This is a genomic window from Streptomyces sp. NPDC058619, from assembly GCF_042717785.1.
Taxonomy (GTDB): Bacteria; Actinomycetota; Actinomycetes; order Streptomycetales; family Streptomycetaceae; genus Streptomyces.
This window is the reverse complement of record NZ_JBHXQN010000004.1, coordinates 57443-109862: the sequence shown is the minus strand read 5'-3', so window position 1 is coordinate 109862 and position 52420 is coordinate 57443. Positions and strand designations below refer to the sequence as shown.

The window sequence follows — 52420 nt, the reverse complement described above, 5'->3', positions numbered from 1 at the left end:
TTGCATACGCTGCCGGGCCCCCCCGTACCGGGGGGGGGTCGGGGTGGCCCCTAATGTGCCACCCCCCCCCGGGGGGGGGGGGGGGGGGGGCGGGGGGCCCGGGCCGGGGCGGGCGGCCGGGACCCCACGGTCGGCGGTGCGGCTACGAGGACGGGGAGGACTCCGAGGACTGGGAGGACTCCGAGGACTGCGAGACCTTGTTGAACGCGGCGCCCTGCGGGTTGCGGGACTTCAGGACCAGGTAGGAGACGCCGAGGAGCAGGCCCCACAGCGGGGCGCAGTACAGCGAGACCCGGGAGTCCTTGTCGACGCCCATCATCACGATGACCATGCCGATGAACAGCAGGGCGAACCAGCTGGTCCACGGGGCGCCGGGGGCGCGGAAGCTCGACTTGGGCAGCTCGCCGCGGTCGGACTTGGCGCGGTACTTGATCTGGCAGACCAGGATCATGATCCAGGCCCACATGCCGGAGATGGTGGCGAAGGAGACGACGTAGTCGAAGGCCTTGCCCGGCGCGACGTAGTTGATCCAGACGCCCACCAGCATCAGCGAAGCGGAGAAGGTGGTGCCGATGAGCGGGGTGCCGCTCTTGGTGAGCCTGGTGAAGACCTTCGGGCCCTGGCCGTTCTGCGCGAGGTCGCGCAGCATGCGGCCGGTGGAGTACATGCCCGAGTTGCAGGACGACAGGGCCGCGGTCAGGACGACGAAGTTGACGATCGCGGCGCCGACGCCGAGGCCCATGCGCTCGAAGGCGGCGACGAAGGGTGAGACACCGGGCTGGAAGTGCGTCCACGGGACGACCGACAGGATCATGATCAGCGCGCCGACGTAGAAGACGGCGATCCGCCACGGCACGGTGTTGATGGCCTTGGGGAGGGTCTTCTCCGGGTCCTTGGACTCGCCGGCGGTGACGCCGACCAGCTCGACCGCGAGGAAGGCGAACATCACGATCTGCAGGGTCATCAGCGTGCCGCCGATGCCCTTGGGGAAGAACCCGCCGTCGTTCCAGAGGTTGGAGACGGACGCGGTCGCGGCGGCGTCGGAGAAGCCGATGGTGAGGATGCCGGCGCAGATCAGGATCATGCCGACGATGGCGGTGACCTTGATCATGGAGAACCAGAACTCGAGCTCGCCGAAGAGCTTCACGGAGATCAGGTTGGCGCCGTAGAGGATGACCGTGAAGATCAGCGCGTAGGCCCATTGCGGGAAGCTGTCGTGGGTCCAGTACGACATGTACTTCGCGGCCGCGGTGACCTCGGTGATGCCGGTGACCACCCAGAACAGCCAGTACGTCCAGCCGGTGGCGTACCCCCAGAACGGGCCCAGGAACTCGCGGGCGTAGTCCGAGAAGGAACCGGAGACGGGGCGGTACATGAGCAGCTCGCCCAGGGCCCGCATGATGAAGAAGATGACCAGGCCCGCGATCGCGTAGGCCAGGATCAGGCTCGGGCCGGCCTTGGAGATGGCCTTGCCCGCTCCCAGGAACAGGCCGGTGCCGATGGCACCGCCGATCGCGATCATCTGGATCTGGCGGGCCCCGAGCGCGCGGTGGTAACCCTCGCCGTCGCCCTCGCCCCGCGTGCCCTCGCCGGGCGTCTTGCCGTGCTGCTCGACCTGCACAGAGGTCATGTCTGGTGCGCCTTTCTCCACGCCGACCCGCGCCCTCTACAGGCTGCGGATCGGGTCCTCGATCCCCCCGGATACGGATGGAGTTGCACGCCGGCGGTCCGCCGGTTCAAGCAGGCCGGGGGACATGGGTGGCGTCCCGTCGGCGGTCGTGAAGATTTATCACGGGCTTACGGGTGATCGAGGCAGGTGGATGTGACACGGGCCACGGTAAATTCAGGACATGGACCCCGAAACGCGTCAGATCACCGCATCACGGTGATCTGATCGTTATCCGGATTTGAGCGTCCGCTGAGCGAACGCCGCCCCTTCTTGAGGATCTTCTGAGGGTCTCCGGAGGCCGCGGGGAGCCCGACGCCTCAGAGGGTTTCGATGAGAGTCTCCTGGAGCCCGCCGAGCCAGAGGTACGCCATCACCATCGGCTTGCGCGGATCGTCGTCCGGCAGCCGGAACAGCACGGCGCTCTCGTCGTCCTCGGTGATGTCCAGGCGGGCCGCGATCGTCAGGCGCAGGTCGTTGAGCGCGCCGAGCCAGCGCAGCGGCAGCTCCCCCTCCAGCTCCAGGACCGCCGCCCCGTCGCCGGCCGGGGTGAGCCCGTCCAGGCTGCGGACGACGGCGAGCGCGTCCTCGCGCTTGCGGGCGCGCAGGTCGTTCTCGGTGAAGCGGCGGAACTCCGCCGCCCGGGCCGTCAGCTCGGCCGCGTCCACGCCCGCCTCGGCGGCTCCGCCGGGAGCCCCGTACGCGTCGGGGAACAGCCGGGCCAGCGCCGGGTCGGACGGGGGCTCCGAGGGGCCCTCGGCGAAGAGCGCGGCGAGCGGGTCGGCGTCCTCGGCGGGCTCCGGGGCGCCGGGGCCGATCAGCTCCAGCAGCTGGACGGCGAGCGAGCGCAGGATGGAGATCTCGATCTCGTCCAGCGCGATGGCGGCCCCGCCGCCCTCGCGGGTCTCGAACGTTCCCCCCATCAGCCGCGGTCCTGCGTCAGGGTCGCCCACAGGCCGTAGCCGTGCATGGCCTGCACGTCGCGCTCCATTTCCTCGCGGGTGCCGCTGGAGACGACCGCCCGCCCCTTGTGGTGGACGTCCAGCATCAGCTTGTGCGCCTTGTCCTTGGAGTAGGCGAAGTACGCCTGGAACACGTAGGCCACGTAGCTCATGAGGTTGACCGGGTCGTTGTGCACCAGGGTCACCCAGGGGACGTCGGGTTCCGGGACCGCGAAGGTCTCTTCGGCCGATTCGGTGCGTTCGATCTCTACAGGAGCAACACTCACTCGTCCCATGCTGCCACTGCCGGGGGCCCGTCGCACAAACGGGCCATACATCTCGTCACTTTGACGAAATGTGCGCTAGCATCCCAGCCATGAACCCTGCGGACCTGGGCCTGCCGGTGGACGTGCCGTCGACAGCGCTCTTCACGGACCATTACGAGCTCACGATGCTGCAGGCCGCCCTGGCGAACGGCACCGCCGACCGCCGCTCGGTCTTCGAGGTATTCACCCGGCGGCTGCCCGAGGGGCGCCGCTACGGGGTCGTCGCGGGCACCGGCCGGGTGCTGGACGCGGTGGAGAACTTCCGCTTCGACGGCGCCGTGCTGGAGTTCCTGCGCGAGCGGGCCGTCGTCGACATGCGGACGCTCGACTGGCTGGCCTCCTACCGCTTCTCCGGCGACATCTGGGGCTACCCCGAGGGCGAGGTGTACTTCCCCGGCTCCCCCGTCCTGCGCGTCGAGGGCAGCTTCGCCGAGTGCGTGCTGCTGGAGACCGTGATCCTGTCGATCCTGAACCACGACTCGGCGATCGCCGCCGCCGCCTCCCGGATGTCCTCGGCGGCGGGCGCGCGCCCGCTGATCGAGATGGGCGCGCGGCGCACGCACGAACTGGCGGCGGTGGCCGCGGCGCGGGCCGCGTACGTGGGCGGCTTCACCTCCACCTCGGACCTGGCGGCCGGCTTCCGGTACGGCATCCCCACCGTCGGCACCAGCGCCCACGCCTTCACCCTGGTCCACGACAGCGAGCGCGACGCGTTCACCGCGCAGGTCGCCTCGCTGGGCCGGGGCACGACGCTGCTGGTGGACACCTACGACGTCGCCGAGGCCGTCCGCACGGCCGTCGACATCGCCGGGACCGACCTCGGCGCGGTGCGCATCGACTCCGGCGACCTGTTGCTGGTGGCCCACCGGGTCCGCCAGCAGCTGGACGAGCTGGGGGCGACCGCGACGAAGATCGTGGTCACCTCGGACCTGGACGAGTACGCCATCGCCTCGCTGGCGGCGGCGCCGGTGGACGCGTACGGGGTCGGCACGCAGCTGGTGACGGGCAGCGGGCACCCCACGTGCTCGATGGTCTACAAGCTGGTGGCGCGGGCGACCTCGGCGGACCCGAAGGCGGCCCTGGCCCCGGTGGCGAAGAAGTCCTCGGGCGGCAAGACTTCGCTGGGCGGCCGCAAGTGGGCGGCCCGCCGGGTCGACGCCGAGGGCATCGCCGAGGCGGAGGTCGTGGGCCTCGGCCCGGTCCCGGCGGCGCTGGCCGGCCACCAGCTGTTGACGCAGCTGGTCAAGGCGGGCGAGGTGGTCGCGCGGGAGCCGCTGGAGAGCGCCCGCGACCGGCACCGCACGGTCCTGGCCGGCCTGCCGCTGTCCGCGACGCAGCTCTCGCGGGGCGAGGCCGTGCTCCCCACCGAGTACGTCTGACCCGGCCGAGTACGTCTGACCCCGCCGCGTACGTCTGACCCCGCGCCCGGGCCGGGGCCCGGCCGGCCGGGTCGGGGCCCCGGTTTCGGGAAGGGGCGGGGCGGGGGAGGAGCCTTCGCAGGCCCCGTCCCCGCACACCACCACGAACCGAAGGGCACGCGCCATGCACCGCGCACTGATCGTCGTCGACGTCCAGAACGACTTCTGCGAAGGCGGCAGCCTCGCGGTCACCGGCGGGGCCGACGTCGCCGCCGCCGTCACCGAGCTGATAGGCCAGGCCACGCCCGGGTACCGGCACGTCGTCGCCACCCGCGACCACCACATCGACCCCGGCGCCCACTTCGCGCACCCCCCGGCGCAGCCCGATTTCGAGACGTCCTGGCCCGTCCACTGCGTCGCCGGGACCGAGGGCGTCGGCTTCCACGCGAACTTCGCGCCCGCCGTGGCGTCCGGGGCCGTCGCCGCCGTCTTCGACAAGGGCGCCTACGAGGCCGCCTACAGCGGGTTCGAGGGGGCCGACGAGAACGGGCTGACGCTCGACCGGTGGCTGCGGGACCGGAACGTGACCGAGGTCGACGTGGTCGGGATCGCCACCGACCACTGCGTGAAGGCCACCGCCCTCGACGCGGCCCGCGCCGGCTTCACCACCCGCGTCCTGCTCGACCTGACGGCCGCCGTCGCCCCGCACACCACCGCCCGCGCCCTGGACGAGCTCCGCGCGGCCGGGGTGGAGCTGGTAGGCGGCTGACCCCGGCCGGGAGCCGGGGCCGCCCGCCACCCCCTAGCGCCCCAGAAGGGCCCGGATCGGGTGCCAGAGCTCCTCCGCCACGTCGGGGGCACAGCGCCACAGCAGGCCGTCCGGGTGGTGCAGGACGGCCGTGACCTCGTCCGGGGTCGGGGGCTGGGCGTTGCCCCGCAGGTACACCGCGCGCATTCCGAGGTTCCGCAGCCTGGTCAGGGCGCGGGCCCGGTTCGCGGCGTGCACCAGCACGCGGACGCTTCCGCTGTCGCCGCCGTCGCCGGATGACGGCCTCGGCAGCGTGAGCGCGACCACCACGCTGCCGCCTGGCAATCTGACGAAACCTCCACCGGGCATGATCTTCAGCTCCCCCGTCAATAAGAAATCTCAGCCCGTGCATCTAAACGCGATCGGCCGCCGCCCGCTAGAGGGCGACGGCCGATCATGCTTTGACCTGCGATTTTGCCGAGAAACTACTTGGAGGGGGCGACTTCGACCGTCATCTGGAGACCGTCGTAGGCCTCCTTGAGGATCTTGATCTTCGTGTTGGTGTCAGTGACCTTCACGGAGCCGGTCGGGTTCTCGTCGTAGTAGTACTTGCCCTTGCGGTCGTCGAAGACCAGGTTCGTGGGCTTCGGCTTGACGAAGAGCTCCTCGCCGTTCTTGTGCAGCGTGAACGCGTCCGTCGAGTAGGCGCTGAACGTCGCGTCGTACGGCTGGATCTTGTTCCGCAGCAGCGTGCCGTCGGCCCACTTCATGGGCTTGGCGTTGGCGTCGATCGGAAGGATCAGACCCTGGCCCGGGTGCTGGCTGGTGTTGTTGTCCTTCTGGGAGGTGTCCCACTGCCAGATCAGCAGACCGTCCTGGTACGGGTAGTGCTCGACCCAGTCCGGACGGGTGTTGCCGAAGCCGAAGTTGTACGGGCCCACCTTGAGGGTGGAGTCGTACGACACGTAGCGGCGGTTCTCGGCCAGGTAGTACTGCGCGTACTCCTTGGTGAAGCCGGCGCCGATGCGGGAGAAGCCCTTGCCGGTCCAGCCGTTGTCGCCGTTCTCGGCGCCGTCGGCGAAGACGGTGGAGCCGTCCGCGGTGATGTTGACGGCGTCGGCGGTGAAGCCCTTGCCGCCCGCGCCGCCGTCCGTCTGGTAGCGGAAGCGGAGGTCGGCCTTCTTGCCCGCGTAGGCGTCGAGCGGGAAGTTCAGCGACTTCCAGGCACCCGAGACACCGGTCAGCGAGGGGCTGCCGCCCGCGTCGGCCGGGAGGGCCACGCCGTCGGCCGTGCCCGCGAGGGCGGTCCAGTTGGCGCCGCCGTCGGTGGACACCTCGGTGTAGAGGTAGTCGTACTCGGCCTCGATGTCCCACCAGCCCTTCAGGGACAGGGCGGCGGACTTCTTGCCCGTCAGGTCGACCGAGCGGGTGAGGGTGTTTTTGAGGTCGTCACCCATGTTGCTCCACCACTGCGAGGAACCCTCGGCGGGAGCGACGACGTCGGTCTGGACCTTCTTCTTGGGCAGCTCGACGACCAGCGCCTGCTTGTCCTTGGTGTTGTACGCGGAGACGCCCAGCTTGTGGGTGGACTTCGTCGCGGCCTTCGCCTTGTCGTAGTTCAGCCAGCCCAGCTGGAGCTTGTCCCAGGCGGTCATGTCGCCCGGGAGGTCGCCTATGGAGTCCTTGCCCTTGCCGAGCCAGGAGCCCGCCGACATCAGGGACCAGAAGCCGACGCCGTTCTCGCCGCCACCGGAGGTGTCGTAGAGGTCCGGCAGGCCCAGGTCGTGGCCGTACTCGTGCGCGAAGACGCCGAGGCCGCCGTTCTCCGGCTGCATCGTGTAGTCGCCGACCCAGATGCCGGTGTCACCGATCTGGGTACCGCCGGCCTTGTTGTTCGCCGGGCCGGTCTTGCCCGCGCTGGTGCCGTACGCGTACCAGCGGTGGGCCCACAGCGCGGTGGTGCCCTGCACGCCGCCGCCGGCCGACTCGTCCTCGCCCGCGTGGACGATCTGGAAGTGGTCGATGTAGCCGTCGGGCTCGTTGAAGTTGCCGTCGCCGTCGAAGTCGTAACGGTCCCAGAGGTCGTACTGGGCCAGCTGCGCCTTGATCTGCGCGTCGGTCTTCCCGGCCTTCTTCTGGGCCTCCGTCCACGCGAGGACGCCGTCCTTGACGGTGTCCCACACGTTGGAGCAGTTGGTCTGGCCGCAGTAGTTGGAACCGTAACGGGCCTCGTTGTACGGGACCTTCACCCAGTCGGAGACCTCGCCCTCGACCGAGTAACGGCCCGAGGAGGTCTTCTCGTAGTAGGTCTTCAGCGAGTCCTTGCCCTTGCCGGTACCGAAGTACAGGTCCTGGAAGTAGCTGCGGCTGAAGTCCGCGCGCCAGGCGGTGCTGTTGTCCAGCTTCCGGTCCGGCTGGGCGATCGTGTTGTGCATGGGACCGGGGGTGCCGCCGTACTTGGGCGCCTCGGGCTTGGGGCCCGGGCCGTCCGGGTCGTGCATGGTCGTGTTGTCGACCTGGTCGCCGAACTCCACGAGGATCGTGAAGATCTTGTCGGTCTTCTCCCGGCCGAGCTCGACGTACTTCTTCTCGTCGAGCTTGACGACCTTGGAGGCGCCGCGCTGCTCGACGTCCTTCTTGCCGGTCAGCACCTGGTCCAGGGCGGCCTTGCGCTGCTGCGCCTGCTGCTCGCTGAACGGGCCCTTGAGGTTGTGCTCGGCCACCTTGGCCGGGGCGGTCGGGTCCTGCCGGTCGGCGGCCGGAGCGGCGGCCGGGCTGGGATCGGCCTGGGCGGCGCTCACGCTGAAGAAGGTGACGCTGGTCGCGCAGGCGGCCATGGTCACGGTGACGGCAGCGGCGCGCAGCGCGCGTCGTCTGACGGAGTTGCTGGTCACTTGATGTCGTTCCCCTCCCGCGGCCGCGACGTAGGTCGGAACTTCTCCATAGGAGCGGGGGGTTCCGCGCGGCGCGCGTCTCAAGTGACGACATTTGACCGGAGAGACGCGAGAAAAGACAGTCCTTGACTTGTTCGTTACAACTGCACTATGCGGGCAATGAGTTCCGCTATTCGGACGTTCCACAGCCATACGGGGCGAAGGGTGCTTCCCGACGGCACATCCGTCCGATTCAAGCCAGTTTTACGCCCAGTTCAGGCCGCGTCGGGGCATGGGAAATGAACCCGTGCGCCCCCCGTGCTCCGGCACCGTGGGTTAGGTCACGCTTACTGGCGGTTCCCCACGGGCATCTCCCGTCGTAGAGTCACTTGACGCGCGACCTTGTTGAGCCGACTCCCCCTCCCCTCACTGAGGACGGATATCGCCATGCCGCGTCCGACTGCCGCACAGCTGGCCTACGGGTCCGCCACCGTCATCGTGTCGACGATCGCCATGCTGCTGCTCTCGCAGACCAGCACGGGGCTCGGGGTGGGTGTCGTCTCCGCGGCCGCCCTCGCCCTGGGCCTGCTCGTCGCACTCACCGTGCCCGTACCGAAACGCCGCGGCCGCCACACGGTCCGTACGGCGCCGGGCGCCCGGGTACCCGAGCACAGGACGGCGGCGTCCGAACACCCCGTGCACCACTGAGGGTTGCCGCATCCGGCCGGCGCGCGACGCGCCGCAGGCGGCCTCCCCGGAGGGAGACCGCCCGCTTCGTGCTGCGCGCCGTGGCGCTGCCGCCGTCGTACCGGTCGTCCTACGCGGACCTGACCACCACGGTCTTGGCGACCTTGTCGTGCAGGCCCTGCTTGTACGGCTTGTCCACGAGGACCGAGATGATCAGCGCGATCGGCCACAGGCAGAAGCAGCAGATCAGCGTGGGCAGCCACAGCACGGCGGCGCGGCTCAGCGCCGGGCCGGACTGGGGGACGCTGCCGTCGTTGAGCATCGCGACGCGCAGGCCCATCGCCTTCTTGCCGATCGTCTGGCCGTTCTTCTTGGTGAAGAACCAGTCGTAGCCGACGTAGGCGAGGATCGAGATCAGCGTCATGATCAGGCCGCCGCCGCTGTACGACTTGGTGATGACCTCGGAGATGTCCTCGCCCTGGTCCGTCTCGACGGTGTAGCGGTTCGTGCCGATCGCCAGCTGGATCAGGAACAGCGGGATCGCCACGATGACCACGTCGATGATGCGGGCGGCGAGCCGCTTGCCGATGTCGGCGAGCGGGGGCATCCCGGCGAGCGGATCGGGCATGCCGTGGCCGCCGCCTCCGCCGTAGGGATCGCCGCCTCCGTACGGCGGGGGCGGGGGCGGATATCCCCCGCCGCCGCCCGGGCCTCCGTCGGGCGGTGAGCCGTACGGCGAACCGCCCGACGGAGGCGTCGGTTCCTGGGGCTTCTTGAGGAACGGGTCGTCCTCGGGCGGCTGGCCCTGCGGCGGCTGGTCGGTACTCATGGCCCGAGTCGAACCCGGCTCCGGGGCCCCCGCAACGGGACGGCGTCCGTTCGGGGGACGGGCCGCCCCGGGTGGCTCAGCGGGACACGTACGTCCCCGCCGCCCGGTCGTGCCAGCCGCGCCGGCGCGGTCGGTCGAACAGGCACCAGAGGCTGCCGGGGACGCCGAGGAGGGCGTACACCAGCCAGCGGCGCAGGGCGGCGCCGACGGTGGGCGGCCGCAGGGTGCCGACCGCCAGGACCCGTACGCCGAGCAGCTTCTTGCCGGGGGTGCGGCCCCAGCGCGCGGTGGGCAGCACCTCGTAGAAGACCCCGAAGAGCAGGACGGCGCCGAGGACGAGGCCCACGTCGGTGGCGATGGTGGTGTCGAACAGCCAGACCGTGGTGGTGCGGCCGCCGGCCCGGGCGGCGTCCACCTTGGCCTGGAGGTGCGCGGTGGCCGCGGGGACCAGGGGCAGGGCGACGGCGGCCGCGACGGCTCCGAACACCAGGGAGTCCAGGACGCGGGCCACGACCCGGCGCCCCAGTCCGGCGGGGCGTGCGGCCCGCTCGGCCATCCGCTCGAACACGGCCCGGGGCGTGGTGCCGCGGGCCGTACGGGCCCCCTCCGTACGGGCCGGCTCCTCGGGCTGCGGCAGCGACGGCCGGTCTTCCCCGGCCCGCGGCTGCCACCCGGACGCGGCCGCCGACGGGGCGACGGGCGCCTGGGCGGCGGATGCCTGGGCGGCGGCGGGCCGCACGGGGGCCGGGCGGGGTGCGGGCTGCGCGGCGGCGGGGCGGGGGGCTGCCGGGTTCGCGCGGCGGGGCGCGGCCTCCTCGCGGACGGGGGCTTCGGGGGCCTCAGGCGCGGCCGCCGCCCGGGCCGGAGCCGGAGCCGGGGCGGCCTCGGCCGGACGTGGGGCCGCCGGGGCGGCCGCTGCGGCGCGGGGGCTCGCCTCGGGCCAGGATGACGTCAGGCCGGAGACCGCTCCGCTCCCGCTGCCGCCCGGGGCGTCGGGCCACGCCGGAGCGGGGGCGGCGGGAGCGGGGGCGGCGGCGGCAGGGGCTGCCGGAGCGGGGGCGGAGGGAACGGGGGCGGGGGCGGAGGGGGCGGGGGCGGAGGCAGCCGGCGAGCGCGCCGCGAGGACGCCCGCCGAGACCTGCGCGGGGAACCGCGCCGCCGGTGCGGCCGCCGCGGCGGCGGCCGGCGTACGGGCCAGGGAGACCCCGGGCCCGGCCGGCTCGTCGGCGGCCTCCGGGCGGTGGCGGCCCAGCGAGACCCCGGCCGGACGGGCGGCGGGCTCGCGGGCGGCGGCGGGCTCGTACCCGGCCGGCTCGCGCACGGCGGCGGCCTGGTGCCCGGCGGGCGCGTGACCGGCGGCCGGCGCGAGACCGGCGGCGGGCTCGTACCGGTCGGCGGACGCGTACCGGTCGGCCGGCTCGTACGCGGCGGCGGGCTCGGCGGCGGCCGGCTCGTGCGCCACGGGCTCGTACGCGGCGGCGGGCTCCGCCGGGCTGCCCCACGACACCCGGTGGTCGCGCGGGCCGCCGAAGCCGGCCTGGTGGAGGCGGTCGGCCTGCCACACCGGTTCGCCGGCGGATTCCGCTTCGCGCTCCGGTTCTCGTTCCGGTTCGCGCTCCGACGCGCGTTCCGGCCCCGGCGTCACGGCCGGCGCCTGCGCCGGTTCCGGCAGGGTCTCGGTCGCGGAGGTCTCGTCCAGGAACACCGGCCCCGTCTCCTCCATGGGAGCGGGCCCGGGCACCGGAACGGCCGGAGCGGGGCGGCTCGTACCCGGCACCCACGCGGCGCCGTTCCAGTACCGGACGAACCCGGGGATGGACGGATCCGGGTAGTAGCCCTCGCGGGCCGCGTGCTCGCCGTCACCAGGGGAGGCCGTCATGTCCCCAACTCCGATCGTGGCTTGAGGCTTGTCCAGGGAAGGACCATAGCCAAGAACCTCCCCCCGACAGGTCCGGTAACGGGAGAATGCACGCGTTCGGACAAACTCTGGCCCATACGACTGTTTTCAGTCAGCCGACAGGATTCGGCCAATCTCGGCTCCGCGGCCCGAAGTCGCGTCATACCCCGGCACCTCGCCGCTCTCTCCGGATGTGGGGCGCGATCCGGCCCCGCACAACGACGCGCGGCGCGCACCCGGCGCACGCGCAGTGCACCGAAGTGAGGCCGCCATGCACCACCCCGTCGTCGAACGCGAGCTGGAACTGAAGCTGGTCCTGTCCCCCGAGCGCAGCGTCGCCGTCCCCGCCCGCCTGCTCTACCTCACGGACGACCCGTACGCCGTCCACATCACCTTCCACACCGGCTCCGCCGCTCCCGTCGAGTGGACCTTCTCGCGCGAGCTGCTGGTCGAGGGGGTCTTCCGGCCGTCCGGACACGGCGACGTCCGGATCTGGCCGACGAAGATCGACAACCGGGCGGTGCTCTGCATGGCGCTCAGCTCCCCCGACGGCGACGCCCTGTTGGAGGCCCCCGCCGGCTCCGTGTCGGCCTGGCTGGAGCGCACCCTGCGGATCGTCCCGCCCGGCACCGAGGCCGACCGGCTCGGCCTGGACGCCGCGCTCGCCCAGCTGCTCGCCCCCACCCCGGCCGACGAGCTGTGGCTGCGCGACCCGTGGCCGTCCGACGAGTCGGCGGACGGCAACCTGTGACGCCGGGCTCCGGAGCGGGCCGCGGGGCGCACGGCGAGGCGCACGGGCGGGCGGGCGCACCGCGAGCGCCGGACGTACGGGTGTGCGTGCGGGCCCGCGTCCGGACCGGCGGGCCCGCACGCGTCAGAAGAGCTTGCCGGGGTTGAGCAGGCCCAGCGGGTCGAAGGCGTGCTTGACCGCGCGCTGCATCTCCAGCCCCACCGGCCCCAGTTCGCGGGCCAGCCACTCCTTCTTCAGCACGCCCACCCCGTGTTCGCCGGTGATGGTGCCGCCCAGGGACAGGCCGAGCGCCATGATCGCGTCGAAGGACTCGCGGGCCCGCCGCGCCTCGTCGGCGTCGGCGGGGTCGAAGCAGACCACCGGGTGGGTGTTGCCGTCCCCGGCGTGCGCGCAGACGCCGATGAGCAGGTCGTACGCGCGGGCGATGGCGGCCGTGCCGTCCAGCATCTCGGCGAGCCGCGAGCGCGGTACGCACACGTCGTCGATCATCGTCGCCGGGCGCAGCGCGTCCAGGGCGGTCAGGGACATCCGGCGGGCCTGGAGGAGGAGTTCGGACTCGGCCTCGTCCTCGGCGGGCACGACGGCGGTGGCACCGGCGGCCGTGCACAGCTCCCCCACGGCGGCGAGTTCCCCGGGGGCGTGCGGGGTGTCGAAGGCCGCGAGCAGCAGCGCCTCGGTGGTCTCGGGCAGGCCCATCTTCCCGAGCGCGTTGACGGCGCGGACGGTCGTCCCGTCCATCAGTTCCAGCAGGGAGGGGGTGAGGCCGGCCTCCATGACGGCGCACACGGCGGCGCAGGCGGCCGCGGCGGAGGGGAACTCGGCGGCCAGCGCGAGCTGGCGCGGCGGCGCGGGGCGCAGCGCGAGGACGGCCTGGACGACGATGCCGAGGCTGCCCTCGGAGCCGACGAAGAGCCGGGTGAGGTCGTATCCGGCGACGCCCTTGGCGGTACGCCGGCCCGTGCGCAGCAGCCGGCCGTCGGCCAGGACCACGTCGAGGCCGAGCACGTACTCGGCGGTGACCCCGTACTTGACGCAGCACAGGCCGCCGGAGGCGGTGCCGATGTTGCCGCCGATGGTGCACTGCTCCCAGCTGGAGGGGTCCGGCGGGTAGTACAGGCCCTGGGCGGCGACGGCCCGCGACAGGACGGCGTTGACGACGCCCGGTTCGACGACGGCGATCCGGTCGACGGCGGAGACCTCCAGGATCCGGTCCATCTTCACGAGGGAGAGCACGATGCAGCCGTCGGAGGCGTTGGCGGCTCCCGACAGGCCGGTACGGGCGCCCTGCGGGACCACGGGGACCCGTAGCGCGGTGGCGGTGCGCATGACGTGCTGCACCTGTTCGACGGTCCGGGGCAGGACGACGGCGGCCGGGGTGCCGGCGGCGCAGAAGCCGGCCATGTCGGAGGCGTAGGAGGCCGTCACCTGGGGGTCGGTGAGCAGCGCCTCGGCCGGGAGCCCTGCCAGCAGGCGCTCGGTGAGCTGTGCGGAGAGGTCTTCATCCATGGGACCAGCGTGGCAGCCGGGGCCATCGGTGTGAACACGCCCGCGCCCCTCTCCGGACACTCCGGTGAACTCTTCATATTGACGCACAGTGACCCCATGGACCGTATCGACGAGGAATCGCAGCCGGCGCCGCCCGTGACGTTCACGGGCCGCAAGACGCTCGTGGCGGCCGCGGTCGCCGTGGTCCTGATCGCCGGGGCCCTGCTGATCCGGCCGGCCCGCACCGGGGACGACGCCCGTCCGCCGGGGCCGAGCGAGCGGGCCGCCTCGGCGGTCGGCATGGGCGCGCCCGCGGCGGCGGTGGACCTGACGGCGCTGGTCGCGGACCGGGAGAAGTGGGTCGCGGCGCATCCGGACGACGACGCGTCGTGGTCGGTGCTGGGCGCGGCCTATCTGGAGCAGGCGCGGCGCACCGCGGACACGGGCTGGTACCCGAAGGCGGAGCGGGCGCTGAAGCGGTCGCTGGAGGTCCGCCCGGTGGAGAAGGGCAACTTCGACGCGATGACGGGCATGGGCACGCTGGCCAACGCCCGCCGGGACTTCGGTACCGGGAAGAAGTGGGGCGAGCTCGTACGGGCGCAGGCACCCCGGCGCTGGACGGCGTACCCGGTGCTGGTGGACGCGTACTCGGGCCTCGGCGACTACAAGGCGGCCCAGGCTGCGGCGGACCGGCTGCTGGAGCTGCGGACGGGCCTGGTGGCGTACACGAAGGCCTCGCAGGTCTACCGGGACCGCGGCTGGCGCGAGGACGCGGTGATGGCGATGGAGCACGCGGCGGGCGCCGCCAAGGCTCCGGCGGAGAAGGCCTATGCCCTGTACCGGCTCGGGGAGCTGTCCTGGGAGCGGGGGGAGACTGCGGAGGCCCTGCGCCAGTACGAGGCCGCGCTGCGGACGGATCCGGCGCAGGCGCAGGCCCTCGGCGGCCGGGCGCGGGCGCTGGCCGGGCTGGGGCGCGGCGGGGAGGCGGTACGGGACTACCGGATGGCGCTGGGGCGGACACCGGTTCCGCAGCTGGCGCTGGAGCTGGGCGAGCTGCTGGACTCGCTGGGCCGGGAGCAGGAGGCGCGGGTCCCGTACGACATGCTGAGGGCGCTGGCGGCCCGGGACGGGTCGAACGGCGTCGACGACGACGTGGTGCTGGGCCTGTACGAGGCGGACCACGGCGATCCCGCGGCGGCGGTGCGGCGGCTGTCGCAGGAGTGGTCGCGGCACAAGAGCGTGCAGGTCGCGGACGCGCTGGGCTGGGCCCTGCACAAGTCGGGCGACGACGTGGCGGCGCTGGAGTACGCGAAGAAGGCCGCGGAGCCGGGGCTGCGGAGCGCGGACTTCGCGTACCACCGGGCGATGATCGAGCGCGGCCTGGGCGACGAGGCGGCGACGCGGCGGCACTTGCAGGAGGCGATGCGGACGAACCCCCGGTTCTCGCCGCTGCGGGTTCCGGCGGCGAAGGAGGCCCTGGCCGCGATCGCGCAGCCGGCGGACGGGGGGCCGGAGAACGTGCTCCCGACGAAGCCGTGGGTGGCTCCGGAGCTGCCGAAGCCGAACCCGCCTGCCGCGAAGCCGAAGCCGGCTGCCGTGCCGCCTGCGGCGAAGCCGGCCCCGCCCGCGGCGCCGTCCCCTAAGCCCGCGTCCGACTGACCCCGGGGCTCCGCCCCGCACCCCCACGGCGCTCCGCGCCGCGCCTCAAACGCCGGCGGGCTGGGAGTGCGCCGTCCGGCCGGCGTGTGGCGGCCTACGGCGGGCAGATCCAGCCTCGCCGGCGTTTGAGGCGCGGGGTCTGGGGCGGAGCCCCGGAGTGGGACCCCCGGTGGCCGGCGAGCGGGGCTGGGGCAGAGCCCCCGGGGGCCGGGGCGGAGACCCCCGGGGAGCCGAAACCCCGGGGCCGGGGCGGAGCCCCGAGGCCGAGACCTCGGGGGCAGAGGCCCCGGGGCCGGAGTGGCGGCTAAAGGTTGCCGCGCTTCTCCTGCTCCCGCTCGATCGCCTCGAACAGCGCCTTGAAGTTGCCCTTCCCGAAGCCCATCGACCCGTGCCGCTCGATCATCTCGAAGAAGACCGTCGGCCGGTCCTGCACCGGCTTGGTGAAGATCTGCAGCAGGTAGCCGTCCTCGTCGCGGTCGACGAGGATCTTCAGCTCGCGCAGGGTCTCCACCGGAACCCGCGTCTCGCCCGCCCACTCGCCGAGCGTGTCGTAGTACGAGTCCGGGGTGTCCAGGAACGTGACGCCGGCGGCCCGCATGGCGCGCACGGAGGCGACGATGTCGTTCGTGGCCAGCGCGATGTGCTGGACGCCCGCGCCCCCGTAGAACTCCAGGTACTCGTCGATCTGCGACTTCTTCTTCGCGATCGCCGGCTCGTTGATCGGGAACTTCACCTTCAGGGTGCCGTCCGCGACGACCTTCGACATCAGCGCCGAGTACTCGGTCGCGATGTCGTCGCCCACGAACTCCTTCATGTTCGTGAAGCCCATGACCTTGTTGTAGAACGCGACCCACTCGTTCATCCGGCCGAGCTCGACGTTGCCGACGCAGTGGTCGATGGCCTGGAAGATCCGCTTGGCCGGCGGCTCGACCATCGGGGCGACGGCGACGAAGCCGGGGAGGTACGGGCCGGAGTAGTCGCGGCGCTCGACCAGGGTGTGGCGGGTCTGGCCGTAGGTGGCGATGGCGGCCAGCACGACGGTGCCGTGCTCGTCCTTGACCTCGTGCGGCTCGTCCAGGCCGCGCGCGCCGTGCTCGACGGCGTACGCGTAGGCCGCGCGGGCGTCCGGGACCTCGATGGCGAGGTCGACGACGCCGTCGCCGTGCTCGGCGACGTGCTCGGCGAGGAAGCGGCCGCGGTCGGTCGACGCCTTGATGACCGAGGTCAGGACGAAGCGGGCGGCGCCGTTGGTGAGGACGTAGCTGGCGGTCTCGCGGACGCCGTTCTCCGGTCCGGAGTAGGCCACGAGCTTCATGCCGAAGGCGGTCGAGTAGTAGTGCGCGGCCTGCTTGGCGTTGCCGACGGCGAAGACGACCGCGTCCATGCCCTTCACCGGGAAGGGGTCGGCCTCACGCGCGGTGTGCGGGGTCATTTCGAGGTTCGCCAGAGACTCAGTCATGAGCGCAGAGTCCCGCCGATCCACAAGCTGCGCAATAGTTTCCATTTCTGCTGTACATACTGGCCAGCTCAGCCGCAGCATTGCTGAAACATCTGCGCACTATGACCACCCGGAGGCTCCTGTGGGCATCGACGATCTCGACGGCCGGCTCATCGTCCTGCTCGCCCGCGAGCCCCGGATCGGGGTGCTGGAGGCCTCCCGCCGGCTCGGGGTGGCGCGCGGGACCGTGCAGGCCCGCCTGGACCGGCTTCAATCGAACGGAGTCATCCGCGGGTTCGGCCCGCAGGTCGATCCGGCCGCCCTCGGATACCCGGTGACCGCCTTCGCCACGCTGGAGATCAAGCAGGGCCAAGGGGCCGACGTACGGGCCCACTTGGACGGGGTGCCGGAGGTGCTGGAGCTGCACACCACGACCGGCCACGGGGACATGCTGTGCCGGCTCGTGGCACGGTCGAACGCCGATCTCCAGCGGGTGATCGACCGGGTTGTCGGCTTTGATGGCATCGTGCGGGCTTCGACGGCGATCGTGATGGAAAATCCCGTACCGCTGCGGATCATCCCGCTCGTCGAACAGGCGGCCGAGGACGACACCCGCTGACCACCCCTGACCAGCGCGGGCCGAAGGCGGCCGGACCCAGGAAGAGGTGCCACGGCGTGCACGCCAGCGCCGTCTTCCAGTGCATGGTGATCGCGACCGCGCTGGGCATCGCCATCGGCCTGGTGAGCTATCCGTGTCTGAGACCGACGGCCCGGGCAGCACCTCCGGCGCGACCATCCGGCTGGAGAACCTCACCAAGCGCTACCCCGGCAACCCGAACCCCTCCGTCGACGACGTCTCGATGGACATCAAGGCGGGCGAGACGGTCGTCTTCGTCGGCCCCTCGGGCTGCGGGAAGTCCACCACCCTGAAGATGATCAACCGGCTGATCGAGCCGACCTCCGGCCGGATCAGGATCGGCGACGAGGACGTCACCGACATGGACCCGGTCAAGCTGCGGCGCAGGATCGGCTACGCGATCCAGTCCTCGGGGCTCTTCCCCCACATGACGGTCGCCGAGAACATCGCCCTCGTCCCGAAGATGACCGGCTGGTCCAAGTCCAAGGTGAAGGACCGGGTGGAGGAGATGCTCGACCTGGTCGGGCTCGACCCCCGCGAGTTCCACGGCCGCTACCCGCGCCGGCTCTCCGGCGGCCAGCAGCAGCGGGTCGGCGTGGCCCGGGCGCTGGCCGCCGACCCGCCCGTACTGCTCATGGACGAGCCCTTCGGCGCCGTCGACCCGATCACCCGCGACCACCTCCAGGACGAGCTGATCCGGCTCCAGCACGAGCTGCACAAGACCATCGTCTTCGTCACCCACGACTTCGACGAGGCGATCAAGCTCGGCGACCGGATCGCGGTGCTGCGCGAGCGCTCGCACATCGCCCAGTTCGACACCCCCGAGGCCATCCTCACCAACCCCGACCGACGACTTCGTCTCCGGGTTCGTCGGCGCGGGCGCGGCCCTCAAGCGGCTCAACCTGACCCGCGTACGGGACGTGGAGATCGCCGACTTCCCCACCGTGTCCGTGGACGACCCGCTCCAGCGGATCTTCAACGCGCTGCGCGGCGGCGCGGGCAACGAGCTGCTGATGCTGGACCGGCGCGGCCGGCCGTACAAATGGCTCCGCCGCGGCGACCTGATGCGCGCCAAGGGGTCCCTGGCCCGGGCCGGCCACCTGGTGCACGACACCGTGACCCGGGACGCGACCCTGCACGACGCCTTGGAGGCCGTCCTCACCGACAACGGCGGCCGGGTGGCCGTCACCGGGCGGCGCGGCGAGTACATCGGCGTCGTCGACATGGAGACCCTGATGAACTCGGTGCACGAGATGCTGGAGGCCGACCGGCTGGCGGCCGCCGAACACCGCCACGACTTGGAGGAGCTGCGCCACCACCGAACGGAACAGGAGCTGGAGGGCGGTGCGGACAGCCCGTGAACACCGCATCCCCGCAACGCCCCTCCGGCGAGCGCCCTCCCGGCGAACACGACGTCAAGGGCCACGCGTTCCGTGACGGGATCGCCGCCGGCGCCGAGGAGCCGGCGGCCGTCCCGCAGGCCCCCGCCCGCCGGCTCACCTGGTCCGAGCTGCTGGTCACGCCCGCCGTCCTGGCGCTGCTGCTGCTGGCCACGTACCTGTGGATCACCAGCATCCCCCTCGACCCCATCGAGGAGAACTCCCTCGGCAACGGCAACGTGAAGCTGCGGCTGTGGCAGCAGATCCAGCGCACCGCCATCTCCACCTTCTGGGTGCTGATCATCGCGATCCCGCTGGGCATCGCGCTCACCCGCGGCGGGATGCGCCGGACCGCGCCGCTGTTCACGGCGGTCGCCAACATCGGGCAGGCCACCCCGGCGATCGGCCTCCTCGCCCTGCTCGTCATCTGGCTGGGCATCGGCCCGTCCACCGCGATCGTCGGCATGGTCGCGTACGCCGTGCTGCCCGTGCTGTCCAACACGATCGCGGGGCTGCGGGCGATCGACCCCCAGCTGGTGGAGGCGGCGCGCGGGATCGGGATGTCCGGGACGGGGCGGCTGGTGAAGGTGGAGCTGCCGCTGGCCGTCCCGCTGATCCTGGCGGGCGTACGGACGGCCCTGGTGCTGAACGTCGGCACCGCCACCCTGGCCACCTTCGGCGGCGGCGGGGGCCTCGGCGACCTGATCACCTCCGGCATCCAGACGCAGCGGATGCCGGTGCTGGTGCTGGGCTCGGTGCTGACCGTGGTGCTGGCCCTGTTCGTGGACTGGCTGGCGTCGCTGGCGCAGACGGTCATGACCCCGCGCGGGCTGGAGGCGTAGATGCGTACCTTCCGCGTACCGGCGGCCCTTCGCACGGCGTCGGCGGTCCTGGCGGGGCCGGTGCTGGCGCTGGCGCTCGCGGGCTGCGGCCTCAAGAGCGGCTCCCCGATGGCCGACGACGTCCAGCCGGGCTCGGTCGGGCAGGGCCGGCCCCTGGAGGGGGCCTCGCTCACGATCACCTCGAAGAACTTCAGCGAGAACATCGTGCTCGGCCAGATCCTCGGCCTCGTCTTCAAGGCGGCCGGCGCGGAGGTCCTGGACCGCACGAACCTGCCCGGCTCGATCAGCGCGCGCGAGGCGATCCGCAAGGGCGACGCGGACGCCATGTACGAGTACACGGGCACCGCCTGGATCACCTACCTGGGCAACACCGAGCCCATCGACGACCCGCAGGAGCAGTGGGCGGCGCTGCGCGCGGCGGACGCGAAGAACGGGGTGGTGTGGCTGCCGCCGGCCACCCTCAACAACACCTACACCCTGGCGATCAGCAAGAGGAACAACGCGAAGTACGGGCTGAAGACGATGTCGGACGTGGCGAAGCTGGCCAAGGAGGACCCCGCGGCGGTGACGCTGTGCGTGGAGAACGAGTTCGCCGCCCGCCAGGACGGGCTCCCGGGCATGGAGAAGGCGTACGGGATGAAGATCCTGGCCGGCAACATCCGGAAGATGGACGCCGGGATCATCTACACACAGGTCTCGAAGTCCGACTCATGCCTGCTGGGCGAGGCGTTCACGACGGTCGGCCGGATCAAGGCCATGGACCTGGACACCCTGGCGGACGACCGGCGCTTCTTCCCGAACTACAACGCGGCGCCGGCGGTCAACGCGAAGACGCTGGCCGAGTTCCCCGTGATCGCGGAGCTGCTGGCCCCGGTGACGGCGAAGCTGACGACGGCGGTGGCGCAGGAGCTGAACGCCAAGGTGGACGTGGAGGGGGAGGACCCGCACGCGGTGGCGAAGGACTGGCTGCTGAAGGAGGGCTTCAGCAAGGAGGGCTAGCGGGGGCGGGACGGCGGCGGGGCGGGGGTCTGCGGCATCCGCGGCAACCTGAGGTGCTCCGAGGCGATTTGAGGTGATCCGAGACGATCCGAGGCACTCAGCGATCCAAAGAATACATTGCAAAGAAACCCTTGCATAGAAACCTTTGCAACTCTATCGTCGAGGCATGCCTGAGACACCGGAAGCCCCGGAACCCCCACAGCGCTCCCCCGGCCAGGACCAGGCCCCCGAGGTCCGCACGCTCGACGCCCGCTCCCTGCGCGGCCTGGCCCATCCGCTGCGCATCCGGATGCTGGCCGACCTGCGCCACCAGGGTCCGGCGACCGCCTCCCAACTGGCCGAGCGGCTCGGGGAGTCGAGCGGGTCGACCAGCTACCACCTGCGCCAGCTCGCCGCCCACGGGTTCGTCGAGGACGCGCCGGAGCACGGCAAGGGCCGTGAGCGCTGGTGGCGGGCCGCACATGACGGCACGCGGTTCGACGAGAGCCTGATGTACAGCGAGGACCCCGCCACCCGGGGCGCGGCCGACCTGTTCATGCACGAGATCGCGACGATCCACACGCAGGAGATGAGCACCTGGCTCGGCAACGCCCACCACTGGTCACAGGCCTGGCGGCGCGGCTCGGACCTCAGCGACTTCACGCTGCACCTGACCGCCGAGCAGAGCCACGAGCTGATCCACAAGATGCACGACCTGGTCAACGGCTACCGCGACCTGCCGCCCACCGAGGGCACGGAGGCGGTCCGCATCCACACACACGTCCTCCCGGGCACGCTCACGCCCACCACGCCCCGGCCCGCGGCCGGCTAGGCAGCTCCTCGCCCCTCGCCACGGGCATCGGGCCCCGGGCGCCTCGGGCCTCGGGCGCCGGACCCCGCCCTGCCCTGCCCCGTTCCGTTCCGTTCCGTTCCGTCCCGATCATCCGCAGAAGGAGTCACCTGCCATGTACGCCTTCGACCACGTCCGCGCGCACGCCGCCCGCACCGCCGAGCTGGCCGCCGAGGCCGCCGAGCGCCGCCTCGCCCGGGAGGCCGCTCCGGTCACCGCTGCTGCCGCCGGGCCGGTCGCCGCCGCGCTGCCCGCCCTGCGGAACCGGCTGGGCGAGGCCCTGGTCGCCGCCGGGACCCGGCTCATGCAGCCCGCCCGCGTTCACACCCGGTACCAGCGGGGCGCCGCGTGAGCAGACGTCCGTTCGCCGCGGTCCTTGCCGCCAACACCATCTCCATAGCGGGGAGTTCGCTCACCCTCATCGGCGTCCCGTGGTTCGTGCTGGAGACCACCGGAAGCGCCGCCCGGGCCGGTGTCGTCGCCTTCTGCGCCACCCTGCCCGTCGTCGTCGCCGCGCTCGTCGGCGGCCCGGTCATCGACCGCGTCGGCCGCCGCCGGGTCGCGGCGGCCTCCGACCTCGTCTGCGGCCTCGCGGTGGGGGCGGTCCCGCTGCTGCACCACGCGGGGCTGCTGGAGTTCTGGATGCTGTGCGCGCTGATGGCCGTCAGCGGCCTCGTGCACACGCCGGGACTGACCGCCCGCTACGTCCTGCTCCCCCACCTCGCCGAGCACGCCGGGACGTCCGTGACCCGGGCCGCGGGCCTCTACGACGCCGTCTCGCGCGGCGCCCGCATGATCGGGGCGGCGGTGGCCGGCGTCCTCATCGCGGCCTTCGGCGCCGAGACCGTACTGCTCCTGGACGCGGCGACCTTCGGGGTGTCGGCGCTGCTGCTCACCGCGTTCCTGCGCGGGATCCCGGCGGCCGAGCCGCAACGCGCGGCCGGGAAGGTGTCGTTCGCCTCCTACCGGGCCGAACTCACCGAGGGGTGGGCCTTCCTGACCCGTTCGCGGCTGCTGTTGGGCGTCACCGTGATGGTGATGATGACCAACGGCCTGGACCAGGGCTGGTCCTCGGTCCTGCTGCCCGTGCACGCCGGCGGGAGCCTCGGCGGCGCCGGTGCGCTGGGCCTGCTGATCTCGCTCTTCGGCGGTTTCGCGCTGCTGGGCGCCCTGCTCTACGGGGCGTGGGGCGAGCGCTTCCCGCGGCGGACGGTGTTCGCGGCGGCCTTCCTGGCCTCCGGAGCGACCCGGTACGCGGTGGCGGCCGTCACCGACACGACCCTGCCGCTCGCGGTCACGATGGCCCTGGCCGGTCTGGGCGCGGGCATGCTCAACCCGATCCTGACGACGGTGATGTACGAGCGGGTTCCGGAGGAGCTCCGCAGCCGGGTGTCCGGGGTGACGACGGCGGGCTGCGAGCTGACCATGCCGCTGGGCGGGCTGGCCGCCGGTCTGCTCGTCGAGGGGTTCGGGGCGACGCGGGCGCTGCTGCTGTTCGGCGGCGCCTACCTGCTGACGACGCTCGCCCCGCTGGTCTTCCCGGCGTGGCGCGGGCTGGAGGCCCCGGGGCCGGCCGCGGACCTCAGCAGGACGGAACCGGCCCTCCCCGGTTCAGCGCGCGCAGGGCGTTCACCGCATCCGTCAGCGAGGTGACGGGGACCAGCCGCAGTCCCTCGGGGAGTTCCGACAGCGCGTCCGAGCACTCCGCCTTCGGTACGAGGAACACGCTCGCCCCGTCGCGGCGCGCGGCCTGGGTCTTGAGAGGGATCCCGCCGACCGGGCCGACCTTGCCGTCGGCACTGATCGTGCCCGTACCGGCGATGCTGCGGCCTCCGGTGAGGTCGCCGCCGCTGCCGTCCCCGTCGAGCTTGTCGACGATGCCGAGGGAGAAGAGCAGACCGGCGCTCGGGCCGCCGACGTCGGCGAGGTTCAGCTTGACCTTCACGTCCTCGGGGTCCTTGTGCAGGAAGCCGAGGGCGGCGTCGGTGGCGCTCGACTGGGACGTGGCCATTTCCTTCAGGTTGTGCGCTTCGATCTCCTCGTCGCTTCCGCCACCGGAGTAGACGGCCTCCTTGGGCATGACGGACCGGGCGGGGTCGAACCAGTGGTCGACGAGTTCCGGCAGGGTCACCGTCGTGGAGGGTCCCGTCGCCTGGATGGTGGTCATGCGGAGCTGGCCCCGGGTCTCCCGGGTGGGGGCGCCGGCGACCGCGATGACGGCCTTGCCGTCCCGCTCGCCGAGCACGTCGGCCGTGAGGCCGGGCTGGGCGATCACGAAGGGCAGCGGCGCGAGCGCGGCGACGGCGAACAGCGCGACGACGGGCACGGCGCAGACGGCCAGGGCGGCGGGGAGCGGCAGACGTGTGAGGCGAGAGAGCACCCGCCCAATCTATCGGCCCACCGCCCACGCTTGACTGCTCCCCCGCCCCGCCCACACCTGAGGCGACCGCCCCGGCCCCGCCGACGCTTGAGGCGCACCACCCCGGCCCCGCGGCGTTCGAGGCGCGGGGGTCCGGGGGCGGAGCCCCTGGCGGCGGGGCCGCAGGGGCGGACGGCGGCACGCAGACGGGCCGGGTCGGTGCCCACCTGCGGCACCCGCCCCGGCCCGGCCCGCGTCAGCGAAGCGCGTCCGCGACCTCGCGCGCCGCGTCGACGACCCGCGGCCCGACCCGTTCCGGTACCGCGTCGGCCAGCATCACGACGCCGACGCTGCCCTCCAGTCCGGTGATGCCCACGAGGGGCGCGGCGGCGCCGCTGGCGCCCGCTTCCAGCTCACCGTGGGTCAGCGTGTAGCCCGGCTCGATCAGCGTGCCCTGGCGGGCCGCCAGGATGGCCCGTCCGGCGGCCCCGCGGTCCAGTGGGTGGCGGAAGCCGGGCCGGTAGGCCACGTGGTAGTCGGTCCAGGTCGGCTCCACGACGGCGACGGCGAGCGCCTCGGTGCCGTCGACGAGGGTCAGGTGCGCGGTGGCCCCTATGTCCTCGGCGAGGGACCGAAGCGCGGGCAGGGCCGCCTCGCGGACGAGCGGGTGCACCTGGCGGCCCAGGCGCAGCACACCGAGGCCGACGCGGGCCCGGCCGCCGAGGTCGCGGCGGACCAGGGCGTGCTGTTCGAGGGTGGCCAGAAGCCGGTAGACCACGGTGCGGTTGACACCGAGGCGGTTGGAGAGCTCGGTGACGGTCAGACCGTGGTCGGTGTCGGCGAGCAGTTTGAGGACTCTGAGCCCTCGGTCGAGAGTCTGGGAGGTTTCCGCGGTCACGACGCCTCTCCCTCTTTCGGTGGGCGGCGGTGACTCTCGGGGTGGCGCGCCGCCGGTCCCGCGGCGGCGCACGGAGAGGCCGCCGGTAGCGGCCATGGCACCGGCTGCGCTCCCGCGGCGGCGCTGCCACGGTGCGTTCGATGCGGGGACAGTAGCGAGCGGGTCCGCTCAGCGGAAGGCCTCGTCCAGAATCCGGGCGCCTACTACCTGTTTATGACGGTTCCTGATCGACCTCGGTGTCAATTTGTGACCTCGCGGCTCTTCGGAGGTCCCCGGAACACCCTCGCGCCGCACGCGTCCGAAACGTCGGCTCCGGCGGCCCCGAACCGGTGCGCCCGGCGCACCCGGAGCGCGTCGCGGGCGGACCGCGCGCCCCGACGGCGCGGCGCACCCGGGCCGGTCGCGGCAGCGCCCCCGGCGGTCGGTCCGGCCGCCCCCGCGAGCGCTCCGACGAGCGTACGGGCGAGATCCGCGGGCGCCGGGACCACGTCCACCGCCCGCCTCCGGCGCCCCCGGACGGAGGGACCGGCGGTGGCTCAGAACCGCCGTTCGGGGGGACCCACCACACGGCGCGGGCCGGGGTCCGTGCGATGCCCCGCACGGACCCCGGCCCGTCCCCTGTACGAACGGCTCACCGCATGCGGGTGGCCCACTCCTGCACCTTCTTGATCCGCTCGCGCAACTGCCCCGCCGTGGCCTCCGCGCTCGGCGGGCCGCCGCACACCCGGCGCAGCTCCGTGTGGATCACCCCGTGCGGCTTGCCGCTCTGGTGGACGTACGCGCCCACCATCGTGTTCAGCGACTTGCGCAGCTCCAGCAGCTCCTTGTGCGAGACCACGGGCCGCCGGTCGGCCGGCAGCTCCAGCAGGTCCGCCTCCGAGTCCGGCTTGCGGCGGCTGTGCGCGATCTGCCGCGACTGCCGCTTCTGGAGCAGCATCTGCACCTGGTCCGGCTCCAGCAGCCCCGGGATGCCGAGGTAGTCCTGCTCTTCTTCACTGCCCGGGTGGGCCTGCATGCCGAACTCGGCGCCGTCGTAGAGGACCCGGTCGAAGACGGCGTCGGACTCCAGCGCCTCGAAGGACATCTGCTCCTCGTCGCCGGTGTCCTCGTCCTCCTGCTTGTTCGCCTCGTCCATTTCCTTCTCGGACTCGGCGTACGGGTCTTCCTCGCCCTGCTTCTTCGGCTTGTCGAGCACGTGGTCGCGCTCGACCTCCATCTCGTTCGCGAAGCCCAGCAGGTAGGGAATGGTCGGAAGGAACACGGAGGCCGTCTCGCCGCGCCTGCGGGATCGCACGAAACGCCCGACGGCCTGCGCGAAGAACAGCGGCGTCGAGATGGTCGTCGCGTAGACGCCCACCGCCAGCCGCGGCACGTCGACGCCCTCGGACACCATGCGGACGGCGACCATCCAGCGGCTGCCGTCCACGCTGAACTCGTCGATCCGCTTCGACGCGCCGGTGTCGTCGGACAGCACCACGGTCGCCTTGCTGCCCGTGATGTCCTTCAGCAGCTTGGCGTACGCGCGCGCCGACTCCTGGTCGGAGGCGATGACGAGCCCGCCCGCGTCCGGGATGCCCTTCCTGACCTCCGTGAGGCGCTGGTCGGCCGCGCGCAGCACGTTCGGCATCCAGTCGCCGCGCGGGTCCAGGGCCGTGCGCCAGGCCTGCGAGATGGCGTCCTTGGTCATCGGCTCGCCGAGCCGGGCGGCGATCTCGTCGCCCGCCTTGGTGCGCCAGCGCATGTTGCCGCTGTAGGAAAGGAAGATCACCGGCCGGACGACGCCGTCGCCCAGCGCGTTCCCGTAGCCGTAGGTGTAGTCGGCGGAGGACCGCCGGATGCCGTCGTTCCCCTCCTCGTACGCCACGAAGGGGATCGGGTTGGTGTCCGACCGGAAGGGGGTGCCGGTCAGGGCGAGGCGCCGGGTCGCCGGGTCGAAGGCCTCCAGGCAGGCCTCGCCCCAGGACTTCGAGTCGCCCGCGTGGTGGATCTCGTCGAGGATCACCAGGGTCTTGCGCTGCTCGCACCGGTTGCGGTGCAGCATCGGGCGCACGCCGACACCCGCGTACGTCACGGCGACCCCGTGGTAGTCCTTGCTCAGCGGGCCCGCCGAGTACTCAGGGTCGAGCCGGATGCCTATCCGGGCGGCGGCCTCGGACCACTGCTTCTTCAGGTGCTCGGTCGGCGCGACGACGGTCACCTGCTGGACCACGTGGTGGTGCAGCAGCCAGGACGCGAGCGTCAGCGCGAAGGTGGTCTTTCCGGCGCCCGGGGTCGCGACCGCGAGGAAGTCCCGCGGCTGGGTCTCGATGTAGCGGTCCAGCGCCCCCTGCTGCCAGGCACGCAGCGCGTTGGCGGTGCCCCAGGGGGCACGGCCGGGGAAGGCGGGTGAGAGGTGGTGGGAGGCGGTAGTAGTCACGGTCTCCGGTTCGTGCTCTCGGCGTACTCGCGTACTGGTACGGGCAGTCGTACGTAGGACAACCGGGCCACCCTACCGGCCCGGCCCCGCCCCTCGCGGAGGGACAGGCCCGTGACCTCGGGCAGTGCGGCGAGCGTCACATCCGGCGCAGCCGCTCCGCGATCCGCCCGGTGTCCGACTCGTTGCCGGCCGCGACGTCGATGACCAGGCCGTACGCGAGTTCCTGGTCGACGTCCCCGAAGTCGGCGCCGTTCACGGTGAGGAAGGTCGCGGCGGCCAGCCAGGCGGTCCGCTTGTTCCCGTCGACGAGGGGGTGGTTCACGGCGATGGCGTGGAGCAGCGCGGCGGCCTGCTCGTACGGGTCCTCGTAGGCCGGCGTCCCGAACATCCGCGCCCGGGGCCGGTGCACGGCTGACTCCAGCAGCCCGGGTGCGCGCAGCTCGACGGGCTGCCCCTGGGCGAGGCAGGCGTACCGGGCCAGGTCGAGCACCTCGGCGAGCGTGAGGTGCCGTACGGGGGCGGCGGCGGTCCCCGGGGCGGTCCCGGCCCGGGCCGGGGGGCGGGCCGTCACGAGCCGAGCCGCTTCAGCAGCGCGGAGTGCCGCTCCGCCAGCCGCCCGGCGGCCGCGCCGACCCGGGCGCGCTCGGCCCGCAGGTGGGCATGGACGGCCTCCAGGGCGACGGCCTCGGGGGTGCTGCCGACGGCGTCGGCCAGATCGGCCAGCTCGGCGCGCTCGGCACCGTCCAGCCTGATGATCATCCCGTCCATCCGGCGACCCTAGCCGCGGCGGGGCCGGAGCTCCGCCGGTTTTCGGCGGGGGCGGGGGCGGGGGCGTGGGCAGCTGGGCCGCGGGGACCGGGGCGCGGGCGGCCGGGGCGCGGGCGGCCGGGGCGCGGGCAGCTGGGCCGCGGGGGTCGGCGCCCGGTCACGGGGGCGGGCGGCAGGGCCGCGGCTGCCGGCCGCCGGTCAGCGGTCGGCCGGAACCGGGGGCCGGTCGGCGTGCAGGCGGGTCGCCACCCAGGCGCCCACCAGCGCGACGCACGCCATCGGCAGGAAGACCACCACGAAGGCCCCCGGGTGCGAGGCACCCGCGTCGGCGGCCTCCGCCACGGCGTGCGCGGCCCCGACCGAGCCCCCGCCGAGCGCGGCGAACGCGGCGCCGCCCCCGGCCAGCAGGACCACGTTCGCCAGCGCGTCGGAGATCTGCAGCGCGGCGGAGTTGGACCCGGCCTCCTCCGGCGCGGACAGCTTCAGCAGCAGCACGCTCGTCGAACCGATCACCAGGCCCATGCCGAGGCAGCCCAGCGCCCAGGCCAGGGCCAGCGTCCACACCGGCACCGACTGGATCAGCACCGCGGGGGCGGCCGCGATGGCCACCGCCACCATGATCATCCCGCCGACCATCAGCCGTTCCCGGTACGGCGCCATCCGCCCCTTGGACTGCACCCACGAGCCGGCCGCCCAGGTCACGCCGCCCAGCGCGAGCGAGAACCCGGCCATCGTCGGGCTCAACCCCCGCTGGGTGACCAGCATCAGCGGCACGAAGCTCTCCGCCGCGATGAACGACCCCGCCGCCACCCCGCGCAGCAGCACCACCGACGGCAGCCCGCGCCGTGCCCGGTACGTCCCGCGCGGCAGCAGCCCCCGTACCGCGGGCACCATCAGGGCCGCGCCGGCGGCAGCCGGCAGCAGCGACAGCCACCGCAGGTCCTGGGCGGCGTACTGGAGCAGGCCCGCGCCCGCCGAGATGCCGAGGGCCAGCCGGATCCGGCGCCGGTCGAAGGCGGCGGGCGCGCCGCCGGTGTCGACGGGGCCGGATGCCGTCCGGCGGATCGCGGGCAGCGCGACGACCAGGGGGACGACCACGAGGACCGGTATCCCGAGGAACACCCACCGCCACCCGAGGTGCTCGGTCACCGTCCCGGAGGCCAGCGGGCCCACGATGGACGGCACCACCCAGCTCGCGGCGAAGGCGGCCATGATCTCGGGGCGCAGCCGTTCCTCGTACGCCCGGCTGACGACGACGTAGAGCGCGACGATCACGAGGCCGCCGCCGAAGCCCTGGACGGCCCGGCCGAGCACGAACACCCACATGGCGCCGGCCGTCCCGGAGAACACCAGCCCGGCGGCGAAGGCCCCGATGCCGACGGTCAGCGGCCGCAGCGGACCCTGCCGGTCGGCCCACTGGCCGGACAGGACCATGCCGAAGAGGCTGGTGGTGAAGTAGGCGGAGAACGCGAAGGCGTAGAGCGCGATCCCGTCGAGCTCGCGGGCGGCGACCGGCATGGCCGTGCCGACGGCGGTGGCCTCGAAGGCGATCAGGAAGACGACGGAGATGATCCCGATGCTGAGCGTCCGGTACGCGGACCCCAGAATGCCGCCCGGCGGCGGGGGCGGAGCCGGGGCGGCGATCTGGGGCACACGGGGTTCAAGGGCACTCATCGCCCCAGAGTAAGGGGCATAGCCGCATGTCAGCCCTGTCAATTCGACTGATCCCCCCTCATCCCCCAGCCCTAGGACCGGGGGGCCGGGGGGCCGGGCCGCTCACCCGCTGGGACTCCGGTCAGCCAGCGGGCAGTTGCGCGGCCTGCTCGGGCAATCCGCCGCCGTCCCGGCAGTCCAGCTCCTCGGCCAGGGCGCGGGCGGCGGAGTGCGCGATGAGGAGGTAGTCGTTCCCGAGCTCGGCCTTGCGGGAGACCCGTTCCCGCTGGTCCTCGAAGGTCATGGTGACCCTGCGGGTCCCGTCGCCGTAGACCCGGGGACTCTCGCAGTCGAAGGCGATCGCCCGCGCGTTCTCCCGGTTCGTCACCCGGACGCCCCCGCCGCGCTGGCTGTCGGGCCCGGGCCTGAGCCGGATCTCCCCCACCCGGCCCCCCGCTCCGACCTCACCGGTCGCCAGGCACACCGGCACGGGAGCCAGGTTCTGCAAGGCCCGCGCCATGGCCGCGACGCCGACGGCCTGATCGTCGTCCGGAATCAGGTACGAGGACTCCAACACTCGCTTCATCGCTTCCCCGGCCGCCGCGTCGAGCAGCCCGGGGCAGCCGTCCCCCGTCGCCACGGCGGCCTTCTTCGCTGAGCCCTCGGGGGCCTCGGTGCCCGCCCCGCACCCCGCGATCAGAACCGTACCCGCCACCAGCACGGAGACCCGCGCCCCCTGCTTCCGCGTCCACGCCATGCCCCGCCCCTGTCCCTGCGCCGCTCGGGCCGCGTTCACGTACCGCACTGCGTCTGCTGCTTCGCCACGTCCATGAGCTTCGTCATGAGGCCGGTGAAGTGCGGGCGCGAGGTACCCCGCTTCATGTGCTCCACGGAGCCGCTGATCGTCAGTTCGAGCCCGAAGGAGTCCTGCGCGCCCTGGCAGGTGAAGGTGACGAATGCCCCGGTGTCCCACACGTAGCCCCTGTCGCCCAGGGGCAACAGGTCCGGGGCGGGCTGGCCCGGGTCGGGCTGGAAGAAGAAGCTCTGCCCAAGGGGCTGTCGCCTGATCGTGACGCTCACCCGGTGTTCGCCGTCGACGACGACCTCGCACGACGCCTCGCGCCGCGTCGCGGTCAGCCGTGCGTCGATCGGCGACATCTCCTTGACGGTCTTCCCGGGCCCCAGCAGCGGCTCCAGGTCCGACCGGGTGAACGCGCCGAAGCACGTGCGTTCGGGCAGGTGCGAGGAAGCCGCCGGCTCCTCCTCCGAGCAGCCCGCCAGTACCGTGGCCGCGACCAGTACAACCCCGGCAGCGCGAAGGACCCGGGCGCACCCCATCACTGGCCTCCGTTCGACGTGGCGACCTGCCCGCGGCCGACCGCGTGGCCGTTCGCCGTCTGGGACGAGGCCACTCCGGCCAGGGCGTCGATGCTCCGCTGGTTCATGCCGGTCCCCTCAGCGGCCTTGCGCACCGACTCGGCCGCGGAATCACCTGCCTGCTTCTGCGCGTTCGTGTAGTCGATCACGGCCTTGTCATCGGCTTCGTCGTTCTCCTTCGCCTGGTCCTTCTTGGCTCCCTCGACCACGTTCTCCGTGATGTCCTCTTGGAGCCATTCCAGGACGTCCCCGGCCAACGGGACCAGTTCGAGGTATTTCCCGCCCGCGGCACTGATCCCGCGGTTGATCCACTTCGCGTTGTCCTCGACGCCCTTGACGTATTCCTCCGCTTTGTGGCCGTTCTCCGCGAACGAGCCCTCGGCCCGCGCCTCCGACAGGATGCCCGCGATCTGGCCGCCGGGGTGCACCACGGCGGCGATCGCCGCGTCCAGTTGCTCGTAATCGTTGCGGTGCTCGAAGACGTCGTTGATGAGCATCGTCGTGTAGGTCCGCTGGGAGGTGGTGATGGCGCCATAGGCGTCCGGGTCCTGGGCAACCGCGCCGATGAAGTCCGCCATGGTCTTCTTGTCGAACACGGCCCGTTCCCCGTTGGCCTTCATCATGTGGCTCGCGTTGTCGGCCGATGCCTGGATGTCCGGCGCGTACTCCGCCGCCATCTGGCCGAAGTGACCGGAGAGTCCCTTCAGCGACCCGTCGGGCTCGCCCGGCTTCGCGGCCACGAGTTCCGGCTTGTCGCCGACCTTCTCGACGACCCGTTCCATGACGGATGCCATCTCCTTGGTGTGCGCCACGGGAGGGGAGTCATCGTCTCCGGGGCCGCGATGGGAGACGGCGGCCATGAGCGCGTCGCCGACGGCCCGTTGGGCCGGGTGCGGGTCCCCGGTCCTGGTGATGTCGAAGCTGTCCATGTAGGGCTTCTTGTCGAGCATGTAGTCGACCATGCCCTGGGCCTTCCCGTGCTGGCCGCCGACCGCCTTGTCGTCCTTGGTGACGATGCCGTCGTGGTTGCTGTCCTCGCGGACCGGCTCGTTGAAGAAGGCCGTCGCAGCGTCGGGGTTGTTGCCGAGGGCCTCCATGAGCCCGGTGAGCGGGTAGAAGCCGCGGCCGCCGCTCTCGCCTTGGTGGAGCACCATGTCCATGCTCATGGGTGTCATGTACTCCCACGCCTGGGGGTTTTTGCGGTCCATGGCAATCATGTCCCGCCCGACCGAGGTCAGGAACTCCGTGTCGTACTTCCCCTCGCGCATCAGCGCGCCGAGCGCCTGGTAGCCGTAGATCTTGGTCACCCCACCGGTGACCTCCATCTCCTTGTGACCGGCCTTCATCAGCCCGGTCGTCCAGGCGGCGTCGAGGTGGTGGGGCACGTCCTTGTGCGTGGCCAGGCCCAGCATGGCGCCCATGTCGCTCTGGATGTTCGCGACCATCAGCGCACGGTCCCGGCCGATCGGGCCGAGGCCCGTCGCGTCGAGCGACATCTTGGAGTACATCTCCAACGTGCCCTCGGGTCCAAGGGTCCGGTAGAAGCCCGTCGCGAACTCGGGGTCCTCCCGGTTGTCGTCGAGGAGGTCCTCCAGCTCGCGAAGCGCCTCGACGTTGCGGGCCGTACCGCCCTCGCCGGTGACCTTCTTCATCAGGTCCGCGGCCCGCACCGCCTGTTCGGCGTCCAGGGTGGCGAACGTGGGGCCGCTGAAGTCGTGCAGGTCGCCCAGGTTCGCCCGCAGGACGCGGCTCAGCGAGTCGTCGGCGTCCGCCGCGTCCTCGACGGCCCGGTTGATGCGGGCCTGCCAGGCGTCGCGGTTCGTACGCAGGGACTGCTGGTAGTCGGGGTCGTGCCGTGCGGCGTTCCGCTCCCCCTCCGTGGCCAGCGGAAGGGCCGTCACGCGGCCGGTCGCGTCCACCTGGAAGCCGGCCGCCGGGGCCTCCGCGGCGAGCTTCTTCAGCTGGTCCTGCGCGGCCTTGAAGGTGGCGTGGGCGTCGGCGAGGACGCCGTGCATCCCCTTGGCCTCCTTGGCCGCGTCCTCGAACTCCTTGGCCGTCTTGGCGACGAACTCTCGCGCCACACCGGCGGTGACGCCGCTCCACTGGGCCTTGTCGGCCTTCGCCTTCATGCCGTTGCGGGCCGCCTCGGCCATCTCGTCGAGCTTGCCCGCCATCGCTTGCCAATCGGTGACGGCGGTCTGGAGCTGCCCCAGCGGCGCGTTCATCACGTTCTCGTACGTCAGCACGGGGGCGCCTACTTGAGGTAGTCGTTGAGGGCGGACGTGGTGAAGTCGGCGTGGAGCTGCTGCTCGTCCTTGGCGTGCGAGGAGAGCGAGTAGTTCAGGCCGTTGGAGATGTTCGCGCAGGCCGCTACGAGGGTTTTGACCTGGCTCTCCCACGTGGTCTGGGCCTTGGACAGGGCGGCCCCGCTCGCGAAGTGCTCCTTCGTGAGCGCGCCCGCGGCCTCGGTGGTGGCCGTGGCCGCGTGCTTGCCGTCGGTCTGCAGGCGCGTGTGCAGCTTGTAGGCCTCGGAGCCGATGGCACCGATGTGGTCCTGGTTGACTTCCAGGTCACCGCCCCCGCCGCCGGGCTCGGGGGCCACCTGGTTGAGCCGCATGGAGACCTTGCTGGTGGCCGTGGCGCGCGCCGCCGACCATTCCTCGTCGAACGACATCGCGTGAACTCCCCTGTGCAGGTCGGAACAGTTCGGATCAGGTCAGCGGTTGGTGCGGCGTACGACCACGGCGGTGACGGCGCCGCCGATCAGCAGGCAGGCGCCCAGCCCGATGCCGAGCCAGGGCAGGAGGCTGCCGCCCTTCCCCGCCGCCTCGGCCCGCGGCGCGGGCGCCTCCGCCGCCTTGCCGTCGGCGGAGGCGCCGGGCGCCGGCGACTTCGCCGCCGCGTCGGCGGCCACGAGATCGGGCAACGGGAACACGTCGGCGGGGCCGGGGTCCCCGGGGGTGGGCAGCGCGATGCGGGGCCGGACGACGCCGTAGCCGACGTAGTCGTTGCGCTCGGCACCGTCCGTCGGCTTGCCGGCAGTGTTCAGCAGGACGCGGAGCACCTGGTTGTTGGTCCAGTCCGGGTGCGCGGCCCAGAGCAGCGCGGCGGAGGCGGAGGCGAGGGCTGTGGCGTCACTGGTGCCGTGCGTCTTGCACAGTCCGGTCTTGCCCTTGCAGGCCGAGACGATGTCGATGCCAGGTGCGGCCATGTCGATCTGGGGGCCGTTCTGTGATTCCTTGGTCGGCATACCGTTCGCGTCCACGGCACTGATGCCGACCACTCCGGGAGTGGCAGCGGGATAGGCGACCTCATTGGTCGTATCGCCCGAGTTGCCGACTGCGGCAAAGATCAACTTCCCCTTCGAGAGCGCATACTTCACCGCAGCGGCCCGTGCCTGATCTTGCTCAGGCTTACCCGGCAGACCCATGGAAATATTGATGACCTTGGCATCTGAATCCGCCGCGTACCGAATAGCTTCGACAATGGATGGAGTCGATGCCCCTTCGAGCATGTTCGGTACTCGAATCGGAAGGATTTTGGCACCGGGTGCGAGGCCATAGGCTCCGTCGCCACTCGGGTGTTTTCCGGTACCGGCGATCATCGCGGCCATGCCGGTGCCGTGTCCGTAGTAGTCGTTGTTCTTGTCGCCCTCGGCATCACCGACAGGGAAGACGGCACCGGGGAGAACCTGCCCTTCGAGTTCCGGAATGCGGTCGACGCCGGTGTCGATCACCGCGACGGTGATCCCCTTACCCGTGCTGATCTTCCACATCTCGTCGGCCTTCATGGCATCGAGATGCCATTGCTGCGAACGAATCGTGTCCGCGTGGGCCGGGGTCGCGGCGACCCCGGCCAGCAGGAGACCCACGAGGGCCGAGGTCGCCTTGCGCATGCGCATCCCGTGCAACGTCCGTTCTGCTCAGTCGATCACCGGCGGCACAACACGACGGTTGCCCTGCCAGGTCTCTTCGTCCTCGGCCAGGTAGTCGGGACGCTCACCCGTCTGATCCTCGCGCCTCTTGCCCGCCGTCCGTGCCCCGGCACCCGCATGGCCCACGGCGCCCGAGCCCGTGGCGCCGTTGGCGTTCCGTACAAGGCCTGAACCACCCGGGGTGAACGGCTGCCCGCCCGTTGTCGGGCGACCGGCTGCCCCCGCAGGGCGCCCTCCGACGACACCGCCCTGTTCCATGGCCAGTCGGCGGCCCGCCGCAGAGCCTGCTGCGGCGCCGTGTCCGCCGCCGAGCCCTCCGCCCATTCCGCCCATGGCGCGGCCTGCCTGAGTCCCTTCGGCACCGATGACCGTGCCCCGGGGAATGCCCGCGCTGGGACCGCCAGACGCCACCGGCCGGCCACCGACGATCCCGCTGTCACGCGGAGGCATCCCGGGGAAGCCGCCCACGCCGCCGACCTTGCCGCCGCCGAAAGCGGCTGGCCCACTCGCTCCAGGAAGGTTGCCGATGCCGCCGGAGCCAGCCCTGCCGTGCGCCATAGCTCCGCTGATCGGCGAAAGCGCCAACGGCGGGACGAAACCGCCCCCGGGGTTCACGCTGCCGCCGGTCGGCAGCGGACTCGGCGTGCCCAGCGTCGGGGGGACAGTTGTGGTCGGGAGGGTGGCAACACTGTCAAGGTCCACGTTCACGTCACGGTCCGGAACCCATGGAGTGGGAGTGGGAGTGGGAGTGGGTACGGGCGCCGCGGGCGTCGGAGGAGTGTGGCCCTCTCGCAGAGGGCTACCGGACGTAGACGCGGGGGCATCCGAAGGTCCTCCCCCGGGACCACCGGACGAGCCATGTGGAGTGAACACCGAATTACTCACCCCACCCTGGACACCGCCGCCCCCTCCAGGACGAGCCATGTCCACCCCGGAGTCGTAGCCGCTCGGTACCAGCACGTCCGGCGGAGGCGGGAAAGTAGGAGCCTCCGCCTTGTTCATCTCCGTCGACGACAGCTCGTACGCCTCGGCCAGCTTCTTCATCAGCTGCACGGCCTCGGTGTGGTCCGTGTTCAGCTTCGACTGCGCCTGGGGGCCGATCGTCCGGGAGTCCGGGTCGTTGTGGTACTTGCGGGCCGCCTCCAGGTTCGCCGCGGCGTCCGTGTCGTAGGCCGGCATGGTCTGCGCCTCGTACATCTTCTGGACGGCCTGCGTCATCCAGTGGGAACCGTGGGCGCTGTACTCGCTCAGTCGCAGCGTCGCGTTGCCCGCCCGGCCGACCCACTCCTGGAAGGCGACGGCTCCTTCGCCCTCCCAGCCGGTCACCTGGTGCTTCTTGAGCTTTTCCGCGATCTTGGCGATGTCGTCCGCAGCCTTCTTGAGCTGCTCGGCCCGCGCCTTGACCGTGCTCGGGTCCAGCGCTTCACTCATCGCCTTGAGCTGCTGGTGCGTGAACGCCTCGAAATCCGTCGCCATCAGACGTTGCCCCCCGTCACGTTGCCGGCGTTCTTGTGGTCCAGGTACGGGTCACGGGACCGCACGTAGTGCCGTTCCGCCTCCTTCGCGATGGCCGCCATGCGGCGCTGAGTCTCCAGGTCCACACCCGCGTACCCGTTGCCCGCCGACAGCACGGCGATGCCCAGGGCCTCGATCTGCCCCGCCAGGCCCTTCGAGAGCTTTTCCAGCTCCGTCGTGACCGTGTTGTACGACGCGTAGATGGCCGTGGCCTCCGCGAAGCCCTGGCCGAGGGCCGCCTGGGTCAGCGTGCCGTTCGCCAGCTTCTTGTGGTCCGCCTCGGATCCGCCCAGCTCTTCCAGCAGGGCATCCACCATGCCCTTGTACTCCTTCAGCGAGTCCTGCTCGACCGCCAGGGCCGCCGCCTGCGCCCTGATCGCGTCCGCGATGCCCGCCGTAGGGCCCAACCCGAACAGGCCCGTCCCGTTGTCCTCTGCCACGATGGCCTCCCCGACTCCCCGTCATCCCCGTAGGCGCGGCGTCTCCGCCGCACCCCGTCCCCGTTCGCACCCGTTCGCACGCGAACGCGAGCAGGCTCACTGATCACTCTAGCGACCGGGACCGACAGTCCCAACCCGGGGTTGCACGTGCAATGCGGGTCACACGGTCACGAGTTGGGTACGGCCACCGCCGCCGACGGCCTGATCGGGAGCCTGTTCACCGGCCGTCCCGTCGCCGCCCGCACCGCCGAGGCCACCGCCGCCGGCGTCGTGACCACCGGGACCGCGCTCGCCGCCTTCGCGCCGAACGGGGCCACCACGTCCCGCTCCTCCACCAGCTTGACGATGCGCACCACCGGGGCGTCCAGGGACGTCGGCAGGGCGTAGCCCGTCAGGTCCGGGTGGCGGACGAGGCCCGCGACCGTGCGGAGGTTCTCCGTCAGGGCCGCGCCGACGCCCTGCGTGACGCCGGCCTCGATCCGGGCCTCCAGCTGGCGGGGGTTGAGGACGCGGCCGACGTCCTGGGCGACGGCCAGTTCGACCACCCGTACCGAGCCCAGCTCGATGTCCACGTCCACCACCGCGCGGATCGCGCAGAAGGCCAGGCCGACGAAGGCGTCGCCCTGGCCGTCGGCGTCCAGGGGCTCCGTCGGGTGGGGGCGGCACTGGGCCGTGGCCCACAGTTCCTTGCCCTCCATCGCCTCGAGGACCGGCAGGGAGAACGCGCCGTCGTACGAGGTGATCCGGCCGTCCGTGATCTGCAGGAGCTCGGTGGACATGCCCAGTTTGTGCGCCATCGGCTGCAGGAGCTGGGTGCGGACCATCTTCGCCGCCCGCTCCACCGCGCCGCCCGACACCCACGTGTGGCGGCCGTGCGCCGCCGGACCCGCCGGGGGCTGGTCGGTGTCGACCGGGGCCATCGCGACCTCGTCGACGCCGAGCACCTCCTGGACGATCTGGCGGGCGAGGGTGGCGAAGCCCTGGCCGGTGTCGACCGCCGCGCAGATGACCGTGGCGACGCCGTTGACGACCTTCACGGTGGCCGTGGAGACCTCGTCCGCGCCCTCCGCGCCGAGCATGTGCACCATGCCGACCCCGTACCCGACGCCCCGCCGCACCGCGCCCGGTTCGCCCGCGCCCTCCGGGCCGCCGGGCAGCAGCCACTCGTCCTCCGAGGTGTCCTTCGGGAGGGCCGGCAGCTCGAAGTCGCGGACCGCGCGCAGGAGTTCCGCCACCGGCGCCGGGCAGGTGACCGTCTGGCCGGTGGGCAGGAGGTCGCCGGTGGCCAGCACGTTGCGCATGCGCAGCTCGGCGCCGTCGATGCCGAGGGCCGCGGCCAGCTTGTCCATCTGGCCCTCGTACGCGGCGCAGACCTGCATGGCGCCCTCGCCGCGGACGTGGCCCGACGGCGGGTTGTTGGTGCGCACGACCCAGCCCTCGACGAAGGCGTGCGGGACGACGTACGGGCCGCAGGCGAACGCGACCGCCGCCGCCAGGGACTCCGAGGAGGAGTCGGCGTACGCGCCCGCGTCCATCAGGATCTGGGCCTCGACCTTGACGAGGCGGCCCTCGGCGTCCGCGTGGTGGCGGTAGCGCAGCAGGGTGGGGTGGCGGTGCGTGTGCCCGAGGAAGGACTCCTCGCGGGTGGCGGCCAGCTTGACCGGGCAGCCCGTACGCAGGGCGAGGAGGCCCAGCGGCAGCTGGAAGGCGGCGTCCTCGCGGTCCGCGGTCGCGCCGGGGACCCCGGTGACCACGACGCGGACCCGGTCCGGCTCCAGCCCGAAGCAGGCGGCGGCCAGGTCGCGGTCGGTGTGCGGGTCGGTGGAGGCGGTGTACAGCTCCACTCCGCCGTCGGGGCGCGGTACGGCCAGTCCGGCCTCGGCGCCGATGGGCGCGGGGTCCTGGCGGCCGATCCGGTAGAGGCCCTCGACGACGACCTCGCCGGTGGCGTCCGGGTCGCCGTAGCGGAGCGGGATGTGCCGGATCAGGTTGCCGTCGGGGTGCAGGGCGGGGGCGCCGAAGGACTGCTCGGGGTCGGTGACGGCGTCGAGGAGCTCGTACTCGACGGCGATCGCGGCCGCGGCGAGCCGGGCGGTGTCGGGGTGGTCGGCGGCGACCGCGGCGATGGCCTCGCCGTGGTGGCGCACGAGGTCGTGCGCGAACACCGGGCGGTCGGCGACGCGGCGGCCGTGCGTGGTGGCACCGGGGACGTCGGCGTGGGTGACGACGGCGCGCACGCCGGGCATCTCGGCGGCGGCCGAGGTGTCGATGGACAGGATGCGGGCGTGGGCGTGCGGGGAGCGCAGTACGGCGGCCCACAGGAGGCCCTCGGCCCACAGGTCGGCGGCGTAGGGGAAGGTTCCCTCGGCCTTGGCCCGGGTGTCGGCGGCGGGCACGTTGGCGCCGATGCCGCGCGGCGGCTGGTCCGGCGCGGCCTCGGAGGGGTCGCCGGCCGCCTTGGCCGCGACCGAGTGGTTGACCGCTGTCGTCGCCGTCGCCGCGTCCTGCCCGCTCACTCCGTGCCCCCGCTCACTGCGTGCCTCCGTGGTGGATGCCGCCCTCGCCGGGCGGTGCCTGGTGCGGAATGCGCGGCTCGTGCCCGCCGTGCGCACCGGACCCCGACGACCTGGCGGTCCCGGCCTGCGTCGCCGACGGCTCGGCCGCGGCCGCCTCGCGCCCCGCCACGACCTCGCGGACGGCGTCGACGACCCCCGCGTAACCGGAGCAGCGACAGAGGTTGCCGCACAGGGCCTGGCGGGTCTCCAGCTCGTTGGGGGCGTGGTTGCCCTCCAGCAGGTCGTGGATGGTCATGGCCATGCCCGGTACGCAGAACCCGCACTGCACCGCACCCGACCTGCACAACGCCTGCTGGACGTCCGAGAGTTCCCCGCCCGTCGCGAGCCCCTCGACGGTGCGGACCTCACTGCCGGCGGCCGTCGCGGCCGGCACGAGGCAGGAGGCGACGAGCCGGCCGTCGACCTGCACGGCGCAGGCGCCGCACTCGCCCTGCGAGCAGCCGTCCTTGGCGCCGGCGAGGCCGAGGCGCTCGCGCAGCACGTAGAGGAGGGACTCGCCGATCCAGGCGCCGGTGACGGGCCGGTCGGCGCCGTTGACGCGCAGGACGTAGGAGGCCGCCGGATGCTCGTGCTGGGCGACGGCGGCGGTACCCGTCTCGTCCTCGTACGCCGGCCCCTCCGCCGGGAGCTCCCCGGCAGCGCCCTCGCCCCGGAGTTCCAGGGCGCGGTCGGCGGTGTCCGCGTCCGGCACGTGCGCGGCCCCGGTGTCCGCGGGGGCCGGGCCCGCTGCGGCGAAGCCGCGGCCGTCCGTGTCGGCGTGCTCCGCCGCGGGACCGCCGGCCCCGTCGCCGGCGGAACCGTCCACGGGTACCGGCCCGCCGACGGGCCCGTACCCCGACGCGGCGCCCGGCTCCCGGCCGGCGTCCGGCGCCGGGTCGTACTCCACGTCCGGGGCCGGGTCGTACTCCGCATCCCGGGCAGCGCCGAACTCCGCGCCCCGGGCAGCGTCGTACTCCACGTCCGGCGCCGGGTCGTAGGCGGCGTCCCGGTTCGGGTCGCGCTCCGGGTCGGTCTGCGCCGCCTCGGGGACGGCTCCGGCCGGCAGGCCGGTACCGGGCTCGGGAACCGGACCGGCCTCGCGCCCGCGCCCGAGCCCGTCACCCCGCTCCGGCGCGCGGCCGGACTCCGGCGCGTGCTCCTGCTCCGGCGCGTGGCCGAAGGCGGCGAAGCCGTGCCCGTCGGTGTCCGGGTCCCGGGCGGCCCGCGCCGAACCGGCGGCCGGCTCCGCGGGTTCGGGCCCGGGCTCGGGTTCGGCGCGCACTCCGCCGAAGAGGTCCAGCTCGCCCGGGGCGGGCCGCTCCCCCGGCTCCGGCGTCGCCGCCGGGCCGTGGGCGGCGTCGATGTCGTGCGGGGCCGGGTGCGCGGGCTCGCCCTCGGCCACCGGTTCGCCGTCGGGCAGCGGAGTTCCCACGCCGGGGCCGCCCAGCACGCGCGGTCCGCGGCGCGAGGAGCCCACGCCGGGGCCGTCGGCGGCCCGCCCGGCCGCGGCGGCCGCCACGGCGGCGTCGGTGCCCGGCAGGACGCCCGCGCCGGTCTCGCCGGAGGGCTGTTGCGCGGCGTAACCGCGGGCGCCCTCGAAGTCGGGGTGGTTCGCCCACGGGGCGGGGGCGCCGCCCGGAAGCGTCGCCGGGGCCTGGCTCCAGTCGGCGTCCAGCCCGCCTTGCCGGAAGTCCCCGGTCCGGCCGGGGGCGTCACCCCGGTCGTACGGGCCGGACACGCCGCTGAGGTCGTACTGCCCGGACGCCTCGCCGGACGCGTACGGGTCCGGCGCCCCACCCGGCGCGTACGGGCCCGTCGCCTCGCCCAGGTCGTACTGCCCGGACGCGTCGCCGCCCGACGCGTACTGGCCGGACACGCCGCTCAGGTCGTACTGGCCGGACACGCCGCTGAGGTCGTACTGCCCGGACACATCGCCCTGTTCGGACAGTTCGGGCAGGACCCACTGCCCCGTGGCCGCGTCCGGAACGGTGCCCGCGGCCTGCGCCGCCTGCGCCGCCTGCGGGAACCGCCACTCCGCGGTCTCGCTCTGCCCCTGCCGGTGTTCCTGGACCTGCCGGTGTTGCTCCTGGACCCGGCCCTGCGCCTGCCCCTCGGCCCGGCCGTGCCGCTGCCCCTGCTCCGCCGGGGCGAACGCCGCCGCCACCGAGGCCGGCAGCGGGATCGACGCCGGAATGGGACCCCCGACCGGGGCCGGCCCCTGGCCGACCACCCTGCCGGAGGCGGTGCCGGGCGCCGGGTCGGCGGGTGCCGAACCGGCCGCTTCCGGCCACTGCACCGGGTTCGTCCAGGAGCCGGTGGCGGCCGGGTCCGTCGTGGCCGAGCCGAGCGGCACGATCATCGGCGGCGGCACGTACCCGTGCCCCGGCGCGGCCAGGGGCTCCCCGGTGCCGAGCGCGTCCAGCATGTCCTGCGGCAGCTTCACGAAGGCCGTCGCGTCGGAGTCGTACTCGCCGCCGTGCGGCACCGGCTCCCAGCCCCATTCGGGGCCCGCGGAACCCGCGTTGCCCGGGTCCCCAGTCGCTCCGCTCACGTACCCGTTCCCGTTCCCACTCATGAGGTCAGTGCCCTCCCCAGGGCCCTCCGTGCCAGTACGGCCACCGTCCGCCGCAGATGCAGAACTCCGGGAGCCACCGGTTCGCCCTGGTCGGGCACGCAGGCCGCCGCGACGTACTCGCCGAAGGCCTCCAGCGCCTCGGGGGCCAGGCTCCGCTCACCGTCCCAGTCGATCAACGAGGCCACCCACTGCTCCGCCTCCAGCGGCCGCAGCGGCATCGGGGCGACCGCCCCGATCGCGCAGCGCACGCCCCGGCGCGCGGGGTCCAGTACGAGACCCACGGACGCCACCGCGCGCCCCGGTCCGGTACGGCCCGTGGCCTTCAGGAACACCTGGGGCGCGTGCAGCAGCGGTACCCGCACGAAGCCGATGAGCTCCCCGGGCCGGAGCATCTCGCGGCCGGCGAGCAGGTACGACACGGGGATCTCGCGCGATCCGCCCGGGCCGACGATGACGAGCACGGCCTCCAGCGCGGCCAGCACGGGCAGGGCGTCGCCGGTCGGCGCGGCGGTGGCGATGTTCCCGCCGAGGGTGCCGGCGTTGCGGATCTGCGGGGGCCCGGCGGCGCGCGCGGCGGCCGCCAGCGCGGGGATCAGGGCGGCGAAATCCGGCCGTCCCATCCGGGCGTGGGTGAGGCCCGCGCCGAGCAGCGCGTGCCCGTCCTGGTACTGCCAGCCGCGGATCTCGTTGATCCGTCCCAGCCCGACGAGCGCGGCGGGCCGCAGCTGCCCGGCGTTGACGGCGGCCATGAGGTCGGTGCCCCCGGCGACGGGGACGGCGGCGGGCATGGCCGTGAGAGCCGCGACGGCCTCGTCGAGCGAGGCCGGCAGCGTCACGGACTGCCCTGCCTGCGACCCCTGAGGCTCGTGAGGCCCCTGAGAGGAATGCGGTGCGTGCGATGCGTGCGGTGCGTGCGTGGTCAACCCAGCTGCCCCTTCCCGATGTCCCGGTCCCGGCGCTCACGCCTGTCCGCCGTACGGTACGTGCTCACCGCCGGGACGTGGCAACTCTGGCACATCTTCCGGGCCGCCCGGCGCGAGGGTCGGCCGGGCGGCCGCCGCCCCCGCCCGCCTCGCGCGATCGCCCGGTTTTCCCCGTATCCACCGAAATCGAGGAAGAGTTCCGGTTCGAAACGTTTCGCAGCGCCCCGCCGCCCGCCGTCACACGTTCGGGGGTTCACCCTCGATCGGACGTCCGAGCACACCGGGCCGGCGCTGCCAGGGCAGCGGACCGCCCGGCGGCCGGTAGCCGACGCCGAGTGCGTCCAGCCGCCGGTAGTGCGTCGTCATCCGCTCTTCGAATCCGGCGAAGTCCCGCTCCTCCGGGGCCGGCTGCCCCGACCACACCACCTCGGCGAAGGCGGCGAGACGGGGGAACACCTGGTAGTCGACGCGGCCCTGATGTTCCATCACCTCGGTCCACACGTTGGCCTGGGCGCCCAGGACGTGCGCGGCCGCCTCCGGCGTCAGCTCGGGCGGCACCGGCTCGAAGCGGTACACGTCCTCCAGCGACCGCACGTACCCGATGGGCACCGGCTCGCCGGGGCCGCCGTCCTGACGGTGGTCCAGGTACACCTGCTGCTCGGGGCACATCACCACGTCGTGCCCCGCCTCGGCGGCGGCGATGCCGCCCGCGTAACCGCGCCACGAGGACACGGCCGCGCCCGGTGCCAGCCCGCCCTCCAGGATCTCGTCCCAGGCGATGAGCCGCCGGCCGCGCTCCGCGAGCCAGCCGTCGAAGTGCCGGACGAACCAGGACTGCAGGCCGTCCTCCCCGTCCACCCCCAGCTCCGCGATCCTCGCCTGCGCGGTGGCCGAGGCCCGCCACTGCGCCTTGGGGCACTCGTCGCCGCCCACGTGCACGAAGGGCGAGACGTCCGCCGGGAAGAGGCCCAGGAGCTCCTCGAAGACCCCCTCGTAGAACCGCAGCACGGCCTCGGTCGGCGCGAGCACGTTCTCGGTGATCCCCCAGTCGTCCCACACCGTCAGCGCGGCCGTGTCCACGACGTCGGTGTTGCCCAGCTCCGGGTAGGCGGCGATCGCGGCCTGCGAGTGCCCCGGCACGTCGATCTCGGGAACGACCCGGACGTGCCGCTCCGCCGCGTACGCGACGATCTCGCGGATGTCGTCCTGGGTGTAGAAGCCGCCGTGCGGGGTCTCGCTCCACAGCGGCGAGGCCCGGTGCCCCCACCGGCTGCGCGCCCGCCACGCGCCGACCCCGGTCAGGCGCGGGTACCGCTTGATCTCGACGCGCCAGCCCTGGTCGTCCGTCAGGTGCAGGTGCAGCACGTTCAGCTTGTGCGCGGCGAGCAGGTCGATGTACCGCAGGACGCCGTCCTTGGGCATGAAGTGCCGCGCGACGTCGAGCATCATGCCGCGCCACCCGAACCGGGGGGCGTCGGCGACGGCGACGTACGGCAGGCTCCAGGTCCGGCCGGGCAGCGGCGCCCTGCGGTGGGCGTCGGGCCCGAGCAGCTGACGCAGCGTCTGGGCGGCCCAGAACAGCCCGGCCGCGGTCGCACCGGTGAGCTCCGCGCCGTCCGCGCCGACGTCGATGCGGTACGCCTCCGGGCCGGACCCGCCGGCCAGCGCGGGGTCGATGCGCAGCCGCAGCTCCCCAAGCGCCCCCGTGGCGGCGTCCGGCAGGCTCCAGCCGGTGGCCGCGCCCAGCTCGCGGCGCAGCCAGCGCGCGGTGTCCGCGGTGCCCGGGCCGGCGTCGAGGGCCGGGTGGGCCGGGAGGGCGTAGCGGTGTCCGTCCCGGTGGGGAACGGCGTTCCGGGGTGCGGGGATCAGGTCCATGCGTCAGCCCTTCGCGGCAGCCAGCCCGTTGCGCACCGTGCAACGCTTGTTCCGCAGTGCGCTTAAGCGGCCGACCCTAACCCGCTCCGCGGGCACGGCAAAGGCCCCCGGGGTGCGCCGACGCGCACCCCGGGGGCCCCGGTCCTTCTCGGAGCGGCCGGACCTACTTGTCCTTGCCGCCCTTGTCCTTGTCCCCACCGGGACCCATGGACTCGTAGATCTCCTTGCACATGGGGCAGACCGGGTACTTCTTCGGGTCCCGGCCCGGCACCCAGACCTTGCCGCAGAGCGCGACGACGGGGGTGCCCCCGAGCGCGCTCTCCATGATCTTGTCCTTCTGGACGTAGTGGGCGAAGCGCTCGTGGTCGCCGTCACCGTGGGAAACCTGCGGCGTCGGCTCTACGAGGGTCCCCGTGCCAGTCCCGCGATCGGGCTCAAGAGTGCTCATGGACCCAGGGTACCGACCCCCGCCCGGGTCAGTTCAGCGACGGGTCGTCCGGATAGGTGGCGACCATCGCGAGGTCGCTGCGCTGGCGGCGCAGCACCGCCCGCCAGAGGCGTTCCGGATCGGGGAAGGCGATGTCGCCGGGCTCCGACTCCACCACGTACCAGGCGCCCTCGCCGAGCTCGCCCTCCAGTTGGCCGGGCCCCCATCCGGAGTAGCCGGCGAAGATGCGCAGGCTCCCCAGGGCCGCGGCCAGCAGCTCCGGCGGCGCCTCCAGGTCGACCAGGCCGATGGCCCCGTGCACCCGGCGCCAGCCGAGGGGGCCCTCCTCCCCCGGGATGACCGCCACGCCCAGCGCCGAGTCCAGGCCCACTGGCCCGCCCTGGAAGACCACGCCGGGCTCGCCGGCCAGGGGCGCCCAGGGCAGCAGGACCTCGCCGACGCCCACCGGGGTCGGCCGGTTGAGGACGACGCCGAGCGAGCCCTGCTCGTCGTGGTCGAGCAGCAGCACCACCGCGCGGTCGAAATTCGGGTCCGCGAGGACGGGGGTGGCCACGAGCAACCGGCCTGTGAGGGAGGACACCTCGGTCATGCCGCCATGATCCCGCACATTCGCCCTTCCGGGGGATCGGACGGCGAGATCGAATCCCGCGCAGCTCAGGGCACACGGCGGCGACGGGGGACCCGCGTCGCCGGAGCAGGCGGAACGCGACACTCCGCCATGAGGTGGATACGGAGGGTGTTGTACCGAATTCATGACAGTCCTACGGCCGCGTCAGCCCTACGAACAAAGGGGTGGTGACCCTTACTCTTCTCACTGGCCCCCTGCCCACCCCTCCCGGAACGCGAGATTCATGACCGGCATCAGTGACGATGTACTGCTTGTCCACGGCGGTACCCCGCTCGAGGGCGAGATCCGTGTCCGCGGTGCGAAGAACCTCGTGCCCAAGGCCATGGTCGCCGCTCTGCTCGGCAGCGGACCCAGTCGGCTGCGGAACGTTCCCGACATCCGTGACGTGCGCGTCGTGCGCGGGCTGCTCCAGCTCCACGGTGTGACGGTCCGTCCCGGCGAGGAGCCGGGCGAGCTGGTGCTCGACCCGACCCACGTCGAGAGCGCGAACGTCGCCGACATCGACGCCCACGCGGGCTCGTCGCGCATCCCGATCCTCTTCTGCGGCCCCCTGCTGCACCGCCTGGGCCACGCCTTCATCCCCGGCCTGGGCGGCTGTGACATCGGCGGCCGGCCGATCGACTTCCACTTCGACGTGCTCCGCCAGTTCGGCGCGACCATCGAGAAGCGCGAGGGCGGCCAGTACCTGGAGGCTCCCCAGCGCCTGCGCGGCACCAAGATCCGCCTGCCCTACCCGTCGGTCGGCTCGACCGAGCAGGTGCTGCTGACGGCCGTACTGGCCGAAGGCGTCACCGAGCTCAGCAACGCCGCGGTGGAGCCGGAGATCGAGGACCTCATCTGCGTCCTGCAGAAGATGGGCGCCATCATCTCCGTCGACACCGACCGGACCATCCGGATCACCGGTGTGGACCGTCTCGGCGGCTACAACCACAAGGCCCTCCCGGACCGCCTGGAAGCGGCCTCCTGGGCCTCCGCGGCCCTGGCCACCGGCGGCAACATCTACGTGCGCGGCGCCCAGCAGCGCTCGATGATGACGTTCCTGAACACCTACCGCCGCGTCGGCGGGGCGTTCGAGATCGACGACGAGGGCATCCGCTTCTGGCACCCCGGCGGCCCGCTGAAGGCCATCGCGCTGGAGACGGACGTGCACCCCGGCTTCCAGACCGACTGGCAGCAGCCGCTCGTGGTGGCCCTGACGCAGGCCTCCGGCCTCTCGATCGTCCACGAGACGGTCTACGAGTCCCGCCTCGGCTTCACCTCGGCGCTCAACCAGATGGGTGCTCACATCCAGCTGTACCGCGAGTGCCTGGGCGGCTCGGCCTGCCGCTTCGGCCAGCGCAACTTCCTGCACTCGGCGGTCGTCTCCGGCCCCACCAAGCTGCAGGGCGCCGACCTGGTCATCCCCGACCTGCGCGGCGGCTTCTCGTACCTGATCGCGGCGCTGGCGGCCGAGGGCACCTCGCGGGTCCACGGCATCGACCTGATCAACCGCGGCTACGAGAACTTCATGGAGAAGCTCGTGGAGCTCGGCGCGAAGGTCGAGCTGCCCGGCGGCGACGTCGTCTGAGCCGTACCACCGGTGCCTGGAGGCCCCCCGGACCCCGCAAGGGGACCGGGGGGCCTTTCCCGTGGCCCCGTAACGGCCCCGTACGGCCCCCACGGCCCGTGCGGGGCCCCACGGCCCCCACGGCCCACAGCGGCCGCGGGCGGCCCCGCACGCGCCGAAGGGCGGCCACCCCGTACGGGGTGGCCGCCCTTCGGCGTTACTGCGTCACGCTGCCGTCCCGGGGGCCGGTGCGGCCCTCGGCACAAGGGCGGACTACTTGCCCTTGGCGGCTTCCTTGAGCTTGGAGCCCGCGGAGACCTTCACGCTGTAGCCGGCCGGGATCTGGATGGGGTCGCCGGTCTGCGGGTTGCGCGCGGTGCGAGCGGCACGGTGGGTGCGCTCGAAGGTCAGGAAGCCGGGGATGGTGACCTTCTCGTCGCCCTTGGCGACGATCTCGCCGACGGTCTCGGCGAGCGCGGCCAGAACGGCGTCGGCGTCCTTGCGGGTCACCTCGGCGCGCTCGGACAGAGCGGCCACCAGCTCACTGCGGTTCATGTTGTACTCCCGTGTTCAACTTGCCTTAGAGGCGTGAGATCGAAGCCGATGCTGCCAGGGCCCTCGGACAGTCCCCGGACCCGGGTCTGAACGTCAGACCCTCTCGCCCGGTTACGCATCCTGCCCCCACCAGCGGCGGGAAAGCCAATCCGGCACCCGCCGGGGTCACACGAAAAGCGCCACAGTCACGCGGCGGTGACGCTCCGTCCGCCTTCGGCCGATGCGGACCGCGGACCGCGCGGGCATCCCCGCAACCCTAGAGGCGGCCCGGCGGGCCCGCATCTCGCGACGCGCCGGGATCGGGGGGCGTGAGGGCGCTCACAGGGGCCGTCAGGCCCCCGAGGCGGCCTTGCGGACGGCGCCGGCGACCGCGCCCGCGACCTTGTCGTTGAAGACCGACGGGATGATGTAGTTCGCGTTCAGCTCGTCCTCGCCGACGACGTCCGCCAGCGCGGCCGCGGCGGCCAGCATCATGTCCGTGTTCACGGTGCGGGACTGAGCGTCCAGCAGGCCGCGGAAGACGCCCGGGAAGACCAGCACGTTGTTGATCTGGTTCGGGAAGTCGGAGCGGCCGGTGGCCACGACGGCGGCCGTCTGACGGGCGACCGCCGGGTCCACCTCGGGGTCCGGGTTCGCGAGCGCGAACACGATGGCACCCTCGGCCATGGCGGCCACGTCGTCGCCGGAGAGCACGTTCGGGGCCGAGACGCCGATGAAGACGTCGGCTCCGACCACGGCCTCCTTCAAGGTGCCCGTGTAGCCCTCGGGGTTGGTGTTGTCGGCGATCCAGCGCAGCGGGGAGTCGGCGGCCGCGTCGACGAGGTCGGGGCGGCCCGCGTGCACGACGCCGTGGATGTCGGCGCTCACCGCGTTCTTCACACCCGCCGCGAGCAGCAGCTTCAGGATGGCCGTACCGGCCGCGCCGGCTCCGGACATGACGACCTTGACGTCGCCGACCGCCTTGCCGACCACGCGCAGCGCGTTGGTGAGGGCGGCGAGCACCACGATCGCGGTGCCATGCTGGTCGTCGTGGAAGACGGGGATGTCGAGGGCCTCGCGCAGCCGTGCCTCGATCTCGAAGCAGCGCGGCGCGGAGATGTCCTCCAGGTTGATGCCGGCGAAGCCCGGGGCGATCGCCTTGACGATCGCGACGATCTCGTCGGTGTCCTGGGTGTCGAGGCAGATCGGCCAGGCGTCGATGCCGGCGAAGCGCTTGAAGAGGGCGGCCTTGCCCTCCATGACGGGCAGCGCGGCCATCGGGCCGATGTTGCCGAGGCCCAGGACGGCGGAGCCGTCCGTCACGACTGCGACGGAGTTGCGCTTGATGGTGAGGCGGCGCGCGTCCTCGGGGTTCTCGGCGATCGCCATGCACACGCGGGCCACGCCCGGGGTGTAGATCATCGAGAGGTCGTCGCGGTTGCGGATGGGGTGCTTGGACGCCATCTCGATCTTGCCGCCGAGGTGCATCAGGAAGGTCCGGTCGGAGACTTTGCCGAGGCTCACGCCCTCGATGCCGCGCAGTTTCTCGACGATCTCGTCCGCGTGCGCCGTGGACGTCGCGGCGATGGTGACGTCGATCCGGAGCTTCTCGTGGCCGGAGGCGGTCACATCGAGGCCGGTGACCGAGCCGCCGGAAGACTCCACGGCGGTGGTGAGCTGGGAGACCGCGGTTCCGCTCGCGGGCACTTCCAGGCGGACCGTCATCGAATACGAGACGCTGGGCGCCGTTGCCATGGCCGTGTTCCTCTTCTGTCCCTGGTTTTCGCTGTACACACAGAGCCCCGCGCACGGCAGGCGTGGCAGGACCTGTTGTCCGATCGTCCCACCTACCAGCCGGTACAAGGTAACCAGCTACAAATTTCGGAAAGACACTTCCACCATACGAGAGAGTGGAGGTGCGCGGAATGGTGGGTTGATACGAAACAGGTCCGCGCCCCCCACGGATTGGGGGGCGCGGACCTGGTGTGACTGCTACTTCGGGTACTGCTGCGTACCGCTAGCTCACTACTGCTGACGTCTATGACACCGACCCGCCATGCTCGCCTCGCGGCAAGTGGTCGCTCTAAGCGACGAAGGTTGGGCCCGGGGGCTTGGATCGAGTCGGTGCCGTACCCAGGCTAACAAAGGATCGCCGGAAGTGAGCCCCCTCCCGGGGGCCGATTCCGGACACCACGCTCCCGGCTGCCGACCATCCGGCCGTACGCCCCCGGCGGCTACGGGAGCAGCAGCTCCGGGACCCCGTCCGCGTCGGGCCGGTCGCGCTCCGCGGAGACCACCGTGAGCTGCTGGGTCGCGCGCGTCAGCGCCACGTACAGCACGCGCAGGCCCGCCGGGGACTCGTCCGCGATCTCCGCCGGGGAGACCACCACCGTCGCGTCGTACTCCAGCCCCTTGGCCTCCAGGCTGCCCAGCGCGACCGCCCGGCCGCCGAGCTCCGCGAGCCAGCCCGCGGCCTCCGCGCGCCGGTCCATGGCCACGACCACGCCCACGGTGCCGTCCACCTGGTCCAGCAGCCGGCGGGTCTCCTCGCGCACGGCGGCCCCCAGGTCTGCCCCGGCGGCCGTGAAGCGGGGCTCCAGGCCCGTGGAGCGCACCGCGGTCGGCGGCTCCATCCCCGGCATCGCCCGTCGCAGCACCCGGGAGGCCACCTCGGCGACCTCCGCCGGGTTGCGGTAGTTCACGGTGAGGGTGAACCGGCGGCGCGGACGGCTGCCCAGGGCCTCGTCGCGGGCGGCGGCCGCCTCCTCCGGATCCGTCCAGGAGGACTGCGCCGGGTCGCCGACCACCGTCCAGGTCCCCATCCGGCCGCGGCGGCCCACCATCCGCCACTGCATGGGCGTCAGGTCCTGGGCCTCGTCCACGATGACGTGCGCGTACTCGGTGCGCTCCGCCGCGAGCCGCTCGGCCCGCTCCCACTGGGTCTCCTCGCGGGTCGGCATCAGCTCCTCCAGACCGCTGAGCTGGTCCAGCGGGTCCATCTCCCGCTTCCGCTTGGGCCGGGCGGGCGCGCCGAGGAGCAGCTGGAGCTCGTCCAGCAGGGCCACGTCGTGCACCGACAGGGGGCCCTTGCCGTCGGGGCCGAGCCGACGCAGCGAGCGGGCCAGCTGGCGGGTCTCGCGCGGGGCCAGGTCCCGGCGCGACCAGCGGCCGAGCCGGCGCTCGTCGGCCATGGAGGCGAGCACGGCGCGCGGGGTCAGCTCGGGCCACCAGGCGCCCAGGAAGCCGATGAAGGCGTCCTCGGTGGAGACGTCCTCGTCGAAGGCGGAGCGCAGCTCGGCGGCCAGCTCCGGGTCGCTGTGCCGGCCGGAGCCGCCGGACTTCGCGTACAGCGCGTCGAGCAGCAGCTTGCGGGCGCGCGGCCGCAGCAGGTTGACGGGCGCGGTGCCGCTGAGCGCGTTCTGCCGGATGCGGTCGAGCTCGGCGGACTCCAGTTCCTGGCGGCGCCCGAAGGCCACCACGCGCAGCCGGTCGGGCGCGTTCCCGAGCTCCAGGGCGCCCCGTACGGCCTTGCGCAGCACCTTGAGCATCCGGGAGGAGCCCTTGATCCGGGCCGTGACCGGGTCGTCGTACGTGGTCGCCTCGGCGCCGTCGACCAGCGAGCCGAGCGCGCGGATGGCGACCTGGCCCTCCTCGCCGAGGGAGGGAAGGACGCCCTCGGTGTACGCGACGAGCAGCGGCGTCGGGGAGACGATGAGGATGCCGCCGGAGTAGCGGCGCCGGTCCTGGTAGAGCAGGTAGGCGGCGCGGTGCAGGGCGACGGCGGTCTTGCCGGTGCCCGGCCCGCCCGCGACCTCGGCCACGGACGCGGCGGGCGCCCGGATGACCAGGTCCTGCTCGGCCTGGATGGAGGAGACGATGTCCCGCATCGAGTGCGTGCGGGCCCGCCCGAGGGCGGCCATCAGGGCGCCGTCGCCGATGGCGGGCAGCTCCCGGCCGTCCAGGGAGGCGGTGACCTCCGGGCGCATCAGGTCGTCCTCCACGCCCAGCACCTTGCGGCCCTTGGAGCGGATGACGCGCCGGCGCACGACGCGGCCGGGCTCCTTGGGCGTGGAGCGGTAGAACGGCGCGGCGGCCGGCGCGCGCCAGTCGATGACCAGCGGCGCGTAGTCGGAGTCCAGGACCCCGATCCGGCCGATGTGCAGCGTCTCGGCGATGTCGGCCGTGAGGTCCTCGCGGATCGCGTCGTCCGCCGGCTCGACGGAGGTGAACGCGCCGTCCGGCCCGCGCTCCCCGTCCTTGCCGAGCACGAGGTCGATGCGGCCGAACAGGAAGTCCTCGAACTCGTTGTTGAGCCGGTTGAGGTGGATACCTGCCCGGAAGACCTGCGCGTCGCGCTCGGCGAGGGCGCCGGGCGTCCCGACCTGGCCCCGCTTCGCGGCGTCGTTCATCAGGAACTCGGCCTCGTGGATCTTCTCTTCAAGGCGTCGGTACACCTGGTCGAGATGCGTCTGCTCGACCCCGATCTCCCGATCGCGGACGGAATCCGCCGTGCTGTCGACAGCGGCATTCTGCGCGGCCACCAAGGCCCCCTTCTGACGTGCATGGGCGACCGTCAACCGTACGCGAATCCGCGGCCTGTCCGCATGCCCGTTCCGGAACCGGTCTCGCGGG

43 protein-coding genes and 1 pseudogene are annotated in these 52420 nt (G+C 72.7%); 13 read left to right on the top strand and 31 right to left on the bottom strand.

Annotated elements, in window-relative coordinates:
- Positions 1 to 142 precede the first annotated feature (142 nt).
- The 3 genes from ACFWTC_RS06225 to clpS all read right to left on the bottom strand — a co-directional run bounded on the left by ACFWTC_RS06225 (position 143) and on the right by clpS (position 2903).
- Entirely contained in the window at positions 143 to 1630 is a 1488-nt protein-coding gene (locus tag ACFWTC_RS06225; protein ID WP_383924481.1) for an amino acid permease, read from the bottom strand.
- 356 nt (positions 1631 to 1986) lie between these two features.
- On the bottom strand, positions 1987 to 2589 hold the full coding sequence (locus ACFWTC_RS06220) for a DUF2017 domain-containing protein (protein WP_383924479.1): 603 nt from the start codon (positions 2587 to 2589) through the stop codon (positions 1987 to 1989).
- The gene (gene clpS, locus ACFWTC_RS06215; RefSeq protein WP_267841727.1) at positions 2589 to 2903 is read right to left on the bottom strand and encodes an ATP-dependent Clp protease adapter ClpS; all 315 of its coding nucleotides are present in this window, start codon (positions 2901 to 2903) and stop codon (positions 2589 to 2591) included. Before clpS ends, ACFWTC_RS06220 begins: the two co-directional genes overlap by 1 nt.
- 80 nt (positions 2904 to 2983) lie before the next feature.
- On the opposite strand from clpS, the gene ACFWTC_RS06210 reads away from it, so the two are divergent.
- A complete protein-coding gene (locus ACFWTC_RS06210) occupies positions 2984 to 4312 on the top strand; it encodes a nicotinate phosphoribosyltransferase (protein ID WP_383924476.1) in 1329 nt (442 codons plus the stop codon).
- Positions 4313 to 4475: 163 nt separating this feature from the next.
- Positions 4476 to 5060 (top strand): isochorismatase family protein, encoded by a 585-nt coding sequence (locus ACFWTC_RS06205; protein ID WP_383924474.1) that lies wholly within the window; start codon positions 4476 to 4478, stop codon positions 5058 to 5060.
- Positions 5061 to 5093: 33 nt separating this feature from the next.
- On the opposite strand, the gene ACFWTC_RS06200 is transcribed toward ACFWTC_RS06205, so the two are convergent.
- Positions 5094 to 5408, bottom strand: coding sequence for a hypothetical protein (locus ACFWTC_RS06200; protein WP_351276442.1), 315 nt, complete (start codon positions 5406 to 5408; stop codon positions 5094 to 5096).
- A gap of 116 nt (positions 5409 to 5524) precedes the next feature.
- Positions 5525 to 7876, bottom strand: coding sequence for an immune inhibitor A domain-containing protein (locus tag ACFWTC_RS06195; RefSeq protein ID WP_384028315.1), 2352 nt, complete (start codon positions 7874 to 7876; stop codon positions 5525 to 5527).
- Positions 7877 to 8359: 483 nt separating this feature from the next.
- On the opposite strand from ACFWTC_RS06195, the gene ACFWTC_RS06190 reads away from it, so the two are divergent.
- Positions 8360 to 8620, top strand: coding sequence for a hypothetical protein (locus ACFWTC_RS06190; RefSeq protein WP_383924471.1), 261 nt, complete (start codon positions 8360 to 8362; stop codon positions 8618 to 8620).
- A gap of 109 nt (positions 8621 to 8729) precedes the next feature.
- Here the strand turns inward: ACFWTC_RS06190 and ACFWTC_RS06185 are convergent, their stop codons facing one another.
- Positions 8730 to 9428, bottom strand: coding sequence for an RDD family protein (locus ACFWTC_RS06185; RefSeq protein ID WP_383924468.1), 699 nt, complete (start codon positions 9426 to 9428; stop codon positions 8730 to 8732).
- 76 nt (positions 9429 to 9504) lie between these two features.
- A complete protein-coding gene (locus ACFWTC_RS06180) occupies positions 9505 to 11307 on the bottom strand; it encodes an RDD family protein (RefSeq protein ID WP_384028272.1) in 1803 nt (600 codons plus the stop codon).
- 289 nt (positions 11308 to 11596) lie between these two features.
- Here ACFWTC_RS06180 and ACFWTC_RS06175 point away from each other — a divergent pair, with 289 nt between their 5' ends.
- Entirely contained in the window at positions 11597 to 12076 is a 480-nt protein-coding gene (locus ACFWTC_RS06175; RefSeq protein WP_384028274.1) for an SsgA family sporulation/cell division regulator, read from the top strand.
- Between the two features lie 123 nt (positions 12077 to 12199).
- Here ACFWTC_RS06175 and ACFWTC_RS06170 read toward each other — a convergent pair whose 3' ends face one another.
- Positions 12200 to 13582, bottom strand: coding sequence for an FAD-binding oxidoreductase (locus ACFWTC_RS06170; RefSeq protein WP_383924459.1), 1383 nt, complete (start codon positions 13580 to 13582; stop codon positions 12200 to 12202).
- Between the two features lie 96 nt (positions 13583 to 13678).
- Between ACFWTC_RS06170 and ACFWTC_RS06165 the strand changes: the two genes are divergently transcribed.
- Complete coding sequence (locus ACFWTC_RS06165; protein WP_383924457.1) at positions 13679 to 15220, top strand: tetratricopeptide repeat protein; 1542 nt, start codon at positions 13679 to 13681, stop codon at positions 15218 to 15220.
- Positions 15221 to 15524: 304 nt separating this feature from the next.
- Here ACFWTC_RS06165 and hppD read toward each other — a convergent pair whose 3' ends face one another.
- Positions 15525 to 16679, bottom strand: coding sequence for a 4-hydroxyphenylpyruvate dioxygenase (gene hppD / locus ACFWTC_RS06160; protein WP_383924455.1), 1155 nt, complete (start codon positions 16677 to 16679; stop codon positions 15525 to 15527).
- Between the two features lie 121 nt (positions 16680 to 16800).
- On the opposite strand from hppD, the gene ACFWTC_RS06155 reads away from it, so the two are divergent.
- From ACFWTC_RS06155 to ACFWTC_RS06125, 7 genes and pseudogenes are all read left to right on the top strand, one after another.
- Positions 16801 to 17277: an Lrp/AsnC family transcriptional regulator gene (locus tag ACFWTC_RS06155; protein ID WP_383812818.1), complete on the top strand. Its 477-nt coding sequence runs from the start codon at positions 16801 to 16803 to the stop codon at positions 17275 to 17277.
- Between the two features lie 133 nt (positions 17278 to 17410).
- A pseudogene (locus tag ACFWTC_RS06150) lies at positions 17411 to 18656 on the top strand (betaine/proline/choline family ABC transporter ATP-binding protein).
- Positions 18653 to 19516, top strand: coding sequence for an ABC transporter permease (locus ACFWTC_RS06145; protein WP_383924452.1), 864 nt, complete (start codon positions 18653 to 18655; stop codon positions 19514 to 19516). Before ACFWTC_RS06150 ends, ACFWTC_RS06145 begins: the two are co-directional and overlap by 4 nt.
- Positions 19517 to 20515, top strand: a complete 999-nt coding sequence (locus ACFWTC_RS06140) for a glycine betaine ABC transporter substrate-binding protein (protein ID WP_383924450.1) — start codon at positions 19517 to 19519, stop codon at positions 20513 to 20515.
- A 166-nt stretch (positions 20516 to 20681) separates the two neighbouring features.
- Positions 20682 to 21326, top strand: a complete 645-nt coding sequence (locus ACFWTC_RS06135; RefSeq protein WP_383924447.1) for an ArsR/SmtB family transcription factor — start codon at positions 20682 to 20684, stop codon at positions 21324 to 21326.
- 133 nt (positions 21327 to 21459) lie between these two features.
- Positions 21460 to 21696 (top strand): hypothetical protein, encoded by a 237-nt coding sequence (locus ACFWTC_RS06130; protein ID WP_383924444.1) that lies wholly within the window; start codon positions 21460 to 21462, stop codon positions 21694 to 21696.
- The gene (locus tag ACFWTC_RS06125) at positions 21693 to 22997 is read left to right on the top strand and encodes an MFS transporter (protein WP_383924441.1); all 1305 of its coding nucleotides are present in this window, start codon (positions 21693 to 21695) and stop codon (positions 22995 to 22997) included. The genes ACFWTC_RS06130 and ACFWTC_RS06125 overlap by 4 nt, the downstream gene beginning before the upstream one ends.
- Here the strand turns inward: ACFWTC_RS06125 and ACFWTC_RS06120 are convergent.
- The 19 genes from ACFWTC_RS06120 to ACFWTC_RS06030 form a co-directional block, all read right to left on the bottom strand.
- On the bottom strand, positions 22927 to 23724 hold the full coding sequence (locus ACFWTC_RS06120; RefSeq protein ID WP_384028276.1) for a S16 family serine protease: 798 nt from the start codon (positions 23722 to 23724) through the stop codon (positions 22927 to 22929). The two genes, ACFWTC_RS06125 and ACFWTC_RS06120, sit on opposite strands and share 71 nt — an antisense overlap.
- Positions 23725 to 23959: 235 nt before the next feature.
- On the bottom strand, positions 23960 to 24601 hold the full coding sequence (locus ACFWTC_RS06115) for an IclR family transcriptional regulator (protein WP_054222485.1): 642 nt from the start codon (positions 24599 to 24601) through the stop codon (positions 23960 to 23962).
- A 631-nt stretch (positions 24602 to 25232) separates the two neighbouring features.
- Positions 25233 to 27017 (bottom strand): DEAD/DEAH box helicase, encoded by a 1785-nt coding sequence (locus ACFWTC_RS06110; protein WP_383924435.1) that lies wholly within the window; start codon positions 27015 to 27017, stop codon positions 25233 to 25235.
- A 136-nt stretch (positions 27018 to 27153) separates the two neighbouring features.
- Positions 27154 to 27588, bottom strand: coding sequence for a type II toxin-antitoxin system death-on-curing family toxin (locus ACFWTC_RS06105; protein ID WP_383924432.1), 435 nt, complete (start codon positions 27586 to 27588; stop codon positions 27154 to 27156).
- Entirely contained in the window at positions 27585 to 27785 is a 201-nt protein-coding gene (locus ACFWTC_RS06100) for a hypothetical protein (protein ID WP_383924430.1), read from the bottom strand. The genes ACFWTC_RS06105 and ACFWTC_RS06100 overlap by 4 nt, the downstream gene beginning before the upstream one ends.
- 198 nt (positions 27786 to 27983) lie before the next feature.
- Positions 27984 to 29459 (bottom strand): MFS transporter, encoded by a 1476-nt coding sequence (locus ACFWTC_RS06095; protein ID WP_384074071.1) that lies wholly within the window; start codon positions 29457 to 29459, stop codon positions 27984 to 27986.
- A gap of 121 nt (positions 29460 to 29580) precedes the next feature.
- Positions 29581 to 30195, bottom strand: a complete 615-nt coding sequence (locus tag ACFWTC_RS06090) for a hypothetical protein (protein WP_383924426.1) — start codon at positions 30193 to 30195, stop codon at positions 29581 to 29583.
- 35 nt (positions 30196 to 30230) lie between these two features.
- The gene (locus ACFWTC_RS06085) at positions 30231 to 30776 is read right to left on the bottom strand and encodes a hypothetical protein (RefSeq protein ID WP_383924423.1); all 546 of its coding nucleotides are present in this window, start codon (positions 30774 to 30776) and stop codon (positions 30231 to 30233) included.
- A complete protein-coding gene (locus tag ACFWTC_RS06080; protein ID WP_384028280.1) occupies positions 30776 to 33061 on the bottom strand; it encodes a hypothetical protein in 2286 nt (761 codons plus the stop codon). The genes ACFWTC_RS06085 and ACFWTC_RS06080 overlap by 1 nt, the downstream gene beginning before the upstream one ends.
- Before the next feature lie 8 nt (positions 33062 to 33069).
- The gene (locus ACFWTC_RS06075) at positions 33070 to 33489 is read right to left on the bottom strand and encodes a hypothetical protein (RefSeq protein WP_384028282.1); all 420 of its coding nucleotides are present in this window, start codon (positions 33487 to 33489) and stop codon (positions 33070 to 33072) included.
- Positions 33490 to 33531: 42 nt separating this feature from the next.
- On the bottom strand, positions 33532 to 34716 hold the full coding sequence (gene mycP / locus ACFWTC_RS06070) for a type VII secretion-associated serine protease mycosin (RefSeq protein ID WP_384028284.1): 1185 nt from the start codon (positions 34714 to 34716) through the stop codon (positions 33532 to 33534).
- A 21-nt stretch (positions 34717 to 34737) separates the two neighbouring features.
- Positions 34738 to 36225, bottom strand: coding sequence for a WXG100 family type VII secretion target (locus tag ACFWTC_RS06065; protein WP_384028286.1), 1488 nt, complete (start codon positions 36223 to 36225; stop codon positions 34738 to 34740).
- Entirely contained in the window at positions 36225 to 36704 is a 480-nt protein-coding gene (locus ACFWTC_RS06060) for a hypothetical protein (RefSeq protein ID WP_383924401.1), read from the bottom strand. Before ACFWTC_RS06060 ends, ACFWTC_RS06065 begins: the two co-directional genes overlap by 1 nt.
- Positions 36705 to 36871: 167 nt before the next feature.
- Complete coding sequence (locus ACFWTC_RS06055; RefSeq protein ID WP_383924398.1) at positions 36872 to 39220, bottom strand: xanthine dehydrogenase family protein molybdopterin-binding subunit; 2349 nt, start codon at positions 39218 to 39220, stop codon at positions 36872 to 36874.
- A 13-nt stretch (positions 39221 to 39233) separates the two neighbouring features.
- A complete protein-coding gene (locus ACFWTC_RS06050) occupies positions 39234 to 41810 on the bottom strand; it encodes a 2Fe-2S iron-sulfur cluster-binding protein (RefSeq protein WP_384028288.1) in 2577 nt (858 codons plus the stop codon).
- A 20-nt stretch (positions 41811 to 41830) separates the two neighbouring features.
- On the bottom strand, positions 41831 to 42757 hold the full coding sequence (locus tag ACFWTC_RS06045; protein ID WP_384028290.1) for an FAD binding domain-containing protein: 927 nt from the start codon (positions 42755 to 42757) through the stop codon (positions 41831 to 41833).
- A gap of 237 nt (positions 42758 to 42994) precedes the next feature.
- Positions 42995 to 44632, bottom strand: coding sequence for a beta-N-acetylhexosaminidase (locus tag ACFWTC_RS06040; RefSeq protein WP_384028292.1), 1638 nt, complete (start codon positions 44630 to 44632; stop codon positions 42995 to 42997).
- A 163-nt stretch (positions 44633 to 44795) separates the two neighbouring features.
- Positions 44796 to 45080: a DUF3039 domain-containing protein gene (locus ACFWTC_RS06035; protein ID WP_112448118.1), complete on the bottom strand. Its 285-nt coding sequence runs from the start codon at positions 45078 to 45080 to the stop codon at positions 44796 to 44798.
- A gap of 28 nt (positions 45081 to 45108) precedes the next feature.
- Positions 45109 to 45669, bottom strand: a complete 561-nt coding sequence (locus ACFWTC_RS06030; RefSeq protein WP_383933463.1) for a YqgE/AlgH family protein — start codon at positions 45667 to 45669, stop codon at positions 45109 to 45111.
- Positions 45670 to 45931: 262 nt separating this feature from the next.
- On the opposite strand from ACFWTC_RS06030, the gene murA reads away from it, so the two are divergent.
- Complete coding sequence (murA, locus tag ACFWTC_RS06025) at positions 45932 to 47275, top strand: UDP-N-acetylglucosamine 1-carboxyvinyltransferase (RefSeq protein ID WP_383933465.1); 1344 nt, start codon at positions 45932 to 45934, stop codon at positions 47273 to 47275.
- Positions 47276 to 47527: 252 nt separating this feature from the next.
- On the opposite strand, the gene ACFWTC_RS06020 is transcribed toward murA, so the two are convergent.
- The 3 genes from ACFWTC_RS06020 to ACFWTC_RS06010 form a co-directional block, all read right to left on the bottom strand.
- A complete protein-coding gene (locus ACFWTC_RS06020; RefSeq protein ID WP_007264399.1) occupies positions 47528 to 47809 on the bottom strand; it encodes an HU family DNA-binding protein in 282 nt (93 codons plus the stop codon).
- Positions 47810 to 48139: 330 nt separating this feature from the next.
- Positions 48140 to 49543, bottom strand: coding sequence for an NAD-dependent malic enzyme (locus tag ACFWTC_RS06015; protein WP_383927653.1), 1404 nt, complete (start codon positions 49541 to 49543; stop codon positions 48140 to 48142).
- 479 nt (positions 49544 to 50022) lie between these two features.
- Positions 50023 to 52329, bottom strand: coding sequence for a HelD family protein (locus ACFWTC_RS06010; protein ID WP_383927650.1), 2307 nt, complete (start codon positions 52327 to 52329; stop codon positions 50023 to 50025).
- Positions 52330 to 52420 lie beyond the last annotated feature (91 nt).

Bases quoted from the DNA above. Each gene is read 5' to 3' on its own strand.
- ACFWTC_RS06075 (WP_384028282.1), bottom strand. From the start codon at position 33,489: ATGTCGTTCGACGAGGAATGGTCGGCGGCGCGCGCCACGGCCACCAGC.
- ACFWTC_RS06065 (WP_384028286.1), bottom strand. From the start codon at position 36,225: ATGGCGACGGATTTCGAGGCGTTCACGCACCAGCAGCTCAAGGCGATG.
- hppD (WP_383924455.1), bottom strand. From the start codon at position 16,679: ATGACTGAGTCTCTGGCGAACCTCGAAATGACCCCGCACACCGCGCGT.
- ACFWTC_RS06225 (WP_383924481.1), bottom strand. From the start codon at position 1,630: ATGACCTCTGTGCAGGTCGAGCAGCACGGCAAGACGCCCGGCGAGGGC.
- ACFWTC_RS06165 (WP_383924457.1), top strand. From the start codon at position 13,679: ATGGACCGTATCGACGAGGAATCGCAGCCGGCGCCGCCCGTGACGTTC.
- ACFWTC_RS06015 (WP_383927653.1), bottom strand. From the start codon at position 49,543: ATGGCAACGGCGCCCAGCGTCTCGTATTCGATGACGGTCCGCCTGGAA.
- ACFWTC_RS06095 (WP_384074071.1), bottom strand. From the start codon at position 29,459: ATGAGTGCCCTTGAACCCCGTGTGCCCCAGATCGCCGCCCCGGCTCCG.
- murA (WP_383933465.1), top strand. From the start codon at position 45,932: ATGACCGGCATCAGTGACGATGTACTGCTTGTCCACGGCGGTACCCCG.
- ACFWTC_RS06135 (WP_383924447.1), top strand. From the start codon at position 20,682: ATGCCTGAGACACCGGAAGCCCCGGAACCCCCACAGCGCTCCCCCGGC.
- ACFWTC_RS06200 (WP_351276442.1), bottom strand. From the start codon at position 5,408: ATGCCCGGTGGAGGTTTCGTCAGATTGCCAGGCGGCAGCGTGGTGGTC.
- ACFWTC_RS06190 (WP_383924471.1), top strand. From the start codon at position 8,360: ATGCCGCGTCCGACTGCCGCACAGCTGGCCTACGGGTCCGCCACCGTC.
- ACFWTC_RS06195 (WP_384028315.1), bottom strand. From the start codon at position 7,876: ATGGCCGCCTGCGCGACCAGCGTCACCTTCTTCAGCGTGAGCGCCGCC.
- ACFWTC_RS06180 (WP_384028272.1), bottom strand. From the start codon at position 11,307: ATGACGGCCTCCCCTGGTGACGGCGAGCACGCGGCCCGCGAGGGCTAC.
- ACFWTC_RS06170 (WP_383924459.1), bottom strand. From the start codon at position 13,582: ATGGATGAAGACCTCTCCGCACAGCTCACCGAGCGCCTGCTGGCAGGG.
- ACFWTC_RS06035 (WP_112448118.1), bottom strand. From the start codon at position 45,080: ATGAGCACTCTTGAGCCCGATCGCGGGACTGGCACGGGGACCCTCGTA.
- ACFWTC_RS06085 (WP_383924423.1), bottom strand. From the start codon at position 30,776: ATGGGGTGCGCCCGGGTCCTTCGCGCTGCCGGGGTTGTACTGGTCGCG.
- ACFWTC_RS06140 (WP_383924450.1), top strand. From the start codon at position 19,517: ATGCGTACCTTCCGCGTACCGGCGGCCCTTCGCACGGCGTCGGCGGTC.
- ACFWTC_RS06130 (WP_383924444.1), top strand. From the start codon at position 21,460: ATGTACGCCTTCGACCACGTCCGCGCGCACGCCGCCCGCACCGCCGAG.
- ACFWTC_RS06175 (WP_384028274.1), top strand. From the start codon at position 11,597: ATGCACCACCCCGTCGTCGAACGCGAGCTGGAACTGAAGCTGGTCCTG.
- clpS (WP_267841727.1), bottom strand. From the start codon at position 2,903: ATGGGACGAGTGAGTGTTGCTCCTGTAGAGATCGAACGCACCGAATCG.
- ACFWTC_RS06210 (WP_383924476.1), top strand. From the start codon at position 2,984: ATGAACCCTGCGGACCTGGGCCTGCCGGTGGACGTGCCGTCGACAGCG.
- ACFWTC_RS06040 (WP_384028292.1), bottom strand. From the start codon at position 44,632: ATGGACCTGATCCCCGCACCCCGGAACGCCGTTCCCCACCGGGACGGA.
- ACFWTC_RS06090 (WP_383924426.1), bottom strand. From the start codon at position 30,195: ATGGCGTGGACGCGGAAGCAGGGGGCGCGGGTCTCCGTGCTGGTGGCG.
- ACFWTC_RS06220 (WP_383924479.1), bottom strand. From the start codon at position 2,589: ATGGGGGGAACGTTCGAGACCCGCGAGGGCGGCGGGGCCGCCATCGCG.
- ACFWTC_RS06205 (WP_383924474.1), top strand. From the start codon at position 4,476: ATGCACCGCGCACTGATCGTCGTCGACGTCCAGAACGACTTCTGCGAA.
- ACFWTC_RS06020 (WP_007264399.1), bottom strand. From the start codon at position 47,809: ATGAACCGCAGTGAGCTGGTGGCCGCTCTGTCCGAGCGCGCCGAGGTG.
- ACFWTC_RS06030 (WP_383933463.1), bottom strand. From the start codon at position 45,669: ATGACCGAGGTGTCCTCCCTCACAGGCCGGTTGCTCGTGGCCACCCCC.
- mycP (WP_384028284.1), bottom strand. From the start codon at position 34,716: ATGCGCATGCGCAAGGCGACCTCGGCCCTCGTGGGTCTCCTGCTGGCC.
- ACFWTC_RS06185 (WP_383924468.1), bottom strand. From the start codon at position 9,428: ATGAGTACCGACCAGCCGCCGCAGGGCCAGCCGCCCGAGGACGACCCG.
- ACFWTC_RS06100 (WP_383924430.1), bottom strand. From the start codon at position 27,785: ATGGACGGGATGATCATCAGGCTGGACGGTGCCGAGCGCGCCGAGCTG.